The following is a 57,671-nucleotide window of genomic DNA, read 5'->3' on the forward strand; positions in this document are numbered from 1 at the left end:
GCGCGGGGGGGGGGGGGGGGCGCGGCCCGCGGGCGCGGCGCGGCGCGCGGGCCGCCCCGCCCCCCCCCCCCCCCCCCCCCCCCGCCGGGGGGGGGGGGGGGGGGCCCCGCCCCCCCCCCGCCCCCCCGACGCCGGTCACGACGGACGGGCGGTCGCCGTCCTCCGGGAACCCGTCCCCTCCCACCGTCACTGAACGTAGCCGCACGAGATGCGGGCCCGACCGACTCCGGTGACGCTGGGGCTCCGGTCGCGCACGCACCGCTGGTTGCCGACGGAGGACCGACGACGGAGGACATCCCCATGAACCTGTACGACAGCCCGGTGGAGCGAGCCCGACGCACTCGAGAACGCGCCGAGGAGCTGGGCCGCGCCGCCGACCGGGCCACCGACCCCGAGCACCGGCAGAGGCTGCGGGAGAAGGCTCAGCGGCTGCTCCGCGAGAACCCGGCGGCCGATTCCCGGCCCGCCTGAACCGGTGTGCGGCAAAGTCGATTGCCCGTACGGTCGTCGGCCCGGTAGCGTCACGCGCCGTGACCCCGACCCTGCGCACCGAGAGGCTCCTGCTGGAGCCGTACGTCCCCGCGGACGAGGAGGATTTCGTCGCGCTGTTCCAGGACACCGCGGTGTCCCGGTGGATGGGTGACGGGCCCTCCTCCGAGGCGGAGGACCGGGCCCTGTTCGGGCGGGTCTTCACCCAGGTCTACGCGGAGGACCTGTTCGCCGTCTGGGCCGTCCGCTGCGACGGACTCCTCGTCGGGCACGCCGAGATCAAACGGACCGACGTCGTCGACGGCCACGAGATCATCTACGCCCTGGCGCCCACGGCGTGGGGGTCCGGCCTGGGGACCGAGCTGGCCCAGGCCATCGTCGCTCACGGCTTCGGGGCCCTCGGGCTGACCGAGGTCCACGCCACCGTCGCCGCCGAGAACCAGGCCTCGCTGACCCTGCTGGACAGAATCGGCTTCGAGCACGTGAGGGACATCGCGGAGGACGACGGCAGCACCACCCGTGTCCTGACCCGCCGCCACTGACCGCCGGCCGCCCGGCCGCGCGGCCGACAGGTGATGCTCGCGGCCCCGGACCATCCTCACGGCCGGGATCGAGGACGCGCCCAGGAGGTTCAGCCGGCGGGCGCCACGCTCGCGCCCTCGACGCCGTGACGCCTCAGGGCATCCGCGACGAAACCGTCCGCCTTCATCTCCTCCACGAACGACCCCAGCAGCTCCTGCGCCGCCGCACCTCGCCCGGCCGGCACCCCCATGGCCTGCTGGATCACCATGAACCGCCCCGGCAGCACCCGTACGCCCCCGGCCCGTGCGGCCTCGGCCTCCAGCAACTGCCGGATCCCGGCGGCCACCTCGACGTCTCCCGCCCGCAGGGCCGCGAGCGCGCGCGGGGCGCCCTCCAGCCGGACGATCTCCGCGTGGCGGATCCGACGGGTGAGGAAGAGGTCGTACGCGGACCCGGCCCCGACCGAGATCCGGGTGCCCTCGCGGTCCACCTGGTCGTTCCCGGAGACCGGGGACGGTTCCGGCACGAGATAGCTGCCCTCGATGAGGACGTAGGGGGCGGTGAACCGCAGCCCCTCGCTCCGGGCGGGGTCGACCGCGAAGAATCCGATGTCCGCCCGCTCGGCCCGCACCGCCTCGACCGACAACGCGGCCCGCTCGAAGGCCACCAGCTCGACGGGCACCCCGAGCCGTCGCCCGAACTCCCGCGCCAGGTCGACGGAGACCCCGGCCGGCTCGCCGCTCGCCGCGTCCCGGTGCGCCAGGATCGGATTGCCCAGGTTGATCGAGGCCCGCAGGGTGCCGCCCGGCGCGAAGGCGGAGACCAGGGCGGGAGGCGTCGGCTCTTGAGTCATGGAGCCGAGTCTATGAGCGGGCCCGTCGCGACCGACGGTCGCACGCGAAAGCGAAAGCGAAAGCGAGAGTGAACGTGCACGCGCCCGTGCCCGGTGCAGGACGGTTCCCGCGTTCTCAGGCGCCCACCGTCCCGTCCACCCCCTCCCGCAGCAGGTCCGCGTGACCGTTGTGGCGGCCGTACTCCAGCAGGACGTGCACCATGACCATCCGCAGCGAGACGTCCTTCTCCCACCGCGGCTGACGTCCCACCAGATCCAGCGAGGCCGCCTCCCGCTCGATCCGGCGCGAGGTCTCCACCTCCGCCTCCCAGGCGGCGAACGCCTCGGCCCGGCTCGATGCGCTCGCGTCGTACGCCGCCTGGAAGTCGAACGGCTTCTCCGACCACACCATCGGGGCCGCCTCGTCCGCGAACACCCGCCGGAACCAGGCGCGTTCCACCTCCGCCAGATGCCGCACCAGAGCCAGCAGTGACAACGTGGACGGCGGCATGGACCGCTCGCGCAACTCCTCGTCGCTCAGCCCCGCGCACTTCATCGCCAGGGTCTCCCGCTGGTAGTCGAGAAAGGCTCGCAGCGTCTCGCGCTCGCCCCCCAGCAGAGGAGGCCCGACCCGGTCGTCGCTCGTCATGATGATGTTCCCCGTCCGTATGCCGACCGACAGTATGACCGGCCCGCGTCCGCCCTGACATGCCGGTTTTCCCCGGGCCCCCAGGCCCTAGGCTGGGGAGGTATGGACGTGAGGGAACTGCTGAGACGCTCCGACGGCCCGGTGACCCGCGACCGGATCCGCGACGACCTGGCCGGACTCGGCCTCGCCCGGGGCGACACCGTGATGTTCCATACCCGGCTGTCCGCCATCGGCTACGTCCCCGGCGGCCCCGGGACCGTCGTCGACGCCCTGCTTGACGTGGTCGGACCGACCGGCACGCTGCTGGTCACCTGCGGGTGGAACGACGCCCCGCCCTACGACTTCACCACCTGGCCCCCCGCCTGGCAGGAAGCCCTGCGCGCCCACCACCCCGCCTACGACCCGGAGACGAGCGAGGCCGAACACGACAACGGCCGACTCCCCGAGGCCCTGCGCCGCAGACCCGGTGCCGTGCGCAGCCGCCACCCCGACGTGAGCCTCGCGGCGCTCGGCCCCTCCGCCGCCGCGCTCATGGACGCCCATCCCTGGGACGACCCGCACGGCCCCGGCAGCCCGCTGGCGCGCCTCGTCGCCCTCGACGGGCGGGTGCTGCTCCTCGGCGCGCCCTGGGGGTCCATGACCCTGCTCCACCACGCCGAGGCGCTGGCCCAGGCCCCCGGCAAGCGGTTCGTGACGTACGAACAGCCCATCCAGGTGGAGGGCGAGCGGGTCTGGCGCACCTTCCGGGACATCGACTCCGAGCACGGCGCGTTCGACTACTCCCCGGTCGTGCCCGAGGGGCAGGATCCCTTCGCGGTGATCGTCGGGAGCATGCTCGCCGCCGGCATCGGGCGGGCGGGCCTCGTCGGGGCGGCCCGAAGCTGCCTGTTCGACGCAGGGCCCGCGGTGGAGTTCGGCGTCCGCTGGATCGAGGAGCATCTGAACGACACCGCCTGAACGGCCCGCCCGGCGGGCCGCGTACGGACTGCGCCGCGCGGCCCGCCCACGGGGTTCACGGCAGCCGCACCTTGATCGTCTGCGTTGTCCCGCGCGTCCCGGACAGGTCGCCGAAGACGAGACGCAGTGAGGCCCCCGTGGTCGCCGACGTCACCGTGGCCGGCTTCGACACGACCGAGGCCACGGCCCGGTTCCAGGTGAGGGTCAGGCTCTTCCGCATCCGCATGGGGTCGCTCACGCACACCGTCGCCGTTCCGTCGGCGTGCTCGGTCACCATCACGGAGCACGGGGCGTCCGCCACCAGCGGCCCGACGCTGCCGCCGAACCAGAAGTTCACGGCCGTCAGCCCGAGCGAGGGCACGGCCACACCCTGTTGGTCGTCCGTGTTGGCGAGCACACGCAGCCAGCCGCCGTCCGCCGCCCGCGCCGCCGTGCGCTGCTCGGACGCGCCGGGCAGAAGCTGGTACGCGTACGCGCCGTCCGACGGGTCCTTTCCGTGGTCGAACCAGAGGGTGAGGTATTTCCGGGAGACCGGATCCGTGGAGCCCGCGGTGTTGATGTCGCGCCAGCGCCCCGTCCGGTTCTCCCGCAGCGCCTTCACCGTGGCCCTGCCCGGGAAGACGTAACCCCCGTGCCCGGCGAGATGCGCCCAGGACGTGTCGGTCAGCGTGGCCGACCACGGGAGCGTGAGGGGTTTGGCCGAGCCGTCGACGGTGAACGGGGCGTTGCCGATCGGCCCGAGGTTGCGGTTGTCCACGGTGCTCTCCACGGCCGCGCCGTCGCGGCTGTGGATGCCCGCGCCCAGGCACACCACCGTGTCGTCGAGGAAGAACCACGACTTCTTCGCCATCAAGGTGCTCGACAGCCCCTTGAGGTACTGCCCTACGGCGGCGCGCTTCCTGTCGGTGACCCCGCCGACCCAGTTCACATCGGGGAGCGAAGCGCCCCAGTCGCCGCCCGCCCCGTCCGCGAGCACCTTGCGCGAAGCCGTGGTTCCCGGCAGCCGGTACGGGTCGACCGTGGGCCAGAAGGCGTCGCTGTACTGGCCGTTGGCGAAGGTGTCGCCCCACCAGGAGAGCATCCCCGACCCGGTGTGCCAGCCGCGCAGGTTCTCGCCGTTGCCGGTCTCGTAGTAGGTGATCCGCCGGTCGGCCATGCTCAGCGACGCCGCCCAACCCGGGCGGCGATGGGTGGCCCGTGCCATGTCGGGGAAGAGCCGGTGGCCGTCCGGCTCGGGGATCGGGGTGAGCGAGGTGTCGTCCAGGACGGACTTCACGCGGGCCAGCGCGGTGAGCCCGAGCGAGGGGTTGCTCAGCGGCGGGCTGTAGTGGTCGCGCTGGGCCCAGCCCTTGACGAGCGCCCGCCACCGCGTGTTCTCGGCGGCCGACGCGCCCTGCCCGAGCAGCACGATGGACGCGAGGATGGGGTGGCCGCGCCGGTGGTCGTCGACCTCGCCCCGGCTGATGGCGCGCCCCGCGACGCAGTCCATGACGAGACCGTTGAAGAGGAACGGGGCCCAGGCGCTCTCCACCGCGTCGAACACCACCTGCCGCTGCGGGTCGGTGACCTCCCAGGTGGTCCCCTTCAGCAACGCGAACAGCAGTCCGAGCCCGCCGAGCATCACCGATCCGTAGCTGCCGGTGTAGGGCACGGTGGTGTGCTGGATGAACGACCCGTCGGCGTAGAGGCCGTCGCCCTGGGTCACCAGCGGGAAGACGGGGGAGAGGGCGTCCCGGGCCAGCGCGATCTTCGCCGCGTTCGCCCCGACGACCCCACGCAGCGCCAGCACCCGGCACAGGTCGACCCGGTTCGCCCCGGTGCTCGTCCCGGTGTACGAGGCGACGGCGGAGTCCGGCACGAAATGGTCGACTGCGGCGCAGAAGCGCGTGAGTTGCGCCGGGGTGAGGGCGTCGTACATCAGCACGCAGACGTCCAGCAGGGCCTGCGGCGCGCCGATCTGCCAGCTGTACCAGTTGCCGTACCGGGTCTGTTCGGCGTTGTAGACCTGGCTGTTGAGGTGCTCCAGGCCGGTGACCACGGCATCGCGCAGTCCGGTGTCCCCGGTCAGGCCGGTGCCCTGCTGGCGGTAGGCCTGCGCCATGGTGCCCAGACGGATGAAGCTGTCGGCCATCCGTCCGGAGAGGACGTACGACTCGGGGTCCGTGTCCGGGTCCGGATCCGCGAACACGGCATCGGGCCAGAGCGAGCCCTCCGCCGGGGCCATGGTCTCCAGCCACTGCGACGCCTTCGCGCCGAGATCGGCCAGCCGGCCCTTGAAGGGTTCGGCGGTCGGGCTGAACCCCTCGCCGAGGATCAGTGTGCTCCAGGTGGCGCGGAGTTCGGTGTACGGATCGCCCTCGGCGGTGGAGGAGGTGGAGGCGGCGCTTGGCGTGGACGGCATCAGAGCGCCGCCGCCCGCGGCGGTGAGCACCGCAGAGGTGGCCAGGAAGGTACGGCGGGACCAGGCAGAAGTCATGGGGGAGCTCCGGGTCGGTGACGTGTCTTCGGCGGGAACCCGGCGCGCGGGGCGCTGAACTGATCCCGGGATCCGACTGTTCTGAGCGGGCGGGCACTTTCTAGCAGCCGCCAGGCGACTCGCTCAATAACTTTGGCCGAATTGATCGTATCGATCGCTTCGTGGGGCGGGTATGACGCTGCCCGGTGCGAACGGGCCCGCACCCGTCGCGCCGGGGCAATACCGTGCTCGGATCGTTTCGAGCGGATGCGATCGATATGGTTGAGCCATGCCGAACGGCGGCCGCCCGGCAGCGGGAATCCACCCACCCGAGCCGCCGGAACACCGTCGGCCCCGAGCCCAGCCGTCTCCGAGTCCAGGGGGATCCATGCGACTGCACGTCGATCAGCGCCACGAGCGGGTGCTCGAGCTCGTCCGCGAGCGCGGCAGCCTGCGCGTCGCCGAACTCGCCCAGGAGCTCGGCATGTCCGCCGTCACCCTGCGCCGGGACGTCGAGGCACTGGCGGCCCAGGGGCTCGTGGAGCGGCTGCACGGCGCGGTGGTGTGGCCCGCCGGGCAGTCCCGGCCCGCCCCGGCCCCCGCGCCCTTCGCCGAGGGGCTGGTGGTGGGCATGGTGGTGCCGACCACCGAGTACTACTACGCGGACGTGGTGCGCGGCGCCCGGCAGACCGTCGAGGCCGCGGGCGCCCGGCTCACGATCGGGCTGTCCCGCTATCTCCCCGACGAGGACGCCGCCCAGGCCCGCCGGCTGCTGTCCACCGGCGCCGACGGGCTCCTGCTGACGCCGAGCTGGGAGCGCGGCTGCCCGGAGCAGGGCGAGGGGCTGTGGACGGTGGAGCAGGAGACCCCGGTCGTCCTGGTGGAACGCTCGGCGCCGCTCGGCCATCCGGCGGCGGGCCTGGACCGGGTGCGCTCGGACCACGCGCAGGGCGCCGCCGAAGCGGTGGCGCACCTCGCCGGGCTCGGGCACCGGGCGATCGCGCTCGCCGTGCAGGACAGTCCGACCGCGCCCCGGCTCCGGGTCGGATACCGGGCCGCCGTGGAGGCGCTCGGGCTGACCCCGGTGTCGACCTCGCCGCTGGACGACGCCCCGCCGCGGTCGGAGGCCGATCGCTTCGAGCGGACGCTGGAGTACCTGTGCCGGGGCGTGGCGAGCGGCCGGGTGACCGCGGCGATCGTGCACAGCGACGCGGACGCGATCGTCCTCATCCCCCGGCTCCAGGCCCGGGGCGTGCGGGTGCCCGAGGACCTCGCGGTGATCGCGTACGACGACGAGGTCGCCGGACTCGCCGACCTGCCGCTCACCGCCGTGGCCCCGGACAAGCACGCCGTGGGCGCCGCCGCCGCCCGGCTCCTGCTGTCCCGCCTCGGTGTCGCGGACCCCGGCGGGACCGATGCGGGCCCGGCCGCGGGAGCGGCGGGCCGGGGGCCTGCCGCCCGCCGGCACCTGGACATCCTGCCCACCCTGCGGATCCGGGTCTCCTGCGGGGCGGCCACCGCCGCTCCCTGACGGACGAAGCACCGCGCGACGAGCCGTGCCCCGGGCCAACAGGCCCTGCGGGCACGGCTCGTCGCGTTCCCGGGGCTCGACGGGTGCCAGGGACAAGGCTCCGACTCATCGGTGATCGATTCGATTGAATTGGTCGTTTGCTCTTGACTGCGATCGCTTCTGCGCAAAATGATGTGTGCCGTTCACCTCTTCTCCCGCAGTTCGAGGTCCCGTAGGAGCCGGCCCATGCCCTGTACCGCCCGCACGTCCCGCCTCGCCCTCGCGGCGTCCGCCGCCTCACTCGCCCTGCTCGTCACCGCCTGCGGCGGCTCGGGCTCGGACGCCTCGGGCCCCGGCGACGGCGAGCCCGTCACCCTCACCTACTGGTCGGCCACCGCGGGCGCCAAGGAGACGGCCGACGCGTTCAACAAGACGCACACCGACATCAAGGTGAAGTTTTCCCTCGTCCCCGCCGGCCCCGAGGGCGTCACCAAACTGTCCAACGCGGTCAAGGGCCACAACGCCCCCGACGTGGCCACCATGGACTACTCCGCCCTGCCCGAGTACGCCAGCGAGGGCAACCTGGAGAACCTCACGCCCAGCTCCGGCGACCTGGTGAAGAAGGAGTTCCCCGAGGCCGTCCAGTCCCTGGTCAACCTCGGTGGTTCCACCTGGGCCGTGCCGTTCGACGTCACGCCGATCCAGCTCTTCTACCGCAAGGACCTGTTCAAGAAGCACGGCGTCGAGGTGCCGACGACCTGGGCCGAATACCGTACGGCCGCCGAGAAGATCCACGGCGGCGACCCCGACGTCACCATCACCAACTTCGGCGGCGGCGACCCCGCTCTGCTCTCCGGCCTCGCCTGGCAGGCCGGCGCCCGCTGGTACGGCACCAACGGCGACGCCTGGAAGGTCGACATCGACGACCCGGCCTCCCGCAAGGTCGCCGCCTACTGGGACGACCTCCTCGCCGACGGCCTCGCCTCCAGGACCCCGCTCTGGGGCGAGGGCGAGACCAAGGAACGCGCCACCGGCAAGGTCGCCACCGTCATCGGCGCCGCCTGGAGCGCCGGGAACTTCCCCGTCAGCTACCCCGACAGCAAAGGCAAGTGGGGCATAGCCCCCTTGCCCACCTGGGACGGAAAGGCCGGCACCGGAATGTACGGCGGAACCTCCTACATCGTGCCCAAGGGCAGCGAACACACCGAGGCCGCCGCCGAGTTCATCAAGTGGGTCACCACCGACCCGGCGGCCATGACCGCTCGCCTCAGCTCCCTCAAGACCCCCAGCAGCGCCCTGCCCGCCAACGAGGGCATGCGGGCCGCGGCGGCCGAGAAGTTCGACGACTCCTACTTCGCCGGCCAGGACGTGTACGCGCTGGCGGGCGAGGCCGCCGACACCATCGTGCCCGGCTGGACCTGGGGCCCGGTGCAGCAGCAGGTGACCTCGGTGCAGATGGCCGCGGGCGGTGACCACACGAAGATGCTGAGCTCCGGTCAGGCGAAGGGCGAGTCGGCGGTGGCCGACCGCGGTCTGAAGCTCGACCAGTAGCCGCGCGGCTGCCCGGGACACACCGTGCCGGGCAGCCCCACTCTCCCCTCGCCCACCCCATCCCGCCGAAGGAGCACCAGGTGGCAGCCCCACTCGCCCGGCCGGCCAAGACCCCGGCACCCCAGGCCGCGCCGCCGGCCGGTCCCGCCGGACCAGGAAAGCCCGGCGCTCCGGGCGGCCCCGGCACACGACGCGGACAGCGCCGGGCCGTCGCCCTGTTCACGGTTCCCTTCTTCGCGCTCTTCGCCGCCGTCACCGTCCTGCCGATGATCTACGCGGCCTGGATGAGCCTCTACCGGGAGGAGTCCTCCGGCCTGGGATTCGGCGGCACCGAACGCGTCTTCGCCGGGTTCGGCAACTTCACCGAAGCCCTGGGCAACGAGGCGTTCCTCCGCTCGTTCGGGAACATCGCGCTCTACTGCGCGCTCTACATCCCCGCGATGGTCGGCGGCGCGCTCATTCTGGCCCTGCTCGTCGACTCGACCCTGGCCCGAGCCCGGCGCTTCTTCCAGATCGCCTACTTCCTGCCGCATGCGGTGCCCGGCCTGATCGCCTCACTGATCTGGCTCTACCTCTACACACCCGGCCTCAGCCCCGTCACCGACGCCCTCGAAGCACTCGGCGCGCACTGGAACTTCTTCGGCCAGGACGAGGCGATCTTCTCGGTCGTCAACATCTCCGCCTGGCAGTGGACCGGCTACAACATGATCATCTTCTACGCGGGTCTCCAGGCCGTTCCCCGCGAGGTCCTGGAAGCCGCGACCGTCGACGGAGCCGGAGCCCTGCGCACCGCCCTCCAGGTCAAGATCCCCATGATCCGGCCGACCGTCGTCCTGACCCTGCTGTTCACCTGCGTCGGCGCCATCCAGCTCTTCGACGCCCCCAAGCTCGTCCAACTGCGCGCCAACACCATGGGCGAGGACTGGTCGCCGACCATGTTCATCTACACCGCGGCCTTCAAGGGCCACGACTACGGCCTGGCCGCCGCGAGTTCCCTCCTGCTCGCCCTCGTCGCCGGACTGCTGTCCTTCGTCGTCACCAAACTCGGCAACCGGTGGAAGGCCTCATGAGCAACCAGACAGCCACCCCCGACGCACCGCCCGCCCCCACGCCCCGCAGCAGGGCGCGCCGTCGCTCCACCTCGACGCCGCCCGCCCGCCGCAGCGGGCAACTCACCTCCCGCGTGATGGTGAACGCCGTGCTCGCCGTCGTCGCCGTCTACACGCTGATGCCGCTGACCTGGCTCCTCATCGCCTCCACCAAGAGCTACCGGGACCTGTTCGCCACCAATCCGTTCAGCCTCGGCGACTTCCACCTCCTGGCCAACCTCGACGCCCTTTTCGCCTACAACGACGGGGTGTTCGTCCGCTGGCTGCTCAACAGCCTCCTCTACACCGTCGTCGCCTCCGGGCTCTCCACCCTCATCTCCGTCGCCTGCGGCTACGCCTTCGACAAGTACGCCTTCCGCGGCCGGGAGAAGTGGTTCGGCGTCGTCCTCGTCGGGGTCCTCATCCCCTCGACCGTCGTCCAGCTCCCGCTGTATCTGATGGCCTCCGAACTGGGCCTCGTCAACACCTACTGGGCCGTCCTGATCCCGAGCCTCGTCAACCCCTTCGGCGTCTACCTGGCGCGCGTCTTCTCCGAGGGGTACGTGCCGGGCGAGGTCCTCGAAGCGGCCCGGGTCGACGGAGCCGGGGAGGTGCGCACCTTCGTGAAGGTCGCCCTGCCGATGCTCGCGCCCGGCTTCGTGACCATCTTCCTGTTCTCCTTCACCGCGAGCTGGAACAACTTCTACGGCGCGCTCATGATGCTCAACGACGACCAGCTCTACCCGGTCAACCTGGGCCTCTACATGTGGAACCAGAACGTCTACCAGCAGCCGGAGCTCTACCCGCTGGTGATCATCGGCTCCCTCGTCGCCGTCGTCCCCCTGATCGTCGCCTTCCTCTGCCTCCAGCGCTTCTGGCGCTCGGGCCTCACCGCAGGAGCCGTCAAGTGAGCCACTCCGCCGCGCCCCAGCGGACCCGCCCCCGCACCGTCCTGGCGATGAGCGGCGAGACCCGTACGGCGATCCTGGCCCCCGAAGCCCTGGACCGGCTTGCCCGTGTCGCCGACCTCGTCCCCGGTCTCCTCGTCACCGACTTCGGCGCCGACGACCCCGCCCAGCGCACCGGACTCCACGAGGCCGAGGTCCTGTTCACCGGCTGGGGCTGCCCGCCCCTGGACCCGGACGCCCTGAGCGCCATGCCCCGGCTGCGCGCGGTGATCCACGCCGCCGGCTCCGTCAAGCACCACATCACCCAGGACGTCTGGGACCGCGGCATCGCCGTCAGCACCGCCGCGACGGCCAACGCCCTCCCGGTGGCCGAGTACACCGTCGCCGCGATCCTCTTCGCCAACAAGCACATCCTGGAGAGCGCCCGCGTCTACCGCGAAGCACGCTCCCGGGTGAACCTCCTCGCACGGTTCCCCGCCGTCGGCAACTACCGCCGCACCGTGGGCATCGTGGGCGCCTCCCGCATCGGCCGCCGCGTCGTCGAACTGCTGCGCCCCTACGATCTGCGCGTCCTGGTCCACGACCCGTACCTCCACGCGGCGGACGCCCGGACCCTCGGGGTGGAGCGCATCGGGCTCGACGCCCTGGCGGCCGAGTGCGACGTCGTCAGCATCCACGCCCCCGAACTCCCCGGAACCCGCCACCTGTTCGACGCCCCGCGCCTCGCCCTGATGCAGGACGGGGCGACCCTCGTCAACACCGCACGAGGCTCGCTGGTGGACACCGACGCGCTGCTGAAGGAACTGATCACCGGACGCCTGAACGCCGTGCTCGACCACACCGAGCCGGAGGTCCTGCCCGCCGACTCCCCGCTCTACGACCTGCCGAACGTCCTTCTCACCCCGCACATCGCCGGCTCCCAGGGCGGCGAACTGCACCGGCTCGCCGACGCCGCCGTCGACGAGCTCGAACGCTACGCGCACGGCCTGCCGTTCGCCCACGCGGTCGACCCCCGCACCCTGCACCAGCAGGCCTGACCCCACGCCCGTACAGGATCCGCACCCATCGGGAGAGCGCCACCGCTCCTCGCAGCCCTCCGGGAGACCGCCATGTCCCGTGCCCGCCGTGTGCTCGTCGTCGGCATCGACGGAGTGCGCCTCGACACCCTGAACCGCGTGCCCACCCCGCACCTCGACACGGTGGCCGACGCGGGCTTCCTGGTCCCGGTGACGGTGGGGGAGGACACGCCCACCATGTCGGGGCCGTGCTGGGCCACCGTCGTCACCGGTGTGGGCGTCACCAAGCACGCCGTCTGGAGCAACGACCTCAGCGGCCACCGCCTCCAGGTCTTCCCGGACTTCACCACCCGTCTGGCCCAACAGGACGGCCGCCGCACCTACGTCGCGGCGGCCTGGGAGCCGCTGGTCACCGTCGCCGACGGCGGCCCCCTGTTCCGCCGGCCCACCCGGCTCACCCACCACGCACCGGCCGCCGACACCCCCGAGGCCTGGGAGGAGGCTGACGCGGCGACCGTGCGCGACGCGGTGGGCGTCCTCACCCATGAGGACCCCGAAGCCTCCTTCGTCTACCTCGGCGCTCCCGACGAGACGGCCCACCACCTCGGCTGCGGCGACGCGTACCAGGAATCGGTCGAGGCGGCCGACCGCCGCCTGGGCGACCTCCTGGCCGCCCTGCGCTCCCGACCGGCGTACGAGGCCGAGGCCTGGACCGTCCTCGTCGTCACCGACCACGGGCACCGGGACGAGGGCGGCCACGGCGGTGTCAGTCCGGCCGAGCGCACCGCGTGGCTCGTCTGCGCGGGCCCCGACATCACGGCCGGCGCCCGCCCCGCCCGCCCGGTCCGCCACGAGGACGTCGCCGCCCAGGTGTACGCGGCCCTGGACCGTACGCCCGACTCGCACTGGACGCTCGACGGCGGCCAGGTGCCCACCGTGCCGCGCGCCGTGCTTCTCGACATGGACGGCACCCTCGTCGACACCGAGCCCCTCTGGTCGGCGGCGGCGGGCGCCGTCGCGGCGGCCCACGGCCACCTCCTCGACGAGCGGGAAGGCGCTGGACTCCTCGGCCGCACCTGCGCCGACACCGCAGCCCGCCTCGTACAGCTGTGCCCGGAGCCCACCACGGTCGCCGGGCTGGAGACCGAGCTGGAGGACACCTTCCTCGCCGCGGTGGAGGCGGGTGTGCAGCTGCGGCCCGGGGCCCGCGCGCTGCTGGACCGGCTGGAACGGGAGGGCCCGCCCGCGGCTCTGGTGTCGGCCTCGCCGCGCCGGGTGGTGGACGCGGTCCTGCGCACGCTGGGCGGCGAGGTGTTCCGTACGACGGTGGCGGACGGCGAGAGCGACCGCTCGAAGCCCTTCCCGGACCCCTATCGGAAGGCGGCCGCCCGGCTGGGGCTCCCGCCGGAGGCCTGCCTGGCGGTCGAGGACAGCCCCACGGGCGTGGCCGCCGCCGAGGCGGCGGGCTGCCGGGTGCTGGCCGTGCCCTCGTCGACGCCGATCCCACCGGCCCCGGGACGGCGGGTCCGAACGGATCTCACGGCCCTGCTGCGGGACTGGGGGCCAAGGGAGCCGGCCTGAGGTGGGTCCGGTGGGGCCCGACGAGGGAAGACGCCGGGGCCGGCGGGGCCGATGGGGCCCGAGACAGCCAAGGGACGCCGGGGCCGGCGGGCAGCGCGCCCACCGGCCCCGGCGTCCTTCGTCGTCAAGCGGCGTGCGCCCGCCCCGCGGTCAGCACCGCCATCATCCGGGCCACCGTGCGGGCCATCGCGTCCCGGCCGTCCGCCAGATACCGGCGCGGGTCCACGCCCCGCTCGTCCTGGGCCAGCCGCTCCCGTATCGCCCCGGTCATCGCGATGTTGAGCGCGGTGCCGATGTTGACCTTGCGGATCCCGCCCGCCACGGCACGGGCCAGTTCCTCGTCGGAGGCCCCGGACGAACCGTGCAGCACCAGCGGAACCGGCACCGCCGCACGCAGCCCGCCCAGCAGACCGTGGTCGATGACAGCGTCCCGCGAGGTCATCGCGTGCGAGGTGCCGACCGCCACGGCCAGCGCGTCGACCCCGGTGGCCGCGACGAACGACCGCGCCTCCTCCGGATCCGTACGCGCCCCGGGCGCATGGGCGTTCAACGGCGGCTCCCCGTTCTTCCCGCCGACCTGTCCGAGCTCGGCCTCCAGCCACAGACCCCGCTCGTGCGCCCATACGACGGCGGCGCGGGTGGCCGCGAGGTTCTCCGCGTACGGCAGCCGGGCGGCGTCGAACATCGCCGAACTGAAACCGCAGTCCGCCGCCCGGTGCAGCAACTCGGTCGACTGCACATGATCGAGATGCAGGGAGACGGGGACGGCGGCCTGGTCCGCCACCTCCGCCGCGGCGCGGGCGAGCGGGCGCGGCCGGCCCCGGTGGTAGGCGACCGCGTTCTCGCTGATCTGCAGGATCACCGGCGACCCCGCCGCCTCCGCGCCCTCGGCGATGGCTTCCGCGTGTTCCAGGGTGATGACGTTGAACGCGGCGACCGCACGGTGCTGTGCGGCGGCCTCGGCGATCAGATCGCCGGTGGCGGCGATGGGCATGGCGACTCCGGGGTGAGGGACCTTCGGGCGGGACGGGGGCGGCCGGGCCTGCCGTCAGGCCGTGCTGAGGATGACCGAGCGGGTGAGGTGACGCGGACGGTCTGGGTCGAGACCGCGGGCGTTCGCGATGGCCAGCGCCAGCCGCTGGACCCGGACCAGCTCCGCCAGCGGGTCGAGGCCGCCGGCCACCCACCGGGCGCCGGTCGCGTGCACCTCGTCCATCAGCCCGGCCGGGGCCTCGCCGAGCATCCAGGTCGCGGTGGAGCGGGTGGAGATGCTGATCGGGCCGTGCCGGTACTCCATCGCCGGGTACGCCTCGGTCCAGGCGAGTGCGGCCTCACGCATCTTCAGCGCCGCCTCGTTGGCGAGCCCCACGCTCCACCCCTGTCCGAGGAAGGTGAACTGGCTGCACTCCACCAGCCCGGCGGGCAGCGGCTCGGCGAGCGCCACCTGGGCGTCCTCGACCACCGAGTCGGTGTGCAGGCCCAGATGGGCACGGAGCAGGGTCAGGGCCGAGGTCGCGAAGCGGGTCTGCACGACGGACTTCTCGTCGGCGAACTCCAGCACGATCGTGTCGTCGGCCATCGCCGCCATCGGGGTGTCGGGGTCGCCGATGACCACGGTGCGGCGGGTCGTGTCACCGATCCGCCCGAGGAGGCCGAGCACCTCCGTCGTGGTGCCGGAGCGGCTCAGCGCCACGACCCGGTCGTAGGGGCGGCCGACTGGGAACTCCGATGCGGCGAAGGCGTCGGTCTCGCCCTGGCCGCTGCCCTCCCGGAGCGCCGCGTAGGCCTGGGCCATGAAGTACGACGTACCGCAGCCGACCACGGCGATGCGCTCGCCGGCCGCCGGAAGCCGGTGGGCGAGTCCGTCCGCCATACCGGCGGCCACCTGCCAGCAGTCGGGCTGACTGGCCAGCTCCTGAGCCACGTGCGTCATCTGTGCTCCCTGTTCCCGGTTCGCGACCATCGATGCTCGAAACTGCATATTAGGCGAGTGTTTCAAGCAATATCAAGCAGACGTACGCAGGTTTCGTACACCTGTGCGGCCCGCCCCTCCTTCGGTCGTACGTCCCGCTACGCCCTCGCCGGTGATGTCCCGGGCCCCGGTTCGCGGAAGCGCATTCCACCCCCTGACGATGGGTAGGGTGGCTGCGCTCCACGAGATCTGCGGAATGTTCGACATAGGGGGTCTGATCCATGGGTTCGCTGGCGGGAAAGGTCGCGCTGGTCACGGGTGCCAGCCGCGGCATCGGCCGGGCGATCGCCCGGCGGCTTGCGCGTGACGGGGCCTTGGTCGCCGTTCATTACGGTGCGCGGGGCGAGGCCGCGCAGGAGGTCGTCGAGGAGATCGCGAAAGCGGGCGGACAGGCTTTCGCGGTGGGCTCGCTGCTGGGAGTGCCGGGCGACGCCGAAGCGCTGTACGGGGCGTTCGTCGCGGGAATGAGGGACCGGGGCGAGGAGCCGGTGCTGGATATTCTCGTCAACAACGCCGGTGTGAGCGGATCCGGGCGAATAGGGGACGCCACACCGGAGATTTTCGACCGGCTGTTCGCGGTGAACGTGAAAGCACCGCTGTTCCTTATCCAGCAGGGCCTGACCCTGATGCGGAACGAAGGACGGATCGTCAACATCTCGTCGGCCGCCGCACACCGGTCATTTCCGGAGTCCGTGACCTACGCCATGACCAAGGGCGCGGTGGAGACGCTGACGCTTGCTGTGGCAAAGGAAGTGGCCGGGCGAGGCATTACGGCGAACACCGTGGTGCCCGGTTTCGTGGAGACCGACATGAACGCCCGGCGACGCGAGACGCCCGAGGCCGCGGAGGCTCTGGCAGCCCACTCCGTGTTCGGCCGCATGGGCCAGCCGGCCGACATCGCCGACGTCGTGGCCTTCCTCGCTTCGGAGGACGCACGCTGGGTCACCGGCCAGAGCATCGACGCCACCGGCGGCATCGGGCTCTGAGGTGGACGTCCGGCAGTGCGGTGCCGGGGGCGATGAGCCTTCCCGGCACCGCACACCCCCCTTACGCGCCGGTGAGCAGCGACTCCCACGCGGTCGCGGTGTCCGGGTGACGGGCCAACAGCACCGCACCCGCCGCGCCGGCCCCGGGCGCGTCCCACGTGCCCTCGCAGCCCAGCAGCCCCGCCACCGCGTCGAGCGTCCCCGGATGCGCGAAGAGCAGAGCGGCGCCACGACGCGCGCCGTCGGCCGCCCCCGCCCCGCCGGCGGCCGACACATCCGCCTCCGGCACGTCACGCCACGGCGGCACCCACGCGTCCAACGCCGCGAGCCGGGCCGGGAAGATCCGCCCCGCCTCACGGATCAACAGCGGTGCCAGGTCGGCCGCCCCGGCCTTCAACGTCGTGATCAGCGTCGGCAGCCACGGCAGCAGAACCGGATCCGGAAGCCGTCCGAACGCGTTCGACACGGCCTCCACCACCACGTCCGCCAGCCCCGGCACCGGCACCAACGCGTGCACGAAGCCGCTGAGATAGCGCGGATAGGCGGGCACCACCATCGGGTTCGCCAGCAGCTCCCCGCAGCGCTCCCGCAGCTCGGCCCGGGACAGGGCGCCGAGCTGCACCTGCGCCGCCCACAGGAGCGCCGTCTTCTCCGGGTCCGCAGGGCGCGACTGGGCGACGGCCAACTCCAGCTGGGCCCGGTCGCAGCCCAGCGACAGCGCGAGGCTCTCCATGCTGAACAGGAAGCCCAGCATCGCCGCCACCTGCCCCACGGTCGCGTCCTCGTCCGTGAACGCCGTCGGCAACAGGGTGCAGTAGTGCGCGTAACCGGCCTTGACGAACAACTCCACCCACGGCGGCAGGACCGGCTCAGCGGTCCGGTAGTACGCCAGCAGGCCCCGCACCCGGCGCAGCACCTCCGGCGCCCCGTCCACGGTGCGCTCGGCGGCAAGGACCTCCAGGGCACGGTTGCCCAGCTCATCGGTGAGACGGCGGCTGCCGAGATACAGCGTCGCGTCCTCGACAGCGGCGAGGACGACCGCCGTCGTCGCCCGCGGCCCGTACGCGTCACGGCGCAACCGCTGTTCCAGGACCTGCTCGATGCTCACCCCCTCGTACCCGAGCTCGACCAGCGCCCGCTGATGGGTGCCCAGCGCCAGGTCCCACGACTCCTGGAGCGAACGCTCGCCGAGCTTCCGCTCACCCATGATCGGCCGGGCCGCCCCGTGCGGCATCAGCCGCCGGAGCATCCACAGCACATCGGAGCACGCCCCGAGCTCCGGGCGGGAGTTCATGTCCAGCAGCGCACGCTGCACCCCACGCTGCTCGAGCCTCAACTCCAGCGGTGCGAGCCGGTCGTGCACATCACGGGCCAGCGGCGGCAGCGCCTCGTAACCGACCCGGCCGATCCGGTCGCCGCCCATCATGATCTCGACGAGACGGCGCACGTCCCGCCGGCCCGGCACCGAGTCCTTCTCGATGCAGGTGATCGCCGCGTCCTGGAAGTCGTAGGGCGTGGGCTTGGCCCGGTCCCGCATCCCGGCGAGGAGGATCGACGTCTCGAACACCGCGATGGCGTCGGCGGTGGACGCCAGATAGCCGCTGCGCCGCGCCGCCCGCACGATATCCACCGACCAGCCCAGCAGCTCTGCCTCGTCCAGCGCGTCCAGGACCGGCGGCTGCCGCAGGAATCCCGAGAGCCGGTCCGTGGCGGCCGGCTCCGGGGACGCGGGGAGGGCCGCCACGGCCTTCTTCGACGCCCGGGGCTTCTTCGCACCGTCCTGCCCCGCCAGCCGGTACGGCTGGACCCGGGTGCGCTTGAGGTTCTTCGCCCACTGCGTCGCGGCGATCGACACCGACCCGGAAGCCAGCCCGAACTGCGCCTCGATCGCCGTGTGGCTGGACGGGATCAGCCCGTACTGCCAGGCGGTCGCGGAGCGCGGGGAGATCGGATACGACGCGCTGCCCGCCACCCCGAACTCCTCGACCCGGCTGGCCGCGTGGAAGGCGCCGCACACATACAGGCAGTCCTGCGGGTCGGCCCCGCTCGACGCCAGGTGCTCGCGCATCCGGGTCCACATGTACCGCTCGCGCTCCTCGTCCACCCGGACCCGGTCCCCGTCGCCGGGGGCGAGCCGCCGGAACAGGCTGCCGACCAGGAACATGACCTGCCGGTAGGCGGCGTGGTCGCTGCCGCCCAGCGGGACCTCCACGTATTGGTGCCACCACTCCGACCAGTGCCGCACCTTGCCGTGCCGCAGCAGATGCTCCTCCAGCTCCGCGAAGCGGGGCCGCAGGTCGCCGATCTCCACCCCGACCGCCTCGCCGTGCAGCGCGGCTTCGGACTCCGGGGCTTCGGCCGCAGGACCCGATGCCTCCTGCGGGGTGCGCCCGGCGTGGCGGCTGTCCCACTGGAATACGTGGTCGGAGGACCGGTCGACGAGGACCAGCTCGACGCCCGGGGTGTCGAGGGCATACGCGATGGCCTGATATTCGGCGGACGCCTCGGTGATCGGGGCGACGACCGACAGCGGGGCCCACTCGGCGGGGAACCCGTCGACGTCGCTCGCGAAGGCCTGGACCGCCACCGGAAGCCGGCAGTTGCGCAGCTCGTCGAGGAGCGGGGCCATGTCCTCGCACAGCTCCAGATACACGACCTTGGGCTGCTTCTCGCGCAGCCGGCGCGCCATCGCGAGGGCGGACGCGGGAGAGTGGTGGCAGACCGGGAAGATCTCCAGCGGCTCGCGCACCGCCCGGTCGACGTCGTCGACCATGCCGAGGAGGATGCCCTCCAACGCGTCGGGCCCGTCGGCGAAGGCCGTGGCGGCCTCGTGCAACTGCCCGCGCAGAGCGGCGAACGACGTCTCCCCGGGACCGTTCGTGGGGGACCCGCTCATGACAGCGTGGCGATCGTGTCGCGGCCGCCGTCCAGGAACTCCGGCCACGAGCCGCCCTCCTGCTTGCTGCGCGGCTCGACGACGCCGTGCAGATACTTGTTGAAGATGGCCAGGTCCTCGGGGTCCCGCCGGGCGAGGGAGCCGACGAGCGAGGAGGCGAGCGTCCGGGCGGTCAGCGCGCGCTCGCCGAAGAAGTTGCTGTGCAGGACCGCGTCCTCCAGTACGCCGATCTGCTCCGCGGTCGACAGCGCGGACTCCAGCTTCTCGTCGTCGCTGCCCGCCGCCGCGGCGGAGGCCCGCAGATCGGCGAAACTCCGGAGAAGGATGTCGAGCAGCGTCGGCGGCACGTCCAGGTCGATGGCGTGCCGGCGCAGCAGTTCCTCGGTGCGGAACCGGACGATCTCCGCCTCGCTCTTCTTGTTCGTCACCACCGGGATGCGGACGAAGTTGAAGCGGCGCTTCAGCGCGGACGACAGGTCGTTGACGCCCCGGTCACGACTGTTGGCGGTGGCGATGATCGAGAAACCCGGCCGGGCGAAGACGATGTTGTCGCCCGCCTCCGGGCCGTCGCTCTGCAGCTCGGGGACGGAGATGTACTTCTCCGAGAGAATCGAGATCAGCGCGTCCTGGACGTCACTGGTGGAACGGGTCAGTTCCTCGAAGCGGCCGATGGCGCCCGTCTCCATCGCGGTCATGATCGGCGAGGGGATCATCGACTCGCGCGACTGGCCCTTGGCGATGACCATGGACACGTTCCAGGAGTACTTGATGTGGTCCTCGGTCGTGCCGGCCGTGCCCTGCACCACCAGGGTGGAGTTGCGGGAGATCGCGGCCGACAGCAGCTCCGCCAGCCAGCTCTTGCCGGTGCCGGGGTCTCCGATCAGCAGCAGACCGCGGTCGGAGGCGAGGGTGACGATCGACCGCTCGACGAAGCTCCGGTCGCCGAACCACTTCTGCGAGATCTCCCGGTCCAGACCGTCGGCGCGCTCGGACCCCAGGACGAACAGCCGGACCATCTTCGGGGACAGCCGCCAGGAGAACGGCTTGGGGCTGTCGTCGATCGACTCGAGCCAGTCGAGCTCCTCGGCGTACTTGGTCTCGGCGGGGGCACGCAACACGTCGGACATCAGAAGGCCTTTCTGAACAGGCAGGAAAGTCAGGAGAACGAGAAAAGTGAGGGAGACGAGAGAGAGATGAGCGAGGGGGAGAGCGTGCGGCGGGCGGGAGGCCCCGCCCCGCAGCTCAGGTGAGGAACGTCTTGAGTTCGTGCACGAGCTTGCCGATGTGCCCGGAGACCACCGGCGTGCCCAGCGCCTTGAACCGCTCCCGGAACCAGGGATTGACCTCCTGGCGACCCGAGCTGGTCACCGAGCCGACGGGGATGAACTTCACCCCCGAGCGGTGCACGGCCTCGATGCCCTCGAACAGCGGCTGGGAGCGGTCGAACTCGTAGAAGTCCGAGATCCACACCATGACGGTGTTCTTCGGCTCGGCGATCTTCGGGCGGGCCATCGCCATCGCGACGGGACCGTCGTTGCCACCACCGAGATTCGTGCGCAGCAGCACGTCGAACGGGTCGTGCACCCAGGGCGTGAGATCGATGGAGCGGGTGTCGTAGGCGATGAGGTGGACGTCCACCTTCGGCAGCCCGGCGAAGATGGAGGCAAGGATGGTGCAGTTCACCATCGAGTCGAGCATGGAGCCGGACTGGTCCACCACGACGATCAGCCGCTGCGGCGTCGTCCGGCGGACGGTGTGCCGGTAGTAGAGGCGGTCGACATAGAGCCGCTCCTCCTCCGGACTCCAGTTGGTGAGGTTCTTCCAGATCGTGCGGTCCAGGTCGAGATTGCGGAAGACCCGCTTGGGCGGAACCGAACGGTCCAGCTCGCCGACGGTGGCCTTCTCCACCTGCGTACGCAACACCTCCGCCACCTCGTCGACGTAACGGCGGATGAGCGCCTTGGCGTTGGCGAGGGCCACGCCCGACAGGTTGCCCTTGTCCCGCAGCAACTGCTCGATCAGCGACATGCTGGGCGTCAGCCGCGCCGCCAGCGTCGGGTCGGCCAGCACCTCACGCAGCCGCATACGCCCCACGAGGTCCGCCTCGATCGCCGCCAGCTCGGGCCCGAGGCCGCCTGCGTCGATGCCCGAGCCCGCCGCCCGCCCGCCGCGGAGGCCGCCCGGCGGACAGCCCATCGCCCGCTCCAGCCAGCCCGCGTCGGACTGCCAGCGCGCCAACTGCTCGGCGGTCACCGTGCTCGAACCGGTAGCGAAGACATTGAGCAGCACCTTTGAGACCAGTGCGGCGCGCCGCACCTCCGCCGCCCGGTCCCGGGACTCGCCCGCCCCGGCCGCCGCACCGGAGCCCGGGTCCACCGCACCCGCGTGCGCGTCGACCGCGCCATCCGCGTCGTCCACGTCGCCGTCCGCATCGACCGCGCCATCCGCATCGCCGTCCGGCGTCATCAGCCCGTCGAACTCGGCGGCCAGCTCCGGATGGCGCTGCACGACCGAGTCGAGCGACGTCCCGGGGTCCAGCAGCGCGGAGGGCAGCCCGATGTCCTCGACGACACCCAGACTCGCCGACTCCAGCGCCGGCTGCTCCTCGCCGTCGAAGAGGCGGGCCAGGAGCCGCCAGTACAGCACCTGACGCCGGTTCTCGTCCGGGTCGGGTCCGGCCTGCTCAGGCCCGGCGGGACCGAGCCGCTGCCCGGTGATGTTCTCGGTCATTTCCGCAACAGCCTTCCGGCGCGCTCGCGCAGCACGGCGACGGCGTCGGTGGCGGCCTTCTCCGCCCGGACGCCGGCCTTGTCGGTGGTACCGCCGGCCCACGACCCGGCGTGCACGGCGACGGACTTCTTCCGCACGATCGCCTCGACCGCGAGCGGCTGGAGAAGGAACTCCCCGGCATCCCAGCGCAGCAGCGCCACACAGGCGCGGGAGGCGGCGACCGCCTCGGGCGTCAGCGGACCGGCGGCCGGAACCCGGTCGGTGTCGACGGCCAGGAGCTGCCCGGCAAAGTCGAACGTGAGACGGCCCTCCTCGCTCCGGGCGGTGTACCCCTCCAGCAGCACCGGCACGGCGATCCGGACGGGATGCCGGTCCAGCGGCGCGACGCGGGCGGCCGTCGCGGCGGAGAGCATCACGCGCGCCGTGGCGAAGGCGTCGGCGGGCTCACCCGGACGGGCCCGCTCGTCGTCCCAGACCAGATCCCCCTCGGCGGTCACCGGCATGGCGTCCAGCTCCATCGAGCGACCCTCGCTCACGGCGCCGAGCAAGGACATGCGGGGACGCAGCAACTGCCACAGGCCCGCCCCGACGACCGTGTCGGGCTTGGGCGCGGAGACCCCCGCACGCACCAGACGGGGCGCCCCGCCGTCCGCGGGCTCGAACACGGCGTGGACCTGCGCCTGCACGGCCGTGGCGTGCTCCTGTACATCGACGCCGAGCGGCAGCAGGCGACCGGTCGCCGGGGCGACGGACGGCTCCCCCGCGGCGCCGGGCACCGTCAACAGCAGCGCGCGCGACCACAGATCGGCCCAGCGGCGCACCGGCACCCGCTCCAGCGTCACCCCCGGGCAGGACGCGGCGAGCTCGGCGGCGAACCCGTCCAGCAGCGTCGCCCGACGACGCAGCGCCGGGTCGGGCAGCATCGCGGAGACCACCGGCGCGGCCCCGGCGACCAGCTCGTGGTCGATGCCCCGCCAGCCACTGCGCGCGAGGTCGCACAGCCAGCTGCGGGCCGCCGCGAGGAGGTTCGTCCCCTGCTCCGGCACCGCGGCGGCCAGGGCGGATTCCTCCGCGGCGGGCCGGCCGACGGCCTCGTCGATCTGCTGCGCCAAGGCATCGTGCACGGAGCCGAGCAGTGCGCCGCGGGCGGCGGCGAGCGCCACGTAATGGCCCTCCCCGGCTGCTCCGGCCGCCGCCCGGTCGGCCGCTTCCGCGACGCGCGCGGCCAGCGGGGTCCCGGCAACGGCGGCGGCGAGCCCGGCGACCGCGGCGGACTGGGCGGGCCCCGGCCGCAGCAGACCGGCCACCAGCGCCCCGTCGAAGGCGTCCACGGCGGCCAGCGCCTCGTCGAGCCCGTCGACCGGTCCGGACAACAGGTCGCCACGCATCAGGCCACCGCCCGCGTCGGCGGGAACCACTGCATCTCGGGCAACGGCGAGGTGACCGGAGCCAGTTCGAGATAGGCGAGGTGCCGCAGGAACCGGCTGAACACCTGTGCGGCGGCCGAGGAGTCGCCCTGCCCCGGCCGCTCGGCGGTCATGACGGCGATGAGGGACGGGGCGTCGAGCTGCCCGTCCGGGGTCTCCACCGTGAGGTAGCGGGCGACGCGCTCCGCGCCGTACTGCAGCACCGCCTCGCCGACGAGCGCCTGGATGTGCTTGCAGAACGACCCGCGCGCACCACCGCAGGGCCGGTTGTTGTTGGTGCTGCACGCGAACGCGTACGTCCGCGCCGCCACGGACGACACGTACACCCGCCCGATGTCCGATCCGCTGGAGACGACTCCCTGCAACCGTCCGTCGGCCAGTTCGACGAACGGCACCTTGGCCAGCTTCCGCGGCCGCGCGGGCGGCACCACCCGCGCGGTACTCGACTTCTCCCAGACCGACAACGCGCCAACTCCCATGCATGCGAAAGGGGATGTCCACGCCATCGCGGCGGGACAAGAACGAACTTAATCCCGACCACTGACAACGCGGTCGGCAGGCCCCGGGCCCCGGCATCCCGCAGGACCCGGGCCCGGTGTCCGGCCCGAGGAAACGGTCACGAACGCCAGGGGTGTTGTGCGAGCGCGTCCGTGTCGATGGTGCGGGTGAGGAGGTGAAGCGGTGCGGCGCGGATGCCGGCCGCCTCCGCCGCTTCCCAGTAGGCCAGACCTGTTGCCGGCTCGACCGGACCGTGGACGAGCGGCACACCGGCCCCCGAGGCGTGGAGCAAGGACTCCAGCCGGCAGGACGCGATGGTGTCCGGCACCATCGGCTGCGCCAGGTAACCGGCCACCGCGGCGGCCGGCAGGCCCTCGGCCACCACCCGCTCCGTGGGGCCGGCGGTCAGCAGCCCGCCGCCGACGACCAGGATGTCCTTCGCCCGTTCCATCCGGTCGATGGCGCGAGCCGTGTCGAAGCAGTGCGGGAACGAGTCGTCGACCACCGTCGTCCCCGGCTCGAGACGGTCGATGTCCAGGAGCGTGCCGCCCCCGCTGACCGCCGCGACGATCAGCCGGGCCCCGTACACGGCGTCCGGCAGCCCGTCGTCCGACTCGACCACTTCCACGACCTCGGCGAGACCGCGCTCCAGGAGGTTTTCGGCCAGTTCTTTCAGCCGCGGCCCGCTGCCCGGCACGTCACAGAGGAGCAGTCGGGCGGGCGGCTGCCGTGTACGGGTGAGCAGCAACTCCAAGGAGGAGGAGCCGATCGAACCGAGCCCCACGAACGCGACCGTGAGAGCGCCCAGTCGCTGCCCCGTCGCGTCGAGAGCGGCGTGCACGGTCCTGACGACGGACACGACGGTCGCCGCATGACCGGTGGTGACGGTTCCGGTCGTCCCGACGGTGCGCAGGACATCGAAGCCGTAGCCGGTGAACGACGGGATCATTCCGGCCAGGGACACGGCCCGCGCACCCAAGGAGGAGGCGAGCTCCACCCCCCGCGTGGTGTGCCCGATCAGGTCGTCGCCGGGGGCGAGTTCGTCCGCGAACAGCGGGAGGCACACGAAGCCCGAACGGCCCAGCGGCGTACGCAGCGTCTCCAGGAGCCGGGGCCGCCGGTCCGGGAACAGCAGGGCCCGCAGATCCTCGCGCGGCAGCGCCGCCTCCGGCAGGCCCGCCAACCGGGCGAGGTCGGCCGGGGACGGCAGATAGCCGACGAGCGCGGCGTCCATCCGCTGGTCCTGGCCGGGACCGCCCGGGTGGCCGGATCGGCCCGTACCGGGCACGGCCGGGACCACCGCGCGCGTCAGGCCTTCGCGCACGGTCTCCGCGAAGGCGGCCAGCGACCCCGGGGTGAACGCCGTCGCCGCCGCGCGGACGGTGATCCGCAGCCGCCCGCCGTCCAGACCGGCCGCCAGGAACACATCCGTACCGGACGGAGGCGGCGTGTACGCGCTGTCGCCGTCCTCCCGGGTGACCGCCAGCGTCTCTCCGCTCTCTGGGCCCAGGGCGGAGAAGTCCAGGTAGGTGAAGAAGAACTGAGCGGTCCGAGGCAGCCCGTTGGGCAGCAGCGGCACGGGGCCCTCGTACGTCTGCGCTGCGGCGGACTCGGCGGCGACACGCCGCAGATCGTCCTCGAAACCCGTGCCGCCGAGCCGTCCGGACGCCCCTGCGGCCGGCCGCAGGGGAACGGCCGTGGCGAAGGGACCGAACACCCGGTGGGCGTCGGGCAGGGAGGGGTCCCGGCCGCTCACCGCGAGCCCGAGCAGCAGATCCGCCCGGCCGGTGGCAGCTGCGAGCGCCCGGTAGTAGGCGGTGAGCACCGGGGCGTGGAGGGTGGAGCCGACGCGCGCGGCGAGTTCGCGCAGCGCCGCGACCTGGCCGGCGTCGACCGTGAACCCGTGGGTGTGGAAGCGGGCGTTCACGGCGGAGCCCGGGGGCGTGCCGGGACCCCTGTCGCCGCTCGTACCGGCGGTGAGCACCGGCGGACGGTAAGGCGCGCTCAGCCGTGTCCACCGGTCCTCGCCGGTCAGGGCACCCGACTGCGGTGACGCGGCCGGACCGCCGGAGTCCGCACCGAGGGCCGTTGCGGTGGCGGCGGCGTCCGTGCGCCGTGCGATGCGCACGGCGTGGTCGCGGAAGGTGCTGCGCAGCGGGGCCGGCCCCGGTTCCTCGCCGCGGGACAGCTCGTCGTACACGGTCGTCAGCTCCCGTACCAGGAGCGCGGCGCTGTAGCCGTCGCCGATGATGTGGTGGGCGTGTGCCACCAGGACGTGCTCCTCGGGTGCGACGGTGAGCACCCGCAGGCGCAACAGGGGCCAGGCCCACAGCTCGAAGGTGCGCGCCCGTTCGGCGGCGATCCGCTGCTCCACGTCCCCCGGGTCGGTGAGGTTCTCGAAGCCGACCGGCAGGCGCAGCGAGGATGGAAGCTCCTGCTGGACGACCGGGCGCGCCCCGGCGGGGAAGACGGTGCGCAGCATCGGATGACGCTCGACGAGGGTGTCCACCGCCCTCTGGAAGCGGGCGCTGTCGAGGCGGCCGTGCAGGCGCAACCGGGTCAGCCAGGACGAGGTCGCACCCGGTGCGACGGCTTCGGCCAGCAGGAACCCCCGCTGCGTGGGCGTCAGCGGGAAGGCAGCGGGAGACATGGCCGGATCGAGGGTCCGGGGCCGCGGGTCGGCAGCTTCACCGTCTGCCCGCCCCGACGCGTCCGCCGCTACGGCGTCGGCTGCGGCGTACCCGGCCGCGTCCACGGCGGAGGCGAGGGCCGCCAGTGTGCGGTTGCGGTAGACGACGGTCGGGCGGGGGAGCGGCCCGCCCTGCTTCTCGAGCCGGGCGAACACTTCCAGAATGAGCAGCGAGTCGCCGCCAAGGGCGAAGAAGTCGTCCTCACGACACACTTCGTCGGTTTCGAGCAGGGCGGACCAGACGGCGGCCAGCCGGACCTCGGTCGGCGTGCGGGGCGGTGTCCGGAAGTCGTCTGTACGCGAGCCGGTGTCGGCCTCCGGCTCCGCCCGGGGCGGTGTCCGGAAGTCGTCTGTACGCGAGCCGGTGTCGGCCCCCGGCTCCGTCCGGGGCGGGGCAGTCGCTTCCTGGAGGGCGAGCAGCGCACGGCGGTCGATCTTGCCGGTGCCCGTGAGCGGCATCCTGCCGACAGCGGTGATCCGGGTCGGCAGCATGTACGGGGGCAGTGACTCCGCGAGATGGAGCCGGAGCGCCACAGCGCGCACTCCGGACGAACCGGGCCCGGGGGTCACGAAGGCGGTGAGGCGACCGTCCTGGGCCAGCACGACGGCGTGCGCGACGTCCGGATGGGCCTGGAGCACGGCCTCGATCTCGCCGGGCTCCACCCGGTTGCCACGGATCTTCACCTGGTCGTCCAGGCGGCCGAGGAATTCCAGGGTGCCGTCCTCGGCGCACCGGACCCGATCACCGCTGCGATACCAGCGCCGCCCGCGGCGGACCGTGAACGCGGCCTCGGTGAGGGCCGGTTCGCCGAGGTACCCCGGGGTCAGGCCGACTCCGGAGATGAGGAGCTCCCCGGCTTCGCCCGGCCGACGGGGCTCCCCGTCGGGTCCGACGACCTCCACCTCCGTGCCCGACACCGGGCGGCCGATGGGAAGGCGCCGCACCTGGTCACCGGGCCGGGCGCGGATGATGTGGCAGCTCGTGTTGATGGTCGCCTCGGTCGGGCCGTACAGGTTGGCGATCTGCTGGCCGCCGCCGAAGAGATCGAACCAGCGGCGTACGTGGGCGGGTGACAGGGCCTCGCCGCCGACATGGATCCACCGGAGCGCGGACAGGTCCGGCAGCGGTGCGCCGTTGCGCCGCCGTTCCTCGGCGGCGCTGAGGAGCTGTTCCCAGAGTGTGGGGACGGAGCTCCAGACGGTGATCCGGCTGCGTTCGACGTGTGACAACAACCGGTCGGGGTCGCGCAGCAGGTCCCAGGCCACCGTGACCACGGCGGCGCCGACGAGCAGGGGGGCGAGGAGCTGGCGGACGGAGGCGTCGAAGCAGGGTGACGCGGTCTGGGCGAGCCGGTCGTGCGCGTCGTATCCGAAGGTGTCGACGGCCCAGTCGAGGTAGTTCTCCATCGAACGATGGGTGATGGGCACAGCCTTGGGCCGGCCGGTGGATCCGGAGGTGAAGATGACGTACGCGATGTCCTCGGCGGCAGCCGGACGATCGGGTACGGGAACCTTGTCCCGGGACCGGACGCATCCAGTGGGACGTTCCCCGCCCGCGGCAGACCCCTGCCACGCATCCCGCGAGAGCGACGCCGGATCGTCGACGGACACCAGGGTGACATCGCCGAGCGCTTCCCCCACCGCCCGGGTGGCCGCGTGACACAGCACGGTACGGACGCCCGAGCGCGTGACCTGGTCGACCAGGCGCGCGGTCGGATGGCCGGCGTCCAGCGGCACCCAGCCCGCCCCGGCGCGCAGGGCCGCGACGACCGATACGACGGTGTCGGCGCCGGGCTCGGTGAGCAGCCCGACGAGGCTTCCCGAGGTCACGCCGGCGGCCAGGAGCGAGGCCGCGAGGGCGTGGGAGGCATGGTCGAGTTCGGCGTACGTCAGGGTGGCGGTGCCGGTGTCGACGGCGACCGCGTCCGGGGTGGCCCGGAAGCGGTCGACCAGCCGGCGCACGACCGTGGCGGATCCGGTGTGCGGGCGTGGAGCGGCTCCGGGCGAGTCCTGCGCGTCGGGCCGGGGCCGGATGTCGGGTGAGTCCTGCTCATCAGGCTGGGGCCGGACGTGGGGCGAGTCCTGCACGTCGGGGCGGTGCCTGACCACAGCGGACAGCTCTTCGTGGAAGTCACGGTCCAGGCGGGCCACCGTCGCCGGGTCGAAGAGCCGGGCGGGGAAGTTCCACGAGAAGCGCAGGACCGTCTCGTCCTGCCAGCACAGCAGGCTCAGCCGCGTCGCGGCGGTGGCGGTGCCGGCAGCGGTCGGCCGCACGCTCACCGGACAACGCCCGTCGAGAGCGGCGGGGAAGCGCGAGAAGCTGAAGCCGGCCGGGCTCACCGTCCGGGGACCGGCCCCGGACGGGTCCGTCGGCAGCAGTCGGGCCAGGTCCAGGCCGGTGAGGCTCGCGTGCTGCTCGCTCTCCAGCCAGATCGCCGACAGCCGCTCGGTCAGGGCCTCCACCGACTCGTCGGGGTCGGTCCCGCACAGCAGGGGGAGGGCGTCGGCGAGCGGCCCCACGAGCCGGTCGAGATGCACCAGACGGTCGTCCCGGCGGGCACGGGCGACGTTCACCGCGATCTCCCGCTGCCCGCTCCACCGGGCCAGACAGCGCACGTGCACGGCGAGCAGCAGATGGAACAGGCTCACCCCGCGAGCGGCGGCCCGCTCCTCCAACGCGGCGGTCAGCACCGGGTCGAGGGCGCTCTGACGCGTCATCATCGGCGCTGTGGGAAGGGCGGACGGATCACCGTCGTACGGCAGACGCAGGGGCTCGCCCCGGGAGGCCAGCCTGCTCGACCAGTACCGCCGATCGGCGGCGAAGGCGGCCGCGCCGCCGCTGGAGGACCGCTCATCGGCGGCAGCGGTCGCGTACCGCGCGAAGTCGGTGCCGAGCGCGGGCAGCGTCGGCGCGTGCCCGTGGGCGAGGGAGGTGTAGAGGGACCAGAGCTCCCCGGCGAGGATGTTGAGGCTGTATCCGTCACCGGCCGCATGGTGGATCACCAGCACCAGATGGCACAGCTCCGGGTTCTCCCGGGCGAGCACCGCGCGCACGGGAGGCTCGGCGGAGAGGTCGAACGGCCGGTTGCACAGGGCGGTTTCGAGCTCCTCGACAGGGCCGGAGAGCTCGTGGACCTGGTACCAGGCGGACAGCGCCGCGGGCGGCGCCACGTACTGCCGGGGCGCCGTCGTACCGGTCCCGTCCGGGGTGCTGTCGACGCGGATCCGCAGCATGGTGTGCCGCTCGGCGAGCGCGGTGAGCGCCCGGCCCAGGAGCCGGGTGTTCAGGGGGCCCCGGACGGTCTGCCGGACGTAACCGTGAGCGGGGACGTCCGGGTGGAGCCGACTGCTGGTGTGCAGGGCCAGTTGGACGGGGGTGAGCGGGAAGGACACGCCGTCCGGCACGGGGGCCGGGGCCGGGGCGGGGGAGAGGACGCGGGAGGGCGCGGACGCCGGAGTGGTGGAAGGCGTCGCGTCGAGATGCGCGGCCAGCTCGCCGACGGTCCGGTACTCGAAGAAGAGCGTGGCGGGCAGGGTGCTTCCCAGCTCCCGTTCGAGCTGCCTGACGAGGTCGACGGCGGCGAGCGAGTCGAGGCCGAGAGCGAGAAACGGCTCGTCGTCGGGAATCTCGGCGGGCGGTAGACGCAGCGCCGTGGCCAGCAGTCGGCGCAGCAACGCGGCGGTGTCGGTAGGGGGTTCGGACCCGGAACTGGAGTCCGGGCCGGAGCCGGAGCCGGAGACTTCGGGCACCCGACTCGAAGGCACCGACTCCGTCCCCGTCCTCTCCTCCGTTGCGGCTCGTGGCGCCGTCCCCGTAGGCAGTGGAGACGGTGTCAGGTCGGCGAGCACCAACTGAGCCGCGTCGACGCCGCATGCCGTACGCAGTGCCGTCAGCGCGGGAGCGAGGGCAACGGACCTGCCCCCGGCGGCCCGTACGGCGGTGGCACCCTCCGCGGCCCCGAGGCCGAGGGACGCTGCCATGCCCGCCCCGGCGACCGCGGCGAGGTTCACCGACAGCCAGGGCCTGCCCGCCTGTCGCTCCGACGCGGCGAACGCGTCGAGGAAGGCGTTGGCACCGGCATAGTCGCCCAGCGCGCCCGCCAGGCCGGGCAGTACCGCGCTGACGGAGGAGAACGCGACGCACACCGCCGGGTCGAGCCCGTGCCGGCGCAGGGCCAGCGAGAGCAGCAGACTGCCCCGGGTCTTGGCGGCCAGGGCTTCCGCCGTCTCGTCCACGCTCCTGTTGCGCAGGGTGCCGGGGCGCACCACCCCCGCGGCGTGGAAGAGGGCGTCGAGGCGGGGCAGTCCGGCGAGGAGCGCATCGACGTCCCTCTCCACCGAGACGTCGGCCACGCGGTAGTGAACGGTGGCGCCCAAGGCGCGGAGTTCCTCGGCCAGCCCCGCGGGAAGCCGGGAGGAGCGCCCGGTGAGCACAAGGGACGGGCGGCCCCGGCCGGCGAGGTCCCGGGCGAGCGCGGCACCGATGCCGCCGCCGCCCCCGGTGATGAGGAAGGTGCCATCGGGCGGCAGCGGAGACCGCGCCGCACCGAGCGGCATCGCGGTGCCATCCGCCAGGGGAACGAAACGGCGGGTGAGCCTGCGCCCCGACCGCCAGGCGACGGTCGAGGCCCTGCCCGGAGCGCCGCCCGCCGCCAGCTCGGCCAGCACGGCTTCCAGACGCTGGGCCGGGGAGTCCAGCGAGCAGAGGTCGACGCCGGTGGCCGAAGCGCCGGGAGTCTCCTGCGGCAGCGCGAGCAGGAGCCCGCAGAGGACAGCGTGGGCCGGCCGTGGCCTCTCCCGTACGGTCTCCGTGGTGTGGACGTCCTCCGTCAGCACCAGCAGCCGGTCCGCGCCCGTCTCGTCGAGCCGCGCCAGGGCCTCGCCGAAGGCGGCCAGAGCGGCGTCCTGGGCTTGGCCGAGGGCTTCGCCGGTCTCCTGGTCGGGAGCGGGCCCGGCCACCAGAACCACGGCGTGCGGCGGGTCGTCGCCCCGGGTGTGCATGGTGACGCCCTCGGCGGAGAGCTGCGCGGCGAGTCGGCTGACGGACGCGGAGTCAGGGCCTGTCAGCAGCACCGAACGCAACGTCGCCGCCGTTCCCCCGGGCAGCGTGGCGTCCTCCCACCGGATCCGGTGCAGCAGGGAGCCCGCCGGCGGATCGGGCCAGTGCCGGGTGCGCCGGAAGGGATAGGTGGGCAGGGGGATCCGGTGATGCGGGGCGTCGAGTGCGGTGCGGTCCAGCGACACCCCGTGCGACCACAGCCGGCCGACGGTCTCCAGGAGCGCCCGCCGCCCGCCGCGCTCATCACCGGTCAACCGATCGGAGTCCGGACGGCCCTGCGAGCTCGGACGGTTCTCCGAGCCCGCGGGGTCCTGCGATCCCGCGCGATTCTCCGAATCCGCACAGCCTTCGGACTCCGCACGGTCCTTGGAGTCCGCGAGTTCCTGCGAACCGCCCGGCAGAGCGCACACCACCAGCACCCTGCCACTGGACGCACTGGACGCACTGGACGCACTGGACGCACTGGACGCACCGGAGCCGGGAGACAGTTCCGGGGCGGGCGACGGGACGGCCCGGCCCCGAGACGCGGACGGGCCGCCCCCGTCGCCGCGTTCCTCCCGCTCTCCGACCGTGTACGCTCCCGCCGCCGCGCGGACCGCACCCGACAGCGTCGCCCCGTGGCCGACCTCCACGAACGTGTCGTACCCCTCCCGAGCCAGACGTTCCACGGCCGCTCCGAACAGCACCGGGCGCTCGGCGTGGGCGCGCAGGTACTCCGGGCCGAGGACCGGCTGCCACTCGGCGGTGACGGTGCTCATGAGGGCGATGGACGGGGCTCGCGGGGTCAGCGCACGGGCCGCCTCGGCGAGCCGGTCGGCGACCGGCCGCATCAGCGGTGAGTGGAAGGCCCGGGAGACCCGCAGACGACGCGTGGGGATGCCCAGGGCCTCGAGGCCGAGGGCGGCGCGCTCCACGGCGGAAACACCCCCGGAGAGAACTTGGAGCCCGGGACCGTTGTACGCGGCCACGGCGAGCGCCCCATCGGACTCCGCCACCGCCGCGGCGACCGCGTCCTCACCCCCGTGCACGGCGATCATGGCGCCCGGCTCGGTGAACGCGCCCATGAGACGGCCGCGTTCGGCCGCGAACCGTACTGCGTCCCCGAAGGTCAGCACCCCGCTGACACAGGCGGCGGTGATCTCCCCGACGCTGTGCCCGGCGACCGCGTCGGGCTCCACGCCCCAGGTACGCAGCTGGCGGGCGAGGGCCACCCCGGAGGCGACGAGCAGCGGCTGCGCCACCTCCGTCACGGCCTGCGCGCCGGGGTCGACCGTCGGATCCAGGCACCAGTCCAGCAGAGGCCGGCCGGCCACCGGGCCGAGGATTGCGGACGCCTCGTCGAGCGCGTCCCGGAACACCGGCGCCGTTCGGTACAGCGCCCGGTCCCGGCCGGGGAACTGCGCACCCTGCCCGGGAAACAGGAAGACCACCCGCGGCCGGGCACGGACGACGCTGCCGAAGCGCCCGTCCGACCCAACCAACCCGTCCGACCCTTCGGATCCGTCGGCGCGTCCGCACGTGTCAGCGGCATGCCCGCCCGCGTCTCCGGCCCCGGCGGCGAGTGCGCCGAGCCGTTCCCGTAGATCACCGTCCGCGACGACGGCCAGCCGGTGGGGCCCCTCGTCCCTGGACGTGCTCGCGGTCAGGCAGACATCGCCCTCGCGCAGTCCCGGACGGCCCTCCAGGTGCGCGGCGAGCTGAGCCACCACGTCCCGCAGCCCGGCCGCACTGCGCGCCGACAGGGTCAGCAAGTGAGGCCCCTCGACCGTGACTTCGCACGGGACGCCCGGTGAAGGCAAGGACGATGCACCCAGCGAAGGCGAAAACGAAGGCGAGGACGAAGCACCCAGCGAAGGCGAAGGCGAAGGCAAGGCCGGAGCCTGTTCCAGAACGGCATGGGCATTCGTGCCGCCGAATCCGAACGCGTTGACCCCCGCGACGAGAGGCCCGGCGGACGTCCAGTCCCGGGCCCCGGTCACCACCGAGAACCCGGCGGGGGCGAGTCCGGGCGAGGCCGGCTCGTGGTGCAGCGACGGGGGGAGCCTGCGGTGGCCCAGCGCCAGCACGACCTTCACCAGCGCGGGCAGCGCGGCGGCGTTCAGCAGATGCCCGATGTTCGTCTTCACCGAACCGAGCAACCGCGGTTCGCCGTCGGGCCGTACGGGAAACGCGTGGCCGAGCGACCGCAGCTCGATCGGGTCCCCCACGGCCGTACCGGTCCCGTGGGCCTCCACATAGGTCACCGAGGCGGGATCGACACCCGCCGCCTCGTAGGCCCGGGTGATGACCTCGCGCTGCCGCAACGGGTTCGGCGCCATGAGACTCATCGACCGGCCGTCGTTGTTGACGGCCGTGCCCCGGACCACCGCGAGGACCGGATCGTCGGCGAGCCGGGCCGCGTCGAGGCGCGTCAGGACGATGGCCGCGCCTCCCTCGCCGGGCACGAAGCCGTCGGCGTCGGAACTGAAGGCGCGGCTGCGCCCGGTGGGGGAGAGGGCCTGCGCCTCTTCCAGCAGCCGGTGCGGGGCAGAGGTCAGGTGGAGGTTGACCCCGCCGACGACCGCGAGGTCGCACTCGCCGTCCAGGAGGCTGCGCCGCGCCAGATGCAGGGCCACCAGGCCCGACGAGCAGGCGGTGTCCACGCCGAGTGCGGGACCGTCGAGGTCCAGGCTCTGGGAGACGCGGGCGGCGATGAGGGCGGGAAGGTTCCCGGTGAGCAGGGTGGGCAGCGCGGTACCGTCCGCCGAGGCCCGGTCCAGGACCTCCCGGTAGCCGCTGTCCCCGACCGCCGCGAACACACCGATCCTGCGACCGCGCCTACGGGGCCCCGCGTATCCAGCACGCTCGAGGGCCTCGTGCGCCAGTTCGAGGAAGAGGCGTGCCTGCGGGTCGAGCGCGCGTGCCTCGACCTCGTCGATGCCGAAGTAGCCGGCGTCGAAGGCGGCCGGGTCCTCGAGCAGCGCCGCCCAGCGCTTCGGGGGAGCGGCCCGCCGTGCGCCCGGACGGTCGTGGCCGTCGCCCCAACGCCCCTGCGGTACGGGGGTGACGGCATCGAACCCCTCGATGAGCCGGTCCCAGAAAGCCTCGGGGGTGTCCGCGCCGGGGAACCGGCACGCCATCGCGATGATGGCCGCCGCGCCGGGGGCGGCAGCGGGGTCGGCCGGCTCCACCCCGGCTGTTGCTCCGGCCCGCGGTGCGGTGTTCGCCTCGGCCGCGGGCGGGGACGACGACGGGCCGGGCGCCATGGTCAGCAGGTGACCGGCGAGGGCGGCCACCGTGCCGTGGTCACGGATGACCGCCGGTGGCAGCGTCACGCCGAAGGCATCCTCCAGCGCCACCAGCACCTCCATCGCCTTGAGCGACGTCCCCCCGAGGCTCCCGAACGCCTCGTGCACCCCGATCGACTCGGCGGGCCTGCCCAGCACCCGCGCCCACGCGTCCCGCACGACCTCGACGGTCTCCGCCCGTGCCCGGGGCGCCTCCGCCCGGATGCCGGCCCGTGAGCGGGAGGCCTGCGCGCGGGGCTCCGACGACGACCGGGGCGCTTCCGCCCGGCCGGGAGCGGCAGGCGTGGGACCGCCTCTGCCGCCCGGCCCCCACTCACCCGCCTCGAAACGCTCCCGCATCCGCCGGCGTTGCAGCTTGCCACTCGTCGTACGGGAGAACGCCCCCGGCGGCAGGGCCAGCACCCACACCTCGTCATGGAGCAGAGCCTCGCGCACCCGGGCCGCGACGCGTTCGAGCACCTCCGCCGCATCGCCGGGGGGCCGCGCCCAGGGGACGAGGACCACGACGCGCTCCGCACCGGTGACCGGGTCGGTCGAACCGATGACCGCCGGGGTGCCGGGCGGTAGCCCGGGTGTCGCCGCAGCGACCTCTTCCATGTCCGTGGCGTGGAAGGTGCGGCCGTTGAGGAACAGCACGTCCTTGTGGCGGCCCGTGACGCACAGCCGCCCGTCCCGCAGGAACCCCAGATCGCCGGTGCGGAGCCAGCCCTCGGAGAACACCTCCGCGCTCACGCCGGGAAGGCGGTGGTAGCCACGGGCCAATTGTGGTCCGTTCACCATGATGTGCCCGACCTGCCGGTCCCCGAGGACGGCTCCCGCGTCATCGACGATCCGCACGGCGCAGCCGGAAACCGGCCGCCCCACGTCCATCAACTCGACGGCTCCCTCGCCCGGTTCGGTGTCCAGGGCCACGCCACCGCTCAAGGCCGCCCGGTCCAGGACCAACGGCTCGGCCACCTCTCCCGGCGGCGGGAACGTCACCGCCAGCGTCGCCTCCGCCAGGCCGTAGACCGGCTGGGCCGCCGCCGGATCCAGCCCCGCCGGACGGGTCTTGCGGGCGAAGGCCCGCCACACCGCCGGTGCGATCGGCTCCGCCCCGACCAGCAACAGCCGTACGGCCGAGAGGTCCAGCCGGGCCAGGACCTCGTCCGGAACCCGGCGTACGGCCAGGGCGAGGGCGAAGTTGGCCGCGGACAGCACCGTCGCCCGGTGCCGGGCCGCCACCTCGAACCACACGCGGGGCCGCTTGGCGAACGCCAGGGGCCCGATCTTGACCTGCCTGGCCCGTGCGGCCAGCGGAGCGAGATGCGTCCCGATGAGCCCCATGTCGTGGAAGTACGGCATCCAGCTGACCACCACGTCGTCGGCGCCCAGCGCCGAGGCCGCCCGTATCTGCTCCAGATTGGCCAGCACCGCGCTGTGCGTCACCTCCACCCCCTTGGGCGCACCGGTGCTTCCCGAGGAGAACTGCACGAACGCGACGTCGTCGGGCCCGGCGGCGACCGGTTCCCGCAGTACCGGCCCCTCCCGCAGGGCCTCGAGGGCCAGGGCGCGTACACCGCCGGGGAGTTCACCCGTCAGCGACGCGGTCGAGGCGTCCACGACGACGGGCGGCCGCCCCAGATGTTCCCAGACCGGCAGCACCCGACGGGCGTCCGGGGCCAGCGGAACCGGCACCAGACCGGCCGCCAACGCACCCCAGAACATCGGCTGGAAGTCCTCGCTGCGGTCGGCCAGCAACGGCACACAGGTCCCCGGCTCCACGCCCGCCCTTCGCATGCCCCCGGCCACCCGCAGGGCGTCGTCGAGGAGCTCGCTCAGGGTGACGGTCAGCTCGCTGCCGTCGCCGCGGACGTGAACGACGACCTGCCCGGGAGCCTCACGGGCCGCGTCCAGCAGCACATCCAGCAGCGTCATGTCGTGGTCCACCGGTTCATCGGTCCGTTCTTCACAGAATGATCTTAAAAACGCGCCGGTCACGTTCGAATCAACCGGCGGGAGGAGACTGCCTGCACCCTGAGAGTGACCCGGCTGAGAGCAGTCCTGTGTGAAGAGGGGGGTACCGAAGAAGCCCGGCTGATCGTGCGGCGCGAACGCTGCGGCCGGGGGCGACCGGAGCGACCTGCCCGGCCGGTCAAGGGCCGAGCAGGTCGTCCGTGTCCGCGCGCGCTCGCCTACGCGCCGGTCGGCGCGGCCTGCTGCACGACCTCGAAGGACCACAGGGTGGATCCACTGGCCGCCGGCTTGGGGCGCTCACCGCTTCCGGCGTCGCCGCCCTGATGGGCCGCCTTCATCGGACCCTCCATCCACGCCTGGAAGGAGGCCTCGTCACGCCAGCGCGTGTAGACGAGGTAGCTGTCCGTGCCCTCGACAGGCCGGAGCAGCTCGAACCACTCGAATCCGTCGGACCCCTCCACGGCACTGGCCCGGGAAGCGAAGCGCTTCTCCAGCGTCTCGCGTTGTTCCTGGGGGACGGTCAGCACATTGATCTTCACTACGCTCATGGCCTCATCCTGCCGTACGACGCCCGAACCCCGTCGCCCCAGGGCGGTCCTACCGCTCGGGCGCGTCACCCGCCCCGGCGGGGAACTCCTCGACGCCCAGAACACGCAGCAGGTCCAGTCGCTCACGGGTCCCGGCGTCCGCCGGGGTGAGGACGAGCAGCACCTGACCGTGGTCGGGAGTGACCAGCGTTTCGCAGTCCATCACCAGACGGCCCACCCGCGGGTGCACCAGGGTCTTGCGGTCGGCCCGCCGCACCGCCACCTCGTGCTCCGCCCAGAGCCGGCGGAAGTCCTCGCTCGCCGCCCGCAGCCGGTCGACGAGCCCGGCCACCGCCGGATCGCCGGACCGGCGGCCGACCGCGGCCCGCAGATCGGCCACGAGCTGCCGGGCCTGATGCTCGTGCTCCTCGGGAGCACCCGCCGCGCGGGCCGCGGGATCGGTGAACCAGCGGTACACCAGATAGCGCCGGTCGCCCGGGAAACCGGTGTGGTCGCCTGCCAGCAGGAGGGACATCCGGTTCTGCGCGAGCACCTCGCCCAGGTCGGACACCACCATCGCCGGGGTGTCACCGAGCAGATCGAGCATCCGGACCAGCCCGGCGCGCGCCAGGCCCGCCACCGAGTCGGCAGGCGGCGGCTGGTGACCCGCCAGGTGGAACAGATGGTCCCGCTCGTCGTCGGTGAGGCGCAACGCCCTGGCCAGCGCGCCGAGCAGCTGGGGCGAGGGCTGACTGCTGCGCCCCTGCTCCAGGCGTACGACGTAGTCCACCGACATCCCGGCGAGCATCGCCACCTCTTCCCGGCGCAGACCGGCGGTGCGGCGGCGGGGACCCTCGGAGATGCCCACCTCCGCCGGGCGGATCGCCTTGCGGCGCCTGCGCAGGAAATCAGCCAGCTGATCACGTTCCATGCCCCCATCGTCCCTCGCGGCGGGCGGACGGATCCAGGGAGCGCCGCTCCCATGATGAACGCTCCGCTCCCGCGGGGCGCGGCACGGGCGCAGGGTGGATGGCAGACCGACCGCGAAGGAGCACGCCATGCAGACACGAACCCTGGGCGCCACCGGTCCCGCCGTCTCCGCGCTCGGCCTGGGCGCGATGGGCATGTCGGACGCCTACGGTCCGACCGACCGCGCGGAGTCCATCGCGACCGTCCACGCCGCCCTGGAGGCCGGCGTCACACTGATCGACACCGGCGACTTCTACGCCATGGGCCGCAACGAACTGCTGCTCGCCGAAGCCCTGCGCGGACGCGACCGGGACAGTTACGCGCTGAGCGTCAAGTTCGGCGCCTTGCGGGGGCCGGGCCACGAGTTCAGCGGGCAGGACAGCCGCCCCGAGGCGGTGAAGAACTTCCTGGCCTACTCCCTGACCCGGCTGGCCACCGACCACATCGACGTCTACCGCCCGGCCCGGCTGGACCCGGACGTTCCGATCGAGGAGACGATCGGCGCGATCAAGGAGATGGTCGACGCCGGATACGTACGGCACATCGGGCTCTCCGAGGTCGACGCCGCGACGATCCGCCGGGCCCACGCCGTGCACCCGATCGCCGACCTCCAGATCGAGTACTCGCTCATCTCCCGTGCCGTCGAGGCGGAGATCCTGCCCACCCTGCGGGAGCTCGGCATCGGCCTCACCGCGTACGGAGTCCTGGGCCGCGGACTCATCTCCGGCCACTGGTCCGCGGGCCGCTCCGCCCCCGGCGACAGCCGCGGCTTCGGACCGCGCTTCTCGGACGGGAACGTGGAGCACAACCTCGCCCTCGTGGACGCCCTGCGCCGGGTCGCCGAAGCGAAGGGGTGCACCGTCGCCCAACTCGTCATCGCCTGGGTGGCCGCCCAGGGCCGGGACATCGTGCCGCTCGTCGGCGCCCGCACCCGCGAGCGGCTGACCGAAGCACTCCCCGCGCTGGACCTGGATCTCACCGCGGACGACCTCGCCGAGATCGAGAAGGCGATTCCGCCGGGCTCGGCACGCGGCGACCGCTACCCGTCCGCGTTCATGGCGGGCCTCGGCGTGGGCAACTGACCCGGCCCGCCGGGGAAGGCCGCGGCGATCGGCCCCGCGCGACGGCCCGCCGCCGCGCGGGGCCGATCGCCGCGCGAGGGCGATCCACCGCCGTCGGGAAGCTGCCGGACCCGGCGTAAGGGGCCGCCTTCCGCATCCTGTTGCCGCTCGCGCCCTCCCATCGGAGCAGCGCGGACCAACGCGCTAAGCTGCGGATTCCCCGCGGGGGAAGTCCGGTCGAAATCCGGCGCTGACCCGCAACGGTAGGCGGAGCCCTCGGTTCCGCGAGCCCGATCACCCGTGGGAAAAGGCTCCTGACCATTCGCCGTGGACTGCGAAAGGGCGCTGCGCGGGGCGGCCGCCGTCCGGGGCCGCTCCTCCTCGCGCAGACGTACGGCCCGAGGCGAAAGCGACCGGCCTGTGGCCACGTCTCTCGACCGCATACCCTCCAAGCCCTCGCGCCCGGCCCGCGTCGGCAACGGTTCGGCACCGCCCCGGCGCATACCCCTGCCGGTCCTCCTGACCGGTCTCTGCCTGGCCCTTCCCCTCTCGCTCGTCTGCGGGGCGGCACTCGGAGCCTCCGGGCTCTCCTGGGCGGAAGTGCTGCGCTACCTGTGGGCGGGACTGACCGGCGGGGCCATCGGCCCCGACGAGGTCCCGGCCTACACCATCGTCTGGGAACTGCGCCTGCCACGAGCGGTGCTGGCAGCCGTCGTGGGAGCCGGTCTGTCGGCCATCGGCGTCGCCGTCCAGGCCATGGTGCGCAACGCTCTCGCCGACCCGTTCGTCCTCGGCATCTCCTCGGGCGCGGCGGTCGGCGCCAACGCCGTACTCATCTTCGGGGCCCTCGGCGCGCTCGGCATCTGGGCCCTGTCCACGGCGGCGTTCCTCTCCGCACTCCTCGCCATGCTGCTCGTGTACGCGGTCGCCCGCACCGAACGCGGACTGACCCCGCTCCGGCTCGTCCTGACCGGGACCGCGATGTACTACGGCTTCTCGGCCGTCACGACGTTCATGGTGTTCGCGGCCGAACGCGGCGAAGCGGCCCGCTCCGCGATGATGTGGCTGCTCGGCAGCCTCAGCGGGGCCAACTGGGCCGCCGTGCCGATCGCCGCCGGAGCGGTGCTCGCCGGCCTGGCCCACCTCGGCTGGTCGGCACGTCGCCTGAACGCCCTCGCCATGGGCGACGAGACCGCCGCCGCACTCGGCGTCGACCCCGGGAGACTGCGCAAGGAACTCTTCCTCGTCTCCGCCGCCGTCACGGGGGCCGTCGTCGCGGTGAGCGGAGCGATCGGCTTCGTCGGTCTGATGATTCCGCACGCCGTACGGATGCTGGTCGGGGCGGACCACCGGCGGCTCCTGGCCGTCGCCCCGCTCGCCGGAGCCGTCCTGCTGATCTGGGTGGACATCCTCTCGCGGGTGGTGCTGGCACCGGCCGAACTGCCGGTGGGCGTCCTCACCGCGGTCATCGGCGTTCCCTGCTTCATCCTCCTCATGCGCCGGCGCGCCTACTCCTTCGGAGGCATCTGATGCGGATCGACATCGACGCGCTGACCGTCGAGATCGCCGGTGCGCGGCTGGTCGATCAGGTCACCCTGGGCGCGGCCGACGGACAACTCGTCGGCCTGGTCGGCCCCAACGGCAGCGGCAAGTCCACGCTGCTGCGCTGCGTCTACCGGGCCCTGCGCCCCTCGGCCGGCGCCGTGAGGATCGGCGGCGAGGACCTCCACGCGCTGAGCGCGCGGGAAGGCGCCCGACGGCTGGCCGCACTCCCGCAGGACGCGGTCGCGGAGTTCGACTTCACTGTGGCCGAGATCGTCGCCATGGGGCGTCTGCCGCACCAGGGCCCGGTGGCCCGGACGACCGACGAGGACCGCCGGCGCTGTGCCGACGCACTGGAGGGGGTCGGCGCGCAGCACCTGGCCGAACGCGGCTTCCTCACCCTCTCCGGCGGCGAGAGGCAGCGCGTCCTGATCGCCCGCGCCCTCGCCCAACAGCCCCGGGTCCTGGTCCTGGACGAGCCCACCAACCATCTGGACATCGCCCATCAGCTGGAAGTCCTCGCCCTGGTCCGCGGCAGCGGCCTGACCGTGCTCACCGCCCTGCACGACCTCAACCTCGCCGCCCTGCACTGCGACCTCGTCCATGTCATCGACAGCGGCCGCATCGTCGCCTCCGGGGCCCCGCACGCCGTCCTGACCACAGAGTTGCTGGCCGACGTCTTCGGCGTACGGGCGCACCGCGTCGCACACCCCGAGACCGGGGCGCTCCAACTGCTCTTCGACCTTCCCCCTGCCCGCCCCACCTCCTGAGGAGATGTCGACCACCATGCCGAACCCCCTGCGTCCCGCCGCTCTCGTTCTCGCAGCCGCCCTGGCCCTCACCGGCTGCGGAGCGGACGTGACGTCGGAAGCCGACGGGAAGGACAGCGCGTCACCGGCCGACCGCCACTACCCGGTGACCGTCGAGAACTGCGGCGAGAAGAAGCGTTACGACAAGGCGCCGCAGCGCGTCGTGACGAATGACGTCGGCATCACCGAGATCATGTTCGCCCTCGGTCTCGAGGATCACATGGCCGGATACGTGATGCCCGACGACAAGGGCGACATGACGTCGGTCCCCTGGAAGGACGGCTACAAGAAGACCAAGTGGCTCTCCAAGGAGCGGATCAACAAGGAATTGGTCCTCGACGCACGCGCCGACCTGGTCTTCGCCGGCTGGAACTACGGCTTCAACGAGGGGGAGGGCTTCACCCCCGCCGAACTGAAGCGCGTGGGCGTCGACGCGTACCTGCTGAGTGAGTCGTGCCGCAACGGTCAGGGCAAGGCACGCGGAGTCATGCCCCCGCTCGAAGCGCTCTACACCGACCTGCGGAATCTCGGGAAGATCTTCGACGTCGAGGACCGGGCGGACACCCTCATCACGTCCTTCCGGAAGGAGGTCGCCGACGCGCGGTCGCAGGCGGCCCAGGGCGGCGACCGCCTTCGTGTCTTCCTGTACGACGACGGGAAGGACAAGCCGCTGACCTCGGGCGCGTACGCCGGACCGCACGACATCATCACCAAGGCCGGCGGCGACCACATCATGAAGGACCTCAAGGACAGTTGGACGACGGTGGGGTGGGAGACGGTGGTCGACCGCGACCCCGAGGTCATCGTCATCAACAACTACGGGGACACCGGCGCGGAGGAGAAGCGCCAGTTCCTGCGGTCCTACAAGCCGCTCGCCGGGGTGTCGGCGATCAAGAACGACCGGATCGTCGTCCTCGACTACGTGGACCTGGTCGAGAGCCCCCGCAATCCCGCGGCGATCAGCTCGCTCGCCGAGGACCTGAGGAAGTTCGCCCGGTAGCGGCGGAGATCGAGGACAGCCCTCGTAGCCGGTCGGTCGGGGCCGTGGGCACGACGCGTGACACGGCGCTCGATTCAGGTGGCCAGGCAGGCGCTCCAGCACCCGGGTGCGGGATCGCCCCCTCACTCGGGCCCTGCCGCCGCCGCCTCGTCGTCGACGGGAACGCCCAGCCGGCCGGCCACGGTGGTCAGGGCCGCTCCCAGCGGGAGGGCGATACGGGCCTGGGCATGCCGGTCGCCCCGGGTCGGGTCCCGGTTGACGATCAGTACCGGCTGCCCGGCCGTGGCGGCCTGGCGGACGAACCGGAGTCCGGACATCACCGTCAGCGAGGAGCCCATGACCAGCAGTGCGGTCGCCCCACGCACCAGTTCGCGGCAGTGTTCGACCCGCTGCGGGGGAACGGTCTCGCCGAAGAACACGACATCCGGCTTGAGGATCCCGCCGCAGCCGGAGCAGGGCACCACGCGGAAGTCCCCGACCTGCTCGTCCGTGAGATCGGCGTCACCGTCCGGGTTGATCGCGGTGGCCACCGGCGCGAAGCCCTCGTTGGCCGCTTCCAGCCGTCGGGCGAGTTCGCGGCGCGGGCTGAAAGCGCCGCAGGAAAGGCAGACGACCCGGTCCAGACGTCCGTGGAGGTCCACGACGCCTTCGCTGCCGGCGGCCTGGTGCAGGCCGTCGACGTTCTGCGTGATCACACCCGCGAGCAGGCCGTGCCGCCCGAACGCGGCCACGGCCCGGTGCCCCGCATTGGGGCGGGCCCGGCCGAAGGTACGCCAGCCGAGATGGCTGCGCGCCCAGTACCGGCGACGGGCCCCGGCGTCGGCGGTGAAGTCCTGATAGGTCATCGGGGTGTGCCGACTCAGGCTCCCGCCCTCGCCCCGGTAGTCGGGAATGCCCGACTCCGTGGAGATGCCCGCCCCGCTCAGGACCAGCACGCCGCCACCGCCCAACACATCGGAGACCGGCTCCAGGTCCGTGATGGCCGGTGGCAGCTCCTCCGTGGAGGTCCAGCTCAGAGTGGGTCGCATCCGCATGCCCCCAGAGTACGGAAGAGGCCCCCGGACACCCGATGACATCGCGCGACCGCCCGGCGGCGGCGGCCCGAGGCGGGGAAGGGGCCGGCGATCCAGCGATCCGGGCAGGGTGTGTTTCCGGCCTAATGTGCGTGACAGGGGCATGACGAACCCACGATCGCGGCATAGGTCCTGCGGCCCCGGGAGGATCGGCGACCAAGCATTCCGGCCCTGCGGTTCGGTCCGCCGTGACCGTCCTCCCACTCCTCGGCTCCGCGCGGAGCCGAGCCCTCCATGAGTGAAGGGACAGCAATGCTGGCTTTGAGATGGTTCAAGACGGCGGGTGTCGCCGTGGCGATCACCCTGGCCGCGGCGACGGCGGCGCACGCCGCTCCCGCGCCGGACCCGGCAGCGGCGGACAGCACCGCGGCAGTGGTGACGCTCCGATACGACGACAGTCGAGCCGGCGGTTGGGAGGCGGCGATCGCGGCAGGGGTCGCCTCGTGGAACGCGAACGTCGACAACGTCCAGCTGGTCGAGGCCGCGCCCGGCACGCGTGCCGAGATACAGATCGTGGCCACCAGCGGCTGGCCGCAGGCCACCCTCGGCCCGGTCCGTCCCGGCGGCCAGGCCAGGGTGGAGCTGGGCAGCCAGGCGGTCACCGAGGGCCATGACAAGACCCGTATCGCGGCCCACGAACTCGGCCACAGTCTGGGCCTGCCGGACACCAAGCCCGGCCCCTGCGCCCAGCTGATGTCGGGCTCCAGTGCCGGCACCGCCTGCACGAACGCCGTTCCGGACGCGGCCGAGCAGGCCCGTGTCGAATCCGCCTACGCGGGCGGCCTCGCCGCACGCACCCCGGCCGACGGGCGCATCCTGGTGGACGCCCCGTAACCGGTCGTCCGGCGATACGCGAGGCGCCGGCCTCGTCCTGAACCTTGCCTTCGGTCGCCCGGGGTCACCGCTTCTTCGCGGCGAAGGGCCCCCCGCGGCCGAAGGCGAGGTCGGCGAAGCGCTCGGCGATGCGCCGGTGGGCGGCGGGGTCCGGGTGCAGGTCGTCGGGCAGCGGAAGCTCTGCGTGATCGCTCGCGCCGTAGAGGTCGAGGCCGTCGAGGTAGTGCAGGTGAGGGTCCGTGGCGGCACGTTGCGCGACCAGGCGGGCCAGCTCGTCCCGGATGACGGTGAGGGTCAGCTTCCCGGCGGCGGTCTCCGCGGGGTCGCCGGTGGCCATGAACCGCAGCCGCCCCTCGCTCATCGCGCTGTAGTCCGGGGCGCTGGGGCCCGGCGTGGTCTCGTGGATGGGGCAGCAGATCGGCGAGACGACCAGCAGTGGCGTGGTGGGGTGTCCCTCGCGGAGGGTGTCGAGGAAGCCGTGGACGGCCGGGCCGAACGCGCGCAACCGCATCAGGTCGGCGTTGACGAGGTTGATGCCGAGCTTGACGCTGATCAGGTCGGCGGGGGTGTCGCGCATGGCACGGGCCGTGAAGGGGTCGAGCATCGCGCTGCCGCCGAACCCCAGGTTGATCAGCTCCGCTCCGCCGAGGCGCGCGGCCAGGGCGGGCCATGTGCCGGTCGGGGTAGTGGCGTTGGAGCCGTGGCTGATGGAACTGCCGTGGTGCAGCCAGACGGGTCGGCCGCTCGGCCGGGGGCTCTGGAGCGGGGCGTCGGTGCGCAGGGCGACCAGCAGCGTGGTCTCGTCGTGGGGCAGCCAGATCTCGACGTCCTTCTCGTCCTCCGGCAGGCCGGTGAAGCGGAGCGTTTCCACGGGGCCGGGCCGCATCTGGGTGGTCATCGAGGCCAGATCGATGGTCAGCGTGTCGCCGTCGGTGGCGCCGGCCCGGCCTGCCGGGCGACCGTCCACGAGGAGCTCGTACACGCCGTCGGGGCGCGGCGGCGCTCCGGGATAGACCCGCTTGGTGGCCACCACGTCCAGTTCGACGGCGGTGGCCCGGGTGCGGAACGCCAGCCGGACCCCGGAGGGCTGCGACTCGGCCATGGCCAGCTGGTTGTCGGGAATCTGCAGCCGGGCGTGCGCGGGCAACCGGTGCGGCAGCACACCGCGTTCGGTGTGTTCCAGGTCGAGCGCGCCACGCAGGATGGCGGGGGTGATCGGAGTCGTCGTCCAGTCGTGCCGGGTGGTCATGGTCTCGGTCTCTTCGTTCGTCGAGGGGCTGGGAGGTGCGGGTCAGGAGGGCGCGGGCCAGTTGCGCAGCAGGGCGTCGAGCGCGTCGAGGATCTCCGACCAGCTCTCCTGGGAGTCGGGGGAGCTGTGGCTGAAACCGCCGGCCGTCTCCAGCCCCACGAAACCGCTGAAGACGCTGCCCAGCAGCCGCACCGCGTGCGTCTCCTGGAGCTCGGTCAGGGCGTAGCCGCGCAGGATCGCCCGCATCATCCGGGAGTGCCGCAGGCCCGCGCTGGCGGCCGCCGCGTCCGCGTCCAGCCGGAACTGGGCCGCGGTGAAGCGCCCCGGGTACTGGACGGCGTAGTCGCGGTAGGCGTTGGCGAAGGCGCTGAGCGCGTCTTTGCCGGCCCGCCCGGCGAGAGCGGCCGACGCCCGGTCGGCGAGTTCCTCCAGGGCGAGCAGCGCGATCTTCGTCTTGAGATCGTGGGCGTTCTTGACGTGCGAGTAGAGGCTCGCGGTCCTGATGCCCAGCTTCCGGGCGAGTTCCGAAGGGGTCACGTGCTCGAAGCCGATCTCGTCCGCCAGCTCGGCCCCCGCCCGTACCACCCGATCCGCGGCCAGTCCTGCTCGCGCCATGCCACCCTCCGAACGCTTGCCCGTGTTTTACCTAAATAAATATACGTTTGCCTAATGAGGTTAGGCAAATTAGCTTGGGTTACATGGAACCGCTGACCGAGCAAGAGATCCGCACCGCGTTCGTGAACTGCACCAAGGGCGAGGCCAAGCGCCTGTCCGTCCCACGGGACCTGGCCGACCGGCCCTGGGACGACCTGGACTTCCTGGGATGGCGCGACCCCCAGGCCCCCGGCCGGGCCTACCTGGTGATCGCGACGGACAAGGGCCCCGTCGGGGTCCAGCTGCGCTCCTCCGACGCCGGCTCCTGGCAGACCCGCCGCAGCATGTGCTCGATGTGCGTGACCGTCCACACCGGGGGCGTCTCCCTGCTGGTGGCCCCGAGGTCCGGGAAGGCGGGCCAGCAGGGCAACTCGGTCGGCGCCTACATGTGCAGCGACCTCGCCTGCTCGCTCTACGTACGCGGGAAGAAGGACGCGGGCGTCGGGGCGCGCCTCCACGAGTCGCTCACCCTGGAGCAGAAGATCCAGCGAACCGTGGCGAATCTCGGCGCGTTCGTCGCCAAGGTGACCGCTTGATCCGTCCATCCGTCCATCCGTCTGCCCGTCTGCCCATCCGGCACGGGCCGGGCCCCGGACCGCCGGGCCAAGCCGCGGTCCGGGTCGGGTCGGGCCGGACCGTAGTCAGGCCGATGACGCTTCCCCGCCCCGCAGGCGTTCACCGAACGAGCGGGCGGCGGACATGTCGTCGGTATTCGGCCTGCGCTTGTTGATACCGCCCAGAAGCTTGAAGGGCGCCCAGGTGTCGAGGGCCCGGCATGTGAAGCTGTCGCCCACGTCGAATCCCTTCTCTCCGAGGAGGCGGACCAGGGGGCGGGTGAACGGGATCACGGGCGTCTCGGGGAGGCCGCTGGTGGCGAACACGAAGGCGCGGACGTCCCGCTGCCCCGGGCGCTGTCCGGCGGGGAGAGCTTTCACGAAGTCGGTCAGGCGTGGGTGGAGCCTGCCGTAGAACACACCGGAGCCGAACCCCACGAGGTCGGCGGTGGCCAGCTCCCGCGGATCGGCCTCCTCGGGGGTGACGACCTTCGCTCCCAGCGCCTGGGCCATGGTGTCGGCGATGCGACGGGTGTTGCCGTGCGACACGGAGACGCACACGATGATGGCCTTCATTCTGAAGTTCCCCTTCCCGGCTCCCGCAGTGCTTCTGCGGTGGCTGGTGCTTGGTGCTGCGTACTTGCTGTGCTTGCGGTGCTTGCTATGCCTCCGAAGTAAAGACAGCCCAGCGCCGGGAGATCTGACACCGCGCCAGTGTTGCGTAGGCCACATGCCCGGCGCCTGCCGCCGGTTCCTGGCGTTTCGACGTGGGGTGCGGGTGCGGGTGCGGGTGCGGGTGCGGGTGCGGGCGCGTATGCGCCGGTGGCGGACGGAACGGTTCCGGACGTTGTGGTGAACGGTTCCGGCCGTGGGCGGCCCCGTGTTCTGCCCGTCGCCGGTCCGCCGCACCCGCTGGACCTGAGCGGATGCGGAACGGTTCGGCCGGGTGCGAAAGACACCGGCCAGATCCGCCGTCCTGTGAACTGGCCGGTCCGCCCATCGACCAGATAGGTGCCTAGGGCATCCAATTGGGCGTGAGGGGCGGAGTGACTCGCTCCGCCCTTATCACCGAGGACTGCGAGGCGACCGCTCCCATGACGGAATCCACGACGGAACCGGCCCGCCAGGACCCTGCCCCCACCGGTCATGCCACCGAACCGACCTCTGCGACACCGTTTCCGCAGGACCGCGCGTGCCCTTACCACCCGCCCACCGGGTACGAACCACTGCGTGCGGACCGGCCGCTGAGCCGGGTCACCCTCTTCGACGGACGCGAGGTCTGGGCGGTCACCGGGCACGCCCTGGCCCGTCGGCTGTTGGCGGATCCACGGCTGTCCACCGACCGTACCCAGCCCGACTTCCCCTTGCCGACCGAGCGGTTGGCGAACGCGACCCGGCGACGCGTGGCTCTGCTCGGCGTCGACGACCCCGAGCACAACGCCCAGCGCAGGATGCTCATCCCGAGCTTCTCCGTGAAGCGGATCGCCGCGTTGCGCCCGCGCATCCAGGAAACGGTGGACCGGCTGCTGGACGCCATGGAGCGGCAGGGGCCGCCGTCCGAGCTGGTGGCGGACTTCGCCCTGCCGGTGCCGTCGATCGTGATCTGCGCGCTCCTCGGTGTGCCGTACGCCGACCACGAGTTCTTCGAAGGGTGCTCGCGGCGGCTCCTGCGCGGCCCGCACGCGGCCGATGTGGACAGGGCCCGGAACGAACTGGAGGAGTACCTGGGCGCGTTGATCGACCGCAAGCGGGCGGACCCGGGGGAGGGGCTCCTGGACGAGCTGATCCACCGGGACGGCCCCAACGGGCCCGTCGACCGCGAGGACCTCGTCGCGTTCGCCGTGATCCTGCTCATCGCGGGGCATGAGACGACGGCGAACATGATCTCGCTCGGTACCTTCACGCTGCTGCGCCACCCCGGGCAACTGGCGGCACTCAGGGCCGGGGAGACGACAACGGCCGTGGTGGTCGAGGAACTGCTGCGGTTCCTGTCCATCGTCGAGGGGCTGCAACGGCTGGCCGCCGAGGACATCGAGGTGGCCGGGACGACGATCCGCAAGGGCGAGGGCGTGCTCTTCTCGACCTCGCTCATCAATCGCGACACCGAGGTGTTCGCCCATCCGGAGACGCTCGACTGGGACCGGTCCGCCCGCCACCATGTCGCCTTCGGCTTCGGCGTTCACCAGTGCCTTGGCCAGAACCTGGCGCGCACCGAGCTCGACATCGCACTGCGCACCCTCTTCGAACGGCTGCCGGCCCTCAGGCTCGCCGTGCCCGCGCACGAGATCCAGCACAAACCCGGGGACACGATCCAGGGGCTGCTGGAACTGCCCGTGGCCTGGTGAGCGGCATGGGCATCGAGGTCGACAAGGAGCGTTGCGTGGGCGCCGGCATGTGCGCGCTGACCGCTCCGGACGTCTTCACGCAGGACGACGACGGGTTCAGCCAGATGATCCCCGGCCACTCGTCGACGGTGGGGGAGCACCCGCTGGTGCGCGAAGCCGTACGGGCGTGCCCCGTGGGGGCGGTGGTCGTGACCGACGACTGACAGGGGCTGGGCCGGTGGGGCGCGACCGGGGCGCGCCCCACCGGGTCGTCCCGGGCGGAGGGTCTCCGGTGGCTGTCGCCGCACACCGACGACCCGTCAGGCGTACACGGCATCAGCCGGCCGGAGTCCGCCCCCCCATGGCAGGGTGCGGACCCCGGACCGTTCCTGCACCCCGTCGCCCGCCGAGGGCGGCGCGGGGTCGGATCAGAGGCCGAACTCCTGCGGGGACACCCCGAGAGCCACGCACGCTTCCCGCAGAACCTGCGCCTCGGCCGGGGCGATGTACCCGTCCGCACCGGCGATCACGAAGCCGGTCTGGACGACCGCCTTGGCCTCCACAGGCTTCTTCGCCGCCTTGGCGATCTCCTGCATGGCCTCGGTCCTGCCCTGCGGGAAGTTGGACATCATCTGATCGACATGCTTGTTGAACCTCTGCCGCAACTGCTCCGGAGGGAAGTTCTGCAAGACGTCGTTCTGCAGGATCAGCGTCTCCACATGCTGCCGCTCGGCGGGGTCGACCGACCCGTCGGCGGCGGCGACCAGAGCGCACATCGCCATGCTGGCGTCCCGGTAGGCGCCGCTCTTGAGTTCCGTCTTGAGGGAGCCGAGCTGCGACTTGAGCAGCCCGACCAGCTTCTCCTTCGAACCTCCGGCAGCTCCCGTACCCCCCTGCCGTCGGCCGGCGGGCCCCGTCGCACCCTGCGACTGCTGCTGCTGCAACCCCTTGGCCTGGTCCTTGATGCGGTCCCACATAGCCATTCGTGCCACCTCGTCGATCGGATCGATTGCCCGCGCACCGTGCGCGGCCTGTTGCAACGGCTCTTCGCGGACCGCCTCCGGCGGCCCTCGAAGGGTGACAGGAGAGCCGCCTGTGACCACGGGCTCCGGGAAAGGGGGCAAGCCGTTCACACGAGGTCCTGCTGCCGACCGCCTCGACGGGCACGCACCCGGCGACCGACCGCGACCGCCAGCGCCGCGACAACCAGCACCAGAACGGCCTTCGAGAGCACGCCGACGTAACTCTCCACGAGGTCCCACTGGTCCCCCAACAGGTATCCCGCCATGACGAGGACGAAGTTCCACAGGAAGCTGCCCAGGGCGGTGAGGAGTACGAAGATCGGCAGGGGCATCCGCTCGAGGCCTGCCGGGACGCTGATCAGGCTGCGAAAGATCGGAATCATCCGGCCGAAGAAGATGGCTTTCCTGCCGTGCTTGACGAACCATTGCTCGGTCCGCTTCAGGTCGGACACCTTCACCAGCGGGAGGCGCTCCCACAGTGCGTACATGCGGTCCCGGCCGAAGAGCGCGCCGATCTGATAGAGGGCGACAGCGCCCACCACCGATCCCAGCGTCGTCCAGAACAGAGCGGAGAACAGGCTGATCACGCCCTGCCCCGCGGCAAAGCCTGTCAACGGCAGAATGACTTCGCTCGGCAACGGAGGGAAGAGATTCTCCAGGGCAATGGCCAGCCCGGCCCCGGGGCCGCCCAGGGTCTCGACGAGGCTGGTCGCCCATCCCGCGATGCCGCTCGCCGGCTCCGAGGCGAGGAGGAAGTGCTGCATGTGCGTCTGCTCCAGGACTGAGTCGGGTGCCGAGGCGGTAGCGGTGCTCATCCACTCGGCGTCGTATTTCGTTTCGCGATCGATTCGCGGTGATGTTCTGTGTGATGAGGGAAGCAATTCACGAACCCACGAACGGGCGAGAACTGCCTGCGCACGATGGGCCTGCTCACCGGACAGGTCGAGCATTCCGCAGCCGCCTATGGAGAAGAGCGACGCGGGGAAGGCATACCGTCCCGCAAACCCGCACGGATCTCAGCCCCAGGAATGCGCGAGTCGCGATTCGGTGCGGCGCAGAAAACGCCACGGGCCGAGCCGGCGCATGAGGTCAGGCGATGCGGGAGCGGGAGGGCCCCACAAGGGTGCCGGACGGTGCCGGACGGTCTCGCTCAGCAGCGAAGGATCTGCACACGGGCGGGGTCGTGCGACCCGGGGTGTGCAGAGTGCTGCCGGGCGACGTCCGCCGCGCAGCCGTGAAGGTCCGGCGAGGAGAAGGCAAGAGTCGCCTGAACGGCGGGCGAGGCCGTAGCGCCTCCCGCTTTGTGGCGGTGCTGGAGGGCGACGTCACCGTCTACGCCCTCCAGCGGGGTGTTCGGCCCTGATCCGTCGAATACGGACACGGCTGGAGAGGAGGCTGCTGTGCTGACGGTCTGCAGAGGCGGAGTGGAGGCGCCGAGGGCGAACACGGAAACCATCAGGAGCGCGGCGATACCGGCGTAGAAGGCCAGGATCTCCTTGCAGCGCATTCCTACGCTCCCTGTCCGGTTGATTCGACTCGTCGAACGAAGTGCCATAGCCACGAGGCGAATTGCCGCCGCAGGGCTGCACTCTAACAGCCCGAGCTGAAGCGAACCTGAAGCCGATTTCTCGAGGAGGAAGTGCCCGCCGCCCAGGAGATGGGTCTCGGCGTCCGGAACGTCGTCGGCGAAGGCAGGAGTGCGGGGTCGGATACAGCGGCGAGGTGCTCGCGTAGTCGCGGAACAGCGACAGCTGGACCTCTGCCACCGCACGTCCGCCCGCTCGATCTCGGCGGCCCGCCCGGCCCGGTCAGTACGGCAAGCCCTCCGAGGCGGCCCGCAGGGCAGCCAGGACGCAGGCCGCGATCTCCTTGTCCGACGCCTCGGGATCGTCCGCGTACAACTGGGCGAAATCCTCCGCCGCCGCGCGCAACGCGCCGTTGATGGTCGCCGCGTGCACCTTCGTCCGGAGGGAGTCGGGGCTGTCACCGGACCTCCGGGCGAGGAGACCCGCGAGGACCGGCAGGGCGTCGTCGTGGGTCTGGAGCCAGACGGCCCGGAGCGCGGGGTCGGTGGACGTCATCCGGATCAGATCGAGGATGGCCGGAGCGACGGGAGGCAGCGCACCGCTCCGGCAGGACTCCGTCACGAAGTCCAGTAGCGTCGTCCCGGGCGGCCACGCGGCCAGTCGGTCCACGGCGAAATCGAGCCCCGCCGAGAGCAGGGGCAGGACGCAGCTCTCCTTGGTCGGGAAGTGGCGCCACAGTGTGCGGGACGAGATGCCCACGGCTCGGGCGATCTGCTCGCCCGTCGTGCCGTTGACTCCCTGCGAGGCGAACAGGCGGACGGCCTCACCGGCGATCTCGAGGCGGAGAGCGGCCCTGCGGCGTTGGGCGAGCGGTGGCCTGGTGGCCGCTTTCGTCATGTGCCCGCCTGCTGCGGACGGCGCTTCCCGCACCCTCGCCCCCGGCCCTCGTCCTGGTCCCGGCAGCATAGCGACCCGCGCCGAAATGGCGTACGCAGACGTCTTGTCACTGAGTGACACCTAGACCTACGCTGCCGAAAGTGACCAGCGAGTAACACGGCTGGTGCAGAGGGTACTTGGCGTGCACCGCCCCATGCGGGAGAGCAGGGGTGTCCGTACGGCGAGGCCCTCGGCTCCACCCGGCCGGGCGGGGAAAACCACCATCGACCGACCGACCCCCATCCGGCAGCCGAGGAGCCGCACCCACCCTCACTGCGCCAACCGACCCACCCACGCCGGGCCGACCCACCCCACCCGTTCCGGGCCGACCCACGCGGGCCCGACCCACCCCACCCGTGCCGGGCCGCTCACCCACCCATCAGAGCCGCCCGACCTGCACCCGCAGGCTTCCCCTCCTGCGGCACCACCCCATCCCCATTCCCGTCCCCGCTCCGGCGACCGCGTCGGGCCTCAGCGCCCACGCGGCCCGTCGACCCGGCCACCACCCACACGAGAAACGAGGAGCACACCGTGAGCCGCACGAAATCCCGTTCCCGTTCCGCCGCCGCAGCCTCTGCCACCCCGGGCGCCGACCGGTCGGCAGAGCCCGGCCGCAGTCGCCCCTCCACCCGCCTGCGCCTCCTGGCGTGCACCGTGGCCGCCGGAACCGCCTGCGCGGGACTGTCGGCGCTCCCGGCCTCCGCGGCCGAAACCCCTCCGGTCGTCTCCCGCGGCGTCACCATCCCCGAGTTCTACACGCCGCCCACCGCATTGCCCTCCGCCAACGGCGCGTTGATCCGGAGCGAGGCGATGCCGCTCGGACTGAACATCCCCGGCCTCGACGGCCGCCCGATGCCGGGCACCGCGACCCGCCTCATGTACAAGTCCACCGACTCGACCGGGTTGCCCGTCGCCGTGACCGGCGCCTACATCGAACCCTCGGCCGCCTGGAAGGGATCAGGCCCGCGCCCCCTGGTCGCGCTCGCCTCGGGCACCATGGGCCAGGGCGACCAGTGCGCTCCGTCCTTCGCCCTCCAGCACCCGTTGACCCTCAACGGCGACACGGTGTCCGTGGGCTACGAGGCCCTGGCCGTCTACCGGATCCTGGCCACCGGGGCAGCCGTCGTCGTCACCGACTACGTCGGCCTGGGCGCCACGGACCGCCTGCACACCTACGTCAACCGCCTCGACCAGGGGCACGCCCTGCTGGATGCGGCTCGGGCCGCCCGTTCCGTGCCCGGCGCCTCGGTCACTGCGGCCTCCCGCACCGGTCTGTACGGCTACAGCCAGGGCGGCGGGGCCAGCGCCGCGGCCGCCGAACTCCAGCCCTCCTACGCCCCCGACGTCCAACTCGCCGGAACCTACGCCGGCGCGCCCCCGGCCGACCTGACCTCGGTCATGAAGGGCATCGACGGCAGCGCCCTCGCCGGCGCGCTGGCCTGGTCGATCAACGGGTTCGCCCAGGCCGACCCCGACCTGCGCGCGGTCGTCGAGGCGAACATCAGCGCCACCGGCAAGGCCGCCCTGGCGGACGCCTCCACCATGTGCGTCGGCGACGCGCTCTTCGGCTACGGCTTCACCAAGAGCAGCAAATGGACCACCAGCGGCAAGACCATCGGAGAGATCATCGCCGCCGAACCCCAGGCCAAGGCGGCCCTGGACAAGCAGCGCATAGGAAAGCTCAAGCCGTCCGGCCCCGTGCGTCTGGCCACCGGCGTGCATGACGACATCGTCCCCCACGGGCAGGCCCGCCAACTGGCCGTCGACTGGTGCCGCAAGGGCGGCGACATCACCTACGACGCCGTGATCCTGCCGAACCTCGGGGACAAGATCCTCACCAACCACCTCGTGCCTCTCCTCACCGACCAGGGCGACGCGATCGGCTGGCTGACCGACCGCCTCTCCGGCAAGCCGTCCACCTCCAACTGCTGGTCGATGCCGATCCAGCCCTGACCCCCGGACCTGCACGCCCCGCGCCCCGGTGAACGTCCCCGCCACCCAAGGGGCATCCGCCGGGGGCCCGATCACCCCGCTGCCGACGCCCTAGGACGTACGGCGGCGGGGTGACCGACCACGTGATGCTGACGGCCTCACGGCCTCACGGCGCATCGACGCGACGGTCTCGTGTGCTCCCCTTGTACGCCTGTACGCCTCTACGCCTGCACGCCTTGCACCCCTTGAGCCGATCGGCCCAGGCGCGGCGAGCCTCGGCCGCGCGGTCGACCGCGGATGGAGGATGGCCGAGGCGGCCCCGGGACGGGCGGCCCCGCACCACCCCGTCGCGTGGAGAGGCCCGGCCATGAAACTGCTCGACGATCCGACCCCCCTGGCCGACGGCCGAGGGGCGTGGCAGAACAGGGACGTCCGGTTCTGCGACGTACCGGTGGCGGCGTGAACTCCCCGCCGCCCCGGGGAACGCCCGGCGGCGGCCGTTACGGCGAGGCCTTCTTCCGCCCCGATCGGGAGGGGGAGGGAGAACGCATCGACTTCGGGGCCCTCGCCTATGACGACTTCACGATGGCCCGGCTGCGGGCGCTCGGGGCCGGCCCGGGGTGGCACTGCCTCGACATCGGCGCCGGAACGGGCACCGTCTCCCGTCGGCTGCTGGCCGAGGCCGGGGTCGAGAGCGTGCTCGCCGTGGACCGCGACGTCCGGTTCCTGAGCGCCCGCCCCGTCCCCGGCCTCCAGGTGCTGGAAGCCGACATCACCGCCCCGGAATTCACCCCCGGCCGCTTTCAACTCGTCCACGCGCGCTTCGTGCTGATGCATCTGCCCGAACGGGACCGCCTGATCGGAAAGCTGGCCGAACTCCTCACTCCCGGCGGCGTGCTGGTGCTCAGCGACGCGGTCGACCTGACGAGCGACCGGGCGCCCGCCACCCCGTACACCACAGCGATGCGGGCGATGTGGCAAGGACTCCGGACCACCATCGGGACCGATGTCTCCTGGGTTCCGTCCTACCCGCACCTCCTGCGCGGGGCCGGGCTCGAGCCCGTCGCCGCCGAGATCCACGTGCCGCCGCTGCAGCCCGGCAGCGCCATCAGCCGCTTCTGGGCCGACACCTGGCAGCGCAGCAGGGAGGCGATGCTCTCCACCGGCCTGGTCGACGACGAGGCACTCGAGACGGCGATCCGCTATCTGGAGACCGACGAGTGCGCCGCCTTGTCGGCCGGCATGCTCACGGCCTGGGGTCGGAAGCCTGGGGGAAGTCGTTGAGCCAGTCGCCCGGGATCAGGTCGCGAAGGCGGTCGAGGTCGGCGGCCGTCCGGCCCCGGACCAGAACGGCCGCACCGTCGTCCTCGCGCAGCAGGACGTCCTGACCCAGGAACCACCGGGACCCGCCCTCCTCGCCGGTGGGATACGAGGGGAACGGCAAGAGGACGGCGTTCCTCTCCAGGAGCGCGAGGTCGTCGTCATCCACGTCGAGGTAGTCGCACGGTTCCTCGTCGGCCTGCAGTGACTCGGAGAGAACGATTTCGACGAAGCAGAGGGACAGCCGCTCCAGCCAGGCCTCCCACCGCTCGGCGCTCTTGTCGGCCAGATCGAGTCGCACGAACACAGCGGGATCGTCCTCCTGGAGGTGCTTGAGAAGGATGCCCCAGGACGCGGCTCCCTGGTTCTCGTGCCGGAAGACCAGGGCCTCCGCCGCGTCGTCCACGTACAGCTCAGCCGGGTCCAGCAGCTGATCATGCTGGCTGGTCAGATCCCGGCGGCGACCGAACAGCAGATACGCCTCGCGCATCGCCGCAGGCAGCCGGAGACCGAGCCGCTCCTCGGCCGCGACCAGATCGGCGTCCGCCCACCCGTCGCCCTCCTCGAGGCCGCCGACCCAATGGGTGGCGAAACCCTGGACGAAGTCCCACACACCACGGCGGCCATCGACGCCTCGGGCGAGAGCCTCAGCAAGATCGAACTCTTGTGTCATGCCGGGACGATATCGAACCCGTGGAACAGCGCGGTCGCGCCCATCGAGTGAGACCTCGTTGCGCGCAAGCGGTTCACTTCACAGGGACGAGCTGCCACGACTACCGGGACGGCCGACCGACCGGGACCACCACCGCCCCCCGAAGGCGCCTCGCCCCGCACATGGCCCAAGGGGCAGCCCTCAGCCCCAGGTGAGCGGATCGAGATGGAGGTAGAAGCGCAGACGGTCCTGGTCCAGCGCGATGCCGTACCGCTCGGCGAAAGCCACGTCAGCGGCCCGTGCGCGCCGCTCGTCCATCCACGTCTCGCGCGCGTTGGCCAACAGCAGGGCCAGGTCGGCGTGCCGGTCGGCCGACCCGAGACGGCCCAGGTCGATGAAGCCCGACACCTTCAAGGTCCCCGGATCGAGGATGATGTTGGGCAGGCACAGATCCCCGTGACAGACGACCGTGTCGGCGACCGCCTGGTCCCGGCGCCGGGGGATCTCCCCGGTGAGGCGGGTCAGCAGCTCGGCCGGGGGCGTGTCCTGCTGCTCCACGGGGAGGAACTCCGGGTTCACGGCGCCACGGGCCACGACATCGCGCGCGACGGCGACCACAGCGTCCAACC

At 72.4% G+C, this 57,671-nt stretch carries 43 protein-coding genes and 1 riboswitch (1 of these 44 running past the window's edge); of the genes, 20 read left to right on the plus strand and 23 right to left on the minus strand.

All coding sequences use genetic code 11. From position 1 onward, the window contains the following. Window positions 1-300 precede the first annotated feature (300 nt). A complete protein-coding gene (locus ACH4UK_RS36185) occupies window positions 301-471 on the plus strand; it encodes a DUF6381 family protein (RefSeq protein WP_398363388.1) in 171 nt (56 codons plus the stop codon). 59 nt (window positions 472-530) lie between these two features. Continuing rightward, window positions 531-1,031: a GNAT family N-acetyltransferase gene (locus tag ACH4UK_RS36190; RefSeq protein WP_398363390.1), complete on the plus strand. Its 501-nt coding sequence runs from the start codon at window positions 531-533 to the stop codon at window positions 1,029-1,031. Between the two features lie 89 nt (window positions 1,032-1,120). Here the strand turns inward: ACH4UK_RS36190 and ACH4UK_RS36195 are convergent, their stop codons facing one another. Continuing rightward, window positions 1,121-1,864 carry a transporter substrate-binding domain-containing protein gene (locus tag ACH4UK_RS36195; RefSeq protein ID WP_398363392.1) on the minus strand — a complete coding sequence of 248 codons (744 nt, stop codon included), beginning with the start codon at window positions 1,862-1,864 and terminating at the stop codon, window positions 1,121-1,123. A 115-nt stretch (window positions 1,865-1,979) separates the two neighbouring features. Further along, a complete protein-coding gene (locus ACH4UK_RS36200) occupies window positions 1,980-2,492 on the minus strand; it encodes a DinB family protein (protein ID WP_398363394.1) in 513 nt (170 codons plus the stop codon). 102 nt (window positions 2,493-2,594) lie between these two features. On the opposite strand from ACH4UK_RS36200, the gene aac(3) reads away from it, so the two are divergent. Beyond that, the gene (gene aac(3), locus ACH4UK_RS36205; protein WP_398363396.1) at window positions 2,595-3,449 is read left to right on the plus strand and encodes an aminoglycoside 3-N-acetyltransferase; all 855 of its coding nucleotides are present in this window, start codon (window positions 2,595-2,597) and stop codon (window positions 3,447-3,449) included. 55 nt (window positions 3,450-3,504) lie between these two features. Here the strand turns inward: aac(3) and ACH4UK_RS36210 are convergent, their stop codons facing one another. Then, a complete protein-coding gene (locus tag ACH4UK_RS36210; RefSeq protein WP_398363398.1) occupies window positions 3,505-5,925 on the minus strand; it encodes a polysaccharide lyase 8 family protein in 2,421 nt (806 codons plus the stop codon). Between the two features lie 367 nt (window positions 5,926-6,292). On the opposite strand from ACH4UK_RS36210, the gene ACH4UK_RS36215 reads away from it, so the two are divergent. From ACH4UK_RS36215 to ACH4UK_RS36240, 6 genes are all read left to right on the plus strand, one after another. Beyond that, entirely contained in the window at window positions 6,293-7,435 is a 1,143-nt protein-coding gene (locus ACH4UK_RS36215) for a substrate-binding domain-containing protein (RefSeq protein WP_398363400.1), read from the plus strand. A gap of 225 nt (window positions 7,436-7,660) precedes the next feature. Next, window positions 7,661-8,965 (plus strand): ABC transporter substrate-binding protein, encoded by a 1,305-nt coding sequence (locus ACH4UK_RS36220; protein WP_398363402.1) that lies wholly within the window; start codon window positions 7,661-7,663, stop codon window positions 8,963-8,965. An 80-nt stretch (window positions 8,966-9,045) separates the two neighbouring features. Next, window positions 9,046-10,035, plus strand: coding sequence for a carbohydrate ABC transporter permease (locus tag ACH4UK_RS36225; RefSeq protein ID WP_398363404.1), 990 nt, complete (start codon window positions 9,046-9,048; stop codon window positions 10,033-10,035). Continuing rightward, the gene (locus tag ACH4UK_RS36230; RefSeq protein WP_398363406.1) at window positions 10,032-10,964 is read left to right on the plus strand and encodes a carbohydrate ABC transporter permease; all 933 of its coding nucleotides are present in this window, start codon (window positions 10,032-10,034) and stop codon (window positions 10,962-10,964) included. The genes ACH4UK_RS36225 and ACH4UK_RS36230 overlap by 4 nt, the downstream gene beginning before the upstream one ends. Continuing rightward, window positions 10,961-11,998 (plus strand): hydroxyacid dehydrogenase, encoded by a 1,038-nt coding sequence (locus ACH4UK_RS36235; RefSeq protein WP_398363407.1) that lies wholly within the window; start codon window positions 10,961-10,963, stop codon window positions 11,996-11,998. Before ACH4UK_RS36230 ends, ACH4UK_RS36235 begins: the two co-directional genes overlap by 4 nt. Before the next feature lie 72 nt (window positions 11,999-12,070). Further along, on the plus strand, window positions 12,071-13,558 hold the full coding sequence (locus tag ACH4UK_RS36240) for an HAD-IA family hydrolase (RefSeq protein WP_398363409.1): 1,488 nt from the start codon (window positions 12,071-12,073) through the stop codon (window positions 13,556-13,558). Window positions 13,559-13,682: 124 nt separating this feature from the next. Here the strand turns inward: ACH4UK_RS36240 and ACH4UK_RS36245 are convergent, their stop codons facing one another. Both ACH4UK_RS36245 and ACH4UK_RS36250 read right to left on the minus strand, forming a co-directional pair. After that, on the minus strand, window positions 13,683-14,552 hold the full coding sequence (locus ACH4UK_RS36245) for a ketose-bisphosphate aldolase (RefSeq protein ID WP_398363411.1): 870 nt from the start codon (window positions 14,550-14,552) through the stop codon (window positions 13,683-13,685). Between the two features lie 54 nt (window positions 14,553-14,606). Further along, window positions 14,607-15,491, minus strand: coding sequence for an SIS domain-containing protein (locus tag ACH4UK_RS36250; protein ID WP_398363413.1), 885 nt, complete (start codon window positions 15,489-15,491; stop codon window positions 14,607-14,609). Window positions 15,492-15,751: 260 nt separating this feature from the next. On the opposite strand from ACH4UK_RS36250, the gene ACH4UK_RS36255 reads away from it, so the two are divergent. Further along, window positions 15,752-16,516, plus strand: coding sequence for an SDR family oxidoreductase (locus ACH4UK_RS36255; RefSeq protein WP_398363415.1), 765 nt, complete (start codon window positions 15,752-15,754; stop codon window positions 16,514-16,516). Window positions 16,517-16,577: 61 nt separating this feature from the next. Here ACH4UK_RS36255 and ACH4UK_RS36260 read toward each other — a convergent pair whose 3' ends face one another. The 8 genes from ACH4UK_RS36260 to ACH4UK_RS36295 all read right to left on the minus strand — a co-directional run bounded on the left by ACH4UK_RS36260 (window position 16,578) and on the right by ACH4UK_RS36295 (window position 38,516). Next, window positions 16,578-19,412: a hypothetical protein gene (locus ACH4UK_RS36260; protein WP_398363417.1), complete on the minus strand. Its 2,835-nt coding sequence runs from the start codon at window positions 19,410-19,412 to the stop codon at window positions 16,578-16,580. Beyond that, a complete protein-coding gene (locus ACH4UK_RS36265) occupies window positions 19,409-20,539 on the minus strand; it encodes an AAA family ATPase (RefSeq protein WP_398363419.1) in 1,131 nt (376 codons plus the stop codon). Before ACH4UK_RS36265 ends, ACH4UK_RS36260 begins: the two co-directional genes overlap by 4 nt. 115 nt (window positions 20,540-20,654) lie before the next feature. Beyond that, on the minus strand, window positions 20,655-22,142 hold the full coding sequence (locus ACH4UK_RS36270) for a VWA domain-containing protein (protein ID WP_398363421.1): 1,488 nt from the start codon (window positions 22,140-22,142) through the stop codon (window positions 20,655-20,657). Continuing rightward, a complete protein-coding gene (locus ACH4UK_RS36275) occupies window positions 22,139-23,560 on the minus strand; it encodes a hypothetical protein (RefSeq protein WP_398363423.1) in 1,422 nt (473 codons plus the stop codon). Before ACH4UK_RS36275 ends, ACH4UK_RS36270 begins: the two co-directional genes overlap by 4 nt. Next, complete coding sequence (locus ACH4UK_RS36280) at window positions 23,530-24,048, minus strand: hypothetical protein (protein WP_398363425.1); 519 nt, start codon at window positions 24,046-24,048, stop codon at window positions 23,530-23,532. The genes ACH4UK_RS36275 and ACH4UK_RS36280 overlap by 31 nt, the downstream gene beginning before the upstream one ends. Before the next feature lie 137 nt (window positions 24,049-24,185). Beyond that, window positions 24,186-37,031, minus strand: coding sequence for an amino acid adenylation domain-containing protein (locus ACH4UK_RS36285; protein ID WP_398363427.1), 12,846 nt, complete (start codon window positions 37,029-37,031; stop codon window positions 24,186-24,188). A 245-nt stretch (window positions 37,032-37,276) separates the two neighbouring features. Beyond that, window positions 37,277-37,606 carry an antibiotic biosynthesis monooxygenase family protein gene (locus ACH4UK_RS36290; protein WP_398363428.1) on the minus strand — a complete coding sequence of 110 codons (330 nt, stop codon included), beginning with the start codon at window positions 37,604-37,606 and terminating at the stop codon, window positions 37,277-37,279. 49 nt (window positions 37,607-37,655) lie between these two features. After that, a complete protein-coding gene (locus ACH4UK_RS36295) occupies window positions 37,656-38,516 on the minus strand; it encodes a helix-turn-helix transcriptional regulator (RefSeq protein ID WP_398363430.1) in 861 nt (286 codons plus the stop codon). A gap of 127 nt (window positions 38,517-38,643) precedes the next feature. On the opposite strand from ACH4UK_RS36295, the gene ACH4UK_RS36300 reads away from it, so the two are divergent. The 4 genes from ACH4UK_RS36300 (at window position 38,644) to ACH4UK_RS36315 (ending at window position 42,966) form a co-directional block, all read left to right on the plus strand. Next, window positions 38,644-39,636, plus strand: a complete 993-nt coding sequence (locus ACH4UK_RS36300; RefSeq protein WP_398363431.1) for an aldo/keto reductase — start codon at window positions 38,644-38,646, stop codon at window positions 39,634-39,636. A gap of 204 nt (window positions 39,637-39,840) precedes the next feature. Beyond that, a riboswitch (cobalamin riboswitch) is annotated at window positions 39,841-39,915 on the plus strand. 120 nt (window positions 39,916-40,035) lie between these two features. Further along, window positions 40,036-41,145 carry a FecCD family ABC transporter permease gene (locus ACH4UK_RS36305; protein ID WP_398363433.1) on the plus strand — a complete coding sequence of 370 codons (1,110 nt, stop codon included), beginning with the start codon at window positions 40,036-40,038 and terminating at the stop codon, window positions 41,143-41,145. Next, window positions 41,145-41,927, plus strand: a complete 783-nt coding sequence (locus tag ACH4UK_RS36310) for an ABC transporter ATP-binding protein (protein WP_398363435.1) — start codon at window positions 41,145-41,147, stop codon at window positions 41,925-41,927. The genes ACH4UK_RS36305 and ACH4UK_RS36310 overlap by 1 nt, the downstream gene beginning before the upstream one ends. A gap of 16 nt (window positions 41,928-41,943) precedes the next feature. Next, on the plus strand, window positions 41,944-42,966 hold the full coding sequence (locus tag ACH4UK_RS36315) for an ABC transporter substrate-binding protein (RefSeq protein WP_398363437.1): 1,023 nt from the start codon (window positions 41,944-41,946) through the stop codon (window positions 42,964-42,966). Window positions 42,967-43,088: 122 nt separating this feature from the next. Here ACH4UK_RS36315 and ACH4UK_RS36320 read toward each other — a convergent pair whose 3' ends face one another. Beyond that, a complete protein-coding gene (locus ACH4UK_RS36320; RefSeq protein WP_398363494.1) occupies window positions 43,089-43,994 on the minus strand; it encodes an NAD-dependent protein deacetylase in 906 nt (301 codons plus the stop codon). A gap of 297 nt (window positions 43,995-44,291) precedes the next feature. Between ACH4UK_RS36320 and ACH4UK_RS36325 the strand changes: the two genes are divergently transcribed. Further along, window positions 44,292-44,873, plus strand: coding sequence for a snapalysin family zinc-dependent metalloprotease (locus ACH4UK_RS36325; protein ID WP_398363438.1), 582 nt, complete (start codon window positions 44,292-44,294; stop codon window positions 44,871-44,873). Window positions 44,874-44,937: 64 nt separating this feature from the next. Here ACH4UK_RS36325 and ACH4UK_RS36330 read toward each other — a convergent pair whose 3' ends face one another. Beyond that, the gene (locus ACH4UK_RS36330) at window positions 44,938-46,122 is read right to left on the minus strand and encodes a GDSL-type esterase/lipase family protein (protein WP_398363440.1); all 1,185 of its coding nucleotides are present in this window, start codon (window positions 46,120-46,122) and stop codon (window positions 44,938-44,940) included. A gap of 42 nt (window positions 46,123-46,164) precedes the next feature. Beyond that, on the minus strand, window positions 46,165-46,737 hold the full coding sequence (locus ACH4UK_RS36335) for a TetR/AcrR family transcriptional regulator (protein ID WP_398363442.1): 573 nt from the start codon (window positions 46,735-46,737) through the stop codon (window positions 46,165-46,167). Between the two features lie 83 nt (window positions 46,738-46,820). On the opposite strand from ACH4UK_RS36335, the gene ACH4UK_RS36340 reads away from it, so the two are divergent. Continuing rightward, the gene (locus tag ACH4UK_RS36340; RefSeq protein WP_398363444.1) at window positions 46,821-47,312 is read left to right on the plus strand and encodes an FBP domain-containing protein; all 492 of its coding nucleotides are present in this window, start codon (window positions 46,821-46,823) and stop codon (window positions 47,310-47,312) included. A 105-nt stretch (window positions 47,313-47,417) separates the two neighbouring features. Here ACH4UK_RS36340 and ACH4UK_RS36345 read toward each other — a convergent pair whose 3' ends face one another. Continuing rightward, window positions 47,418-47,906 (minus strand): flavodoxin family protein, encoded by a 489-nt coding sequence (locus tag ACH4UK_RS36345; protein ID WP_398363446.1) that lies wholly within the window; start codon window positions 47,904-47,906, stop codon window positions 47,418-47,420. A gap of 518 nt (window positions 47,907-48,424) precedes the next feature. On the opposite strand from ACH4UK_RS36345, the gene ACH4UK_RS36350 reads away from it, so the two are divergent. Next, window positions 48,425-49,675: a cytochrome P450 gene (locus ACH4UK_RS36350; protein ID WP_398363448.1), complete on the plus strand. Its 1,251-nt coding sequence runs from the start codon at window positions 48,425-48,427 to the stop codon at window positions 49,673-49,675. Window positions 49,676-49,680: 5 nt separating this feature from the next. Continuing rightward, window positions 49,681-49,878: a ferredoxin gene (locus tag ACH4UK_RS36355; protein WP_398363449.1), complete on the plus strand. Its 198-nt coding sequence runs from the start codon at window positions 49,681-49,683 to the stop codon at window positions 49,876-49,878. Window positions 49,879-50,082: 204 nt separating this feature from the next. On the opposite strand, the gene ACH4UK_RS36360 is transcribed toward ACH4UK_RS36355, so the two are convergent. The 4 genes from ACH4UK_RS36360 to ACH4UK_RS36375 all read right to left on the minus strand — a co-directional run bounded on the left by ACH4UK_RS36360 (window position 50,083) and on the right by ACH4UK_RS36375 (window position 53,099). Then, window positions 50,083-50,637 (minus strand): tellurite resistance TerB family protein, encoded by a 555-nt coding sequence (locus ACH4UK_RS36360; protein ID WP_398363451.1) that lies wholly within the window; start codon window positions 50,635-50,637, stop codon window positions 50,083-50,085. Window positions 50,638-50,783: 146 nt separating this feature from the next. Next, window positions 50,784-51,440, minus strand: coding sequence for a DedA family protein (locus ACH4UK_RS36365; RefSeq protein ID WP_398363496.1), 657 nt, complete (start codon window positions 51,438-51,440; stop codon window positions 50,784-50,786). A 386-nt stretch (window positions 51,441-51,826) separates the two neighbouring features. Continuing rightward, window positions 51,827-52,183, minus strand: coding sequence for a hypothetical protein (locus tag ACH4UK_RS36370; protein ID WP_398363453.1), 357 nt, complete (start codon window positions 52,181-52,183; stop codon window positions 51,827-51,829). Between the two features lie 301 nt (window positions 52,184-52,484). After that, a complete protein-coding gene (locus ACH4UK_RS36375; RefSeq protein WP_398363455.1) occupies window positions 52,485-53,099 on the minus strand; it encodes a TetR/AcrR family transcriptional regulator in 615 nt (204 codons plus the stop codon). A 570-nt stretch (window positions 53,100-53,669) separates the two neighbouring features. On the opposite strand from ACH4UK_RS36375, the gene ACH4UK_RS36380 reads away from it, so the two are divergent. Both ACH4UK_RS36380 and ACH4UK_RS36385 read left to right on the plus strand, forming a co-directional pair. Then, window positions 53,670-55,091: a lipase family protein gene (locus ACH4UK_RS36380; RefSeq protein WP_398363457.1), complete on the plus strand. Its 1,422-nt coding sequence runs from the start codon at window positions 53,670-53,672 to the stop codon at window positions 55,089-55,091. 438 nt (window positions 55,092-55,529) lie between these two features. Further along, window positions 55,530-56,354 carry a class I SAM-dependent methyltransferase gene (locus ACH4UK_RS36385; RefSeq protein ID WP_398363458.1) on the plus strand — a complete coding sequence of 275 codons (825 nt, stop codon included), beginning with the start codon at window positions 55,530-55,532 and terminating at the stop codon, window positions 56,352-56,354. Here ACH4UK_RS36385 and ACH4UK_RS36390 read toward each other — a convergent pair. Further along, window positions 56,317-57,063 (minus strand): SMI1/KNR4 family protein, encoded by a 747-nt coding sequence (locus ACH4UK_RS36390; RefSeq protein WP_398363460.1) that lies wholly within the window; start codon window positions 57,061-57,063, stop codon window positions 56,317-56,319. The two genes, ACH4UK_RS36385 and ACH4UK_RS36390, sit on opposite strands and share 38 nt — an antisense overlap. A gap of 180 nt (window positions 57,064-57,243) precedes the next feature. Continuing rightward, window positions 57,244-57,671: the 3' portion of an APH(3'') family aminoglycoside O-phosphotransferase gene (locus tag ACH4UK_RS36395; RefSeq protein ID WP_398363461.1), read on the minus strand. 391 nt of this gene lie beyond the right edge of the window; 428 of the gene's 819 nt are visible here — the last part of the coding sequence; its start codon lies off the right edge, out of view; the stop codon is at window positions 57,244-57,246.

The organism is Streptomyces sp. NPDC020884 (assembly GCF_044333935.1).
In the GTDB taxonomy this organism is placed as follows: Bacteria; Actinomycetota; Actinomycetes; order Streptomycetales; family Streptomycetaceae; genus Streptomyces.

What these genes read in the sequence shown, in the direction of transcription:
- ACH4UK_RS36220 (WP_398363402.1), top strand. Translation starts at nt 7,661, where the DNA reads ATGCCCTGTACCGCCCGCACGTCCCGCCTCGCCCTCGCGGCGTCCGCC.
- ACH4UK_RS36245 (WP_398363411.1), bottom strand. Translation starts at nt 14,552, where the DNA reads ATGCCCATCGCCGCCACCGGCGATCTGATCGCCGAGGCCGCCGCACAG.
- ACH4UK_RS36370 (WP_398363453.1), bottom strand. Translation starts at nt 52,183, where the DNA reads ATGCGCTGCAAGGAGATCCTGGCCTTCTACGCCGGTATCGCCGCGCTC.
- ACH4UK_RS36330 (WP_398363440.1), bottom strand. Translation starts at nt 46,122, where the DNA reads ATGACCACCCGGCACGACTGGACGACGACTCCGATCACCCCCGCCATC.
- ACH4UK_RS36350 (WP_398363448.1), top strand. Translation starts at nt 48,425, where the DNA reads ATGACGGAATCCACGACGGAACCGGCCCGCCAGGACCCTGCCCCCACC.
- ACH4UK_RS36250 (WP_398363413.1), bottom strand. Translation starts at nt 15,491, where the DNA reads ATGACGCACGTGGCTCAGGAGCTGGCCAGTCAGCCCGACTGCTGGCAG.
- ACH4UK_RS36230 (WP_398363406.1), top strand. Translation starts at nt 10,032, where the DNA reads ATGAGCAACCAGACAGCCACCCCCGACGCACCGCCCGCCCCCACGCCC.
- ACH4UK_RS36295 (WP_398363430.1), bottom strand. Translation starts at nt 38,516, where the DNA reads ATGGAACGTGATCAGCTGGCTGATTTCCTGCGCAGGCGCCGCAAGGCG.
- ACH4UK_RS36210 (WP_398363398.1), bottom strand. Translation starts at nt 5,925, where the DNA reads ATGACTTCTGCCTGGTCCCGCCGTACCTTCCTGGCCACCTCTGCGGTG.
- ACH4UK_RS36185 (WP_398363388.1), top strand. Translation starts at nt 301, where the DNA reads ATGAACCTGTACGACAGCCCGGTGGAGCGAGCCCGACGCACTCGAGAA.
- ACH4UK_RS36390 (WP_398363460.1), bottom strand. Translation starts at nt 57,063, where the DNA reads ATGACACAAGAGTTCGATCTTGCTGAGGCTCTCGCCCGAGGCGTCGAT.
- ACH4UK_RS36345 (WP_398363446.1), bottom strand. Translation starts at nt 47,906, where the DNA reads ATGAAGGCCATCATCGTGTGCGTCTCCGTGTCGCACGGCAACACCCGT.
- ACH4UK_RS36360 (WP_398363451.1), bottom strand. Translation starts at nt 50,637, where the DNA reads ATGGCTATGTGGGACCGCATCAAGGACCAGGCCAAGGGGTTGCAGCAG.
- ACH4UK_RS36310 (WP_398363435.1), top strand. Translation starts at nt 41,145, where the DNA reads ATGCGGATCGACATCGACGCGCTGACCGTCGAGATCGCCGGTGCGCGG.
- ACH4UK_RS36215 (WP_398363400.1), top strand. Translation starts at nt 6,293, where the DNA reads ATGCGACTGCACGTCGATCAGCGCCACGAGCGGGTGCTCGAGCTCGTC.
- ACH4UK_RS36375 (WP_398363455.1), bottom strand. Translation starts at nt 53,099, where the DNA reads ATGACGAAAGCGGCCACCAGGCCACCGCTCGCCCAACGCCGCAGGGCC.
- ACH4UK_RS36280 (WP_398363425.1), bottom strand. Translation starts at nt 24,048, where the DNA reads ATGGGAGTTGGCGCGTTGTCGGTCTGGGAGAAGTCGAGTACCGCGCGG.
- ACH4UK_RS36300 (WP_398363431.1), top strand. Translation starts at nt 38,644, where the DNA reads ATGCAGACACGAACCCTGGGCGCCACCGGTCCCGCCGTCTCCGCGCTC.
- ACH4UK_RS36270 (WP_398363421.1), bottom strand. Translation starts at nt 22,142, where the DNA reads ATGACCGAGAACATCACCGGGCAGCGGCTCGGTCCCGCCGGGCCTGAG.
- ACH4UK_RS36335 (WP_398363442.1), bottom strand. Translation starts at nt 46,737, where the DNA reads ATGGCGCGAGCAGGACTGGCCGCGGATCGGGTGGTACGGGCGGGGGCC.
- ACH4UK_RS36290 (WP_398363428.1), bottom strand. Translation starts at nt 37,606, where the DNA reads ATGAGCGTAGTGAAGATCAATGTGCTGACCGTCCCCCAGGAACAACGC.
- ACH4UK_RS36240 (WP_398363409.1), top strand. Translation starts at nt 12,071, where the DNA reads ATGTCCCGTGCCCGCCGTGTGCTCGTCGTCGGCATCGACGGAGTGCGC.
- ACH4UK_RS36255 (WP_398363415.1), top strand. Translation starts at nt 15,752, where the DNA reads ATGGGTTCGCTGGCGGGAAAGGTCGCGCTGGTCACGGGTGCCAGCCGC.
- ACH4UK_RS36315 (WP_398363437.1), top strand. Translation starts at nt 41,944, where the DNA reads ATGCCGAACCCCCTGCGTCCCGCCGCTCTCGTTCTCGCAGCCGCCCTG.
- ACH4UK_RS36355 (WP_398363449.1), top strand. Translation starts at nt 49,681, where the DNA reads ATGGGCATCGAGGTCGACAAGGAGCGTTGCGTGGGCGCCGGCATGTGC.
- ACH4UK_RS36265 (WP_398363419.1), bottom strand. Translation starts at nt 20,539, where the DNA reads ATGTCCGACGTGTTGCGTGCCCCCGCCGAGACCAAGTACGCCGAGGAG.
- ACH4UK_RS36320 (WP_398363494.1), bottom strand. Translation starts at nt 43,994, where the DNA reads ATGCGACCCACTCTGAGCTGGACCTCCACGGAGGAGCTGCCACCGGCC.
- ACH4UK_RS36325 (WP_398363438.1), top strand. Translation starts at nt 44,292, where the DNA reads ATGCTGGCTTTGAGATGGTTCAAGACGGCGGGTGTCGCCGTGGCGATC.
- ACH4UK_RS36200 (WP_398363394.1), bottom strand. Translation starts at nt 2,492, where the DNA reads ATGACGAGCGACGACCGGGTCGGGCCTCCTCTGCTGGGGGGCGAGCGC.
- ACH4UK_RS36260 (WP_398363417.1), bottom strand. Translation starts at nt 19,412, where the DNA reads ATGAGCGGGTCCCCCACGAACGGTCCCGGGGAGACGTCGTTCGCCGCT.
- ACH4UK_RS36365 (WP_398363496.1), bottom strand. Translation starts at nt 51,440, where the DNA reads ATGCAGCACTTCCTCCTCGCCTCGGAGCCGGCGAGCGGCATCGCGGGA.
- ACH4UK_RS36195 (WP_398363392.1), bottom strand. Translation starts at nt 1,864, where the DNA reads ATGACTCAAGAGCCGACGCCTCCCGCCCTGGTCTCCGCCTTCGCGCCG.
- ACH4UK_RS36340 (WP_398363444.1), top strand. Translation starts at nt 46,821, where the DNA reads ATGGAACCGCTGACCGAGCAAGAGATCCGCACCGCGTTCGTGAACTGC.